The sequence below is a fragment of the Salinimicrobium sp. WS361 genome (assembly GCF_050750585.1).
GTDB lineage: Bacteria > Bacteroidota > Bacteroidia > Flavobacteriales > Flavobacteriaceae > Salinimicrobium.
The window spans coordinates 113,805-171,475 of the sequence record NZ_JBOJLM010000005.1 but is presented as its reverse complement, the minus strand read 5'-3'; the positions used below and the strand labels follow the sequence as shown (position 1 = coordinate 171,475).

Genomic DNA, 57,671 nt, shown 5'->3' with positions numbered 1-57,671 from the left:
GGCGCATGTTTTGCGACAAGGGTAGAAAATAAAGGAGAATCGGCCACTACCACCATGCCCCAGAAGAGCAGAAAAATAATAAAGAACGTTTCTGAAGTTTGCAGAAACATAAGGGGAGAAATGATACAACACGCAGCCGAAAGTAGTAAAGCACCTGCAGCACTTCTCTTAGTGCCCCAACTTTGAGAAAGGAGACCAATGACCGCACAGACAAGTCCGCCGGAACCAATGATGAAAAAAGAAAGTAATGGAACGTTGAAGTTGCTGTGAGGGTGCAGTACGCTGTATACTTTGAGTACCACAGGAACAAAGGCCCAGAAGGCGTATAATTCCCACATGTGTCCAAAATAGCCAAATGCCGCTGCCCTGAACTTCGGAATATTAAAAACCCTTAGCATGGCTGAAAAATCCTTTTGTAACATTGGTCTACGGTAAGGGCCATCCTGCACGAGCAGGAAAATAAGGCTCCCTCCCAAAAATGCCAGAAATGAAGTAGTAACGAGAACGCTTTTCCATGGTAAACCCTGCAGCCCCATTACTGCCATAAGTAAATGCGGGAGAGCTGTTCCAAGAACCAGGGCTCCCACCAGGAAACCGAGTGATTTACCAAGGCCTTCACGATAATAATCGGATGCGATCTTCATTCCCACAGGGTAAATTCCTGCGAGGGAAAATCCTGTAAGAAACCTAAGCATTAGCAAACTGCCGGAGCTGTTGCTTTCCACAAGTATCCCCAGGTTAAATAAGGCGCCAAAAATGGCAGAATAGAAGAACACTTTTGAAGGAGAAAACCTGTCTGCAATTCCCAGGAAGGCAAAAGCCAGGGTGCCGGTAATAAAACCGAATTGTACTGCCGATGTAAGATGCCCGAGTGCGGCAGGATCGAGATCAAAGGTCTGGATGAGATCGTTCATCACGCCATTGCCTGCAAACCACAGGGAGGTGCAGCAAAATTGTGCAAATACAATGACCGGTAAGGTTAGCCGCGATGAGCCCATTCAGGAATTATCTACAGCTAAGAAACGAAAACTCTCTTAGATTAAATGAGGGCTTCTTTGATCTTTTTAATCGGACTTTTTTTCTTCTCCCTGGTGTCAACGCCAAGAAATTCGTTTACCGGGCATACCCTGGTGATAGAACTTTCGGCAATCAAAGTTCCTGTGACTATGGCCGCAAGACCTGCAAGTTTTCCCTTGTTTCCGCCAAGTGCAAAAAAGCCTATTCCCATAAGGGCAGGGCCTGCAATACTTCTAATGAGCTGATCTTTTTTACCTACATTTTCTTTCATAATTCTTTTTTTCTGATTTTCTATTTAAGATAACGTAAACCTGCTACTTTTCCAAGTTTTGGAGCACCTAAGTTCAGGGGGAATTCCGATTTTTAAAGACTTCAGGGAAGTGTAATCTTCAAACTGAAATGAAAAACTTCAGTTGAAGCTGACTTTTTCCGAAGTAAAGTTTTTCAAAAATGACATTTCAGAAAGAAATTTTTGTGACCGGGTTTCTAAAGTTTTTGTTCGGGATATTTTGTTTTTTCCTCTAAGTCTTTATCGATAAAATTCACCAGGTTACCAGCCATACCTTCAAAAACAAAAAAGTGGAAGGGAAGCACGGTGTACCAATAGAGGCGACCTGCAAGGCCATTGGGACGGAATGTAGCAGTTTGTTGCAGAAAATGTTCCCCATTTCTTTCGGTGATCTTAAACTCCAGCCATGCTTCGCCGGGTAATTTCATTTCGGCATATAGCAACAAGCGGCGGTTCTTTTCATCGGCTGCAAGTACCCGCCAAAAATCTAAAGTGTCGCCGGTGTTGATATGGAATGGATGTGTGCGCCCGCGCCTAAGGCCCACGCCACCCACCATTTTATCCATAAAACCTCTTATTTTCCATAACCTGCTGCCGTAATACCAGCCGCGTTTTCCGCCAATCGCCCAGATATTTTTTAGAACTGTATCGGGATCACCTGTGATCTTCTTTTCCCGGTATTCTTTAAAGCAACCATCGGTAGGAACATTGATATGCTCCAGTAGCGAATTGTCTGAATAACTGGAGGCCAGCGAATCTTTCCAGCTGGAGATAACGCTGTTTTGCTCAATTTTTTGGAAAGCCAGCGCTACAGCCTCTTTATACGGAATGGATTTTATTCCCAGCATCTTTTCAAGATCATTGTCCCTGGCAATGACCTCAATTTTCATACTGTCCACCAGGTTTATGGCGAGTTTATAAGAAGTTGACGTAACAAAATACAGCCAGTAGGAGGAAAGGCGGGGAGTCATTACGGGAACTGTAATGATCTTGCGTTTAAAGCCTCTAACATCTGCAAACTGCAACATCATTTCTTTATAGGTCAGCACATCGGGCCCACCAATGTCGAAAGCTTTGTTGAAAGTGTCTTTCCGCAGAAGGACCCCTTCTAAATACTCCAGTACATTTCTTATAGCGATTGGCTGACTCTTTGTGGTGACCCACTTAGGAGTGATCATTACCGGCAGTTTTTCAACCAAATCACGCATGATCTCAAAGGAAGCACTACCCGAACCAACAATAATTCCGGCTTTAAGAGCCGTGAGTGGCACACTGCTTTTGCCAAGGATCTCTTCTACGTTTTGGCGGGAAGAAAGATGTTTGGAAAGTTCTTCTTCATTAGTGATCCCGGTGAGGTAGAGGATCTGTTTTACCGAAGTTGGCTCCACAAGCTTTAAAAAATTGTGGGCCGAAGCAGCTTCCATTTCTGCAAAATCTCCGGTACCTGCACTCATAGAGTGGATGAGGTAATAAGCAGCATCAATATCCTTTATGATTTCCGATGAAGGCAGCGGCTTCAAGAAATCTACTTCGAGCAGAGAAATCCTGTCGTGTGCATATATACCGTCGGTAGGAAACCTGTTCCTGTCCCTAACGCAACACACCACCTCGTGGCCGCGGGAAAGCAGTATAGGAAGGAGGCGCTTTCCAATATATCCTGTGGCGCCGGTAAGGAGGATTTTCATAGCTTCAGCTTAATTTTTACTGAAGATATGAAAAGATAAGCAAAAGCGCTTTTTAGATCTGTTTCAATTCTTTAGAAGACCTACATGCACCAGGAGAGAACAACCGGTGGGGTGCCAAAAATGGCATTTTTCTTCCCTGATTTTTTCAGATCTATTCTTCCTGATCTCTTTCGTCAAGAATCAGTAAGTCGGCCGATGCCCGGTTTAGTGCGATTGGGATATTGTTGATCACTGCAGTCCTTATGAGGGTCTGGATGTCATGTTCGTGACCGTGGGGAGTTTCGGCATCAATAAAAAAGATGATCATGTGCACTTCCCCCTGAAGTATCTTAGCTGCCAGGAGAATGTCGCCGCCGCTGGGGCCGTGGCCAAAACCCTTTACTTCAATGTCGAGCATTTCACTAAGTAGTTTTGAAGTGTTGGAAGTGCCTATGAGTTTGTATTTTAAGAGCGCTTCACGATGTACTTTGGCCCAGTTAAGCAGGTCTGTTTTGCGGCTGTTGTGGGCAATTAATGCAATGGTTTTCATGTTGTTGGTTTAGTTTTATCAATAAAAAATTCAAGGGTATAATGAGCATATTCCGGTTGGTTAATGCCTTCGGAATAAAATATATTTTCTGGCTGATTGTATTTCCGGGTATATGCAATGAATTCTGAAGGGAATTCGGTTGATGTTGCCATTTATAGTGCTTGATGTATGTAAAATTAAAGAATAAAGGTTAAGCAAAGATGAAGGACTGCTGAAAATATCGGGAAACTTAAAAATAGCTTCGGAATATTTTGACAGGAATTTAAGATTGTAATTAGTATTTTAGGGCCATGACTGAAATACTTGTACCTGAAACAAATACCCCAGGAATTCTTTTGGTTTATACAGCAATCTTCTTTTTTGCAATCCTCTTCAGGTATTTCGTGGCAGCAGGGATCTTTTACTACTATTATTACATCAAAAACTTTAAGAAATATGATGAAAGAAGGTTAAGTAAAAGGCTGGCTAATAAAAAGCAGCTAAAAAAGGAGATTGTTTGGAGTATAAAATCATCTGCGATTTTTGCCCTGGTGGGGGCGGCTACCTACTGGCTGTGGCTAAAGGGACATACCGCTGTTTACCTGGAACCGCATCTTTATGGCTACTGGTATTTGCCGGTGAGTCTTTTAGCCATTTTACTCATTCATGAGACCTATTACTACTGGGTGCACCGCTGGATGCATCATCCCAAAGTCTTTAGGATTGTGCATAAAGTTCACCACGATAGTCGTATTCCTACCCCCTGGACGGCTTTTTCCTTTCATCCGTGGGAGAGTTTGATCGAAGCACTTATCCTGCCATTGATCCTTATCTTTTTACCTGTGAATATCTATGTTTTGGGTTTTTACCTTTTGGTCATGACAGTGAGTAGCGTAGTGAATCATCTTGATATAGAGATCTATCCGCTGTGGTTCCAAAAAAGCCGTTTTGGGAAACTATTTATTGGTGCCACCCATCACCACCATCACCACACCGAATTTATGACCAATTACGGACTTTATTTCACGTTTTGGGATAAAGTAATGGCTACTGAGAGCCGTAAAATGAAATCCTGATTACTTCAGCCTCTTAAAAATCTTTTTTTCTGAAAAAAGGTTTTTTCGCAGGAGCTGTCGAAACTCTTTATCTGTTGGTGCAAGTAGATAGTATTCGAATTTACCATCTTCAGAAGTTATTTCTCTAACAGGTCTGGATTCTTGTACCTCCACTATGAGTTGCTCAGATTCTGAAGTTAAATTGGCGCAGTGGGTAACAATCTTATTTCTGGAAGCCTTAAAAGGAAAAACATTCCAGTTATCCTTATCATAAAGGTTTAAAATATAACTGCTATTCATTTTCTTTAGCACAGTTTGTGGCTTAGAAAGGTCTCCGTCAACACCTACTTCTGTACCTCCGGAATATCGAAAATAATTCTTTTCAATAAAAAGTGTGTCTTCATTATTTGAAACAAATATGCCATGCATTTTTGAAGGAAATTCTGAAATTGAAGGAGCAGTAGATGGTTGTGGACTTTCAAATTTTACGGCTGTACATGATGAAAGAAATAAAGCCATGATCGTAAAGAGGATCAGCTTTTTCATGGGGAGAGAATTTAGAAATATGAGGTATAAATTTACTGATTAAAAAAAAGGTGGGGTAGATATTAAGTACTTTTTTACTGTAAATTTTACATTTATATACCTGGCTACCTACATTCAAAACACTCTTGCAAGTTTGCAGGTAGTTCTAAATCTTCACTTCCCTTTAAGGGTGCTGAAAGAAATTCCTTTTTATTGATCTCCTCATGAAATTCTATGGCATATTCCTGCAGTTTGTCCCGGCGATGTTTCAGTTTTGAAGCTATTTCATTGCCATTGAGTTGCACCAGGCTTGGGGGCCAGGCTTCAAGCGCTTTATTGATTTCAGTGTCTGTTAAGTGTTGTTGCAGGTATTGCGCTTCCTCTATGAAAATCTGCCGGGGCACATCTTTCAGGAAGTAAACATCAAAAGGATAAACAAATCCAGGTATATGATCAATATCCTTCTCAAAAGGCCTTACCATGGGCTGTACCAAGTGATTGGTGAGGATGGTGGGAATAACACCATCAATTCTGAAAAAAGCATTATCTCTGTCTCCGGGCAACGGAATTGCCACTTTATTTTGCCCCTGTTGTTGTATAACCCAGCCCCACTGTTTTGTATGCCTGTCCCAATCGCCAATCAGGAGGTCGAAAAGCCGTGACCGCACCAGTTTTTGGCGGTCAATGTGCAGAGCCTCCTTCAGGTTAATCTTCATTTCCTGGAGTTCATCGGTCTCCACGATTTGGTCTACGTTACTGTAAGAGGTCCAATTAACTTTACCTTCGGTTTCATATTCGCGCAGGAACAGGCGATTTCCATATTTTTCGGAATATTTTCCCATCGCATCGTGCCGTGGCACGTAGACTATTTTGGGGTGGGTATGGAGAATGTCGGCAGCATCGGCAAGAGCGGCTGCAAGAACAGCTCCATAAGGATGTTGTGCAGAAATGCCGTCTACCACAATGTTTTCTAGGCCCAGGGTTTTTGCAACTTCTGGAATTAAAGGGGAAGGGTCTTTGTTGATACTGCGTAGACTATAAAGAGCGCCGTCTTCACCTACAATTTTAAGAGACTTTGTTTGATTACCGCCGCCTTCTTCCCGGATTGTAAAAGAATCAAGAAGAAAAATTTCGGCCTGTACCGGGGCCTCCCAGGCCTCGCGGTAGTTATCGCCTTGCATAAAACGCTTCAGGGCGTTGGCTTCGAAACGATTAGTCGCTATTACCGTCACCCTGTCTCCGTCCTGAAACCCGCCCGATGAAACTTCGGAAGACCGGACTTTCGAAATAAATAATTCGGAAGGACCTACTGAAATAGACCAGTAGGTAAGGCCAAGAAATACAAGGAGAAGGATTAGCAGTGCAAGTAAAAATTTTTTCATCTCAATTTTCTTCTGCGAAGAAAGTTTTATGCCACCTCAACTGGTGGTTAAGTTCATTATCAAAGATTAAAATTCCATGGCCGAAACTACCTCGAGTCTTACAGGCTGGTCTATTTTCTTTTCTATTTCCTTTTTAACTTCCTGTATACGTTGAGGGGCAATATTTTGCGGGCCTACCAGCCGCAGTGACACTACCATGGGCGTACCAAATCTTATGCGCACATCTCTCAAAACCACATTCTGAATTGTTGCGCCTTCAAGAGCACGGGTGATATTGGCCTCTTGCATAATCCTGTCAAAAGAAAGGGTGAGGGGCACAGCCACCAGAACCACGATGACGAGGGTATAAACGAGTCCCATTTTTGCCCTTTTAAAGGGGGCAAAGCCCAGAAATAGGAAAGTGAGGCCTCCAAACAATATAATGCCTGCAAGGTTTGTGGCATATAATAAAATTGCACCCGAAAATACTTCCCAATCCCACCAGCCAATACCAATCCCTGCTACCGCAAGTGGCGGAACTAACGCAACAGCAATGGCTACTCCTGCCAGGCTTTTTGCAATGCCTTCATTGGCGTGGGCATAAGCTGCCGCAATACCCGATGATACTGCAATCCCCATGTCAAGTAAAGTGGGGGAGAGCCTGGCTTCAATTTCGGGGGTGAGTACTTTAAGAGGGATCACAAGGCTTACTCCCGCAGCAAAAGCGAGCGAAACCAGCGTGCCGGCGGTAATGGTGACAAAACTTTCCTTTAACATAGGTATATCATAACGCACCATTCCCATAGAAAAGGAGACAATAGGCGAAATTACCGGTGCCAGTATCATGGCGCCAATAATTACCGGTGAGGAATTGCCAAAAAGCCCAAAAGTTGCAATAAGGGTAGATAAGATCATCATCACCATAAAAGAGGTGCTTATTGTCGAGTTGTTTCTAAGTACCTTAAACAGGTCCTGGAATTGCTCTGTACTGGCACGGGGCAGGATTGGCAGGCTCCTTTTAATGAGTTCCTTTCGGGTTTCCCCTGTTGGCAGTCCTTCAATTTTTATACTTTTTCTTCCGTTTTCCTTTTCGGTTTTATCACTGTAAACACTTTGCTGTTTAAGAATAAGCGTTTGTTTAAGAACTTCAATATTGAGTTCTTCAGCTTGTTTTTTCTCTCCATCAATGGTGTAATCAACGGGTTCTTTCCCGGCCACCTGCAGGTTTGAGGTTTTTATTTTTCCGATGAAAGAAGGGAGCTTGGTGAGCGTCTTTTTGCTAGGCACAAGGCTTCTAAGGAAGAACCACAACAATACCATAAGGTTTTGCGGTGCAAGTACGAAAGCCTGAAAAGCCCCGTCGTTTATAGAGCTTTCCTCCAGCAGGCGTTTTGAAATTAGAGAACTCGATGCATGTTCTACTACAATAATTCCTAAAGCAGAGGTGTGAATTACCTTTTCTCCGTCTGTACTTATTTGATAGGAATGGTGAGAAAGCGAGGAAGCTTTGCGAATATTCCGAATAATATTCACCACCTCCTGAAAAAAGTTCTTTTTGCCGTGCCTTTGGGAAAGTAAAAAGATGTCTCCAATATTTATGGAGCTAAAAACCGGTATATCGTTACAAAACAGAAGGTCAATATGATAAGGTTTATCGCACTCGGTAAATTGAGTGATCACGTCTTCAATATCTTCTGAAACTCCCAGCCCTTTTGAGGTGAATTTATTTTCGGGATGAGGTAAGATGGCAATGGGCCATTTGTTTTTTGCTGCCACGGGAATGATCTCTCTCAATGCAGAATCGGGCAAAAAGAGGAGAAGGCATGAATCTGCGTCAATATCAAATTCTTTGTCCAGCGGAAAAGACACCGGTTCATATTCAATGTTCTTTAAAACCGGGAGGATATTTTCCTCTACAGATTCTTTTTCCTGGGATTCGTGTAAGAGGTAGAGCATTAAATTTTTACTGCAAGATAAACTTTAATTTGCCTATTTCTGAAGAAGGAAATTATAAAAAACTCTTTATTTATAGGTGTAGCCTAAATTTTATTTGATCCTTGCAGATGCAGTTCTCACAAAAAAAATCATACTTTTGTTATGTTAACTTCAGTTATTATGAGCCAAAAAGTGTTGCTTGCTTCAAAAGAAATGAACATCATTTTACAACGTTTGGCCTGCCAGTTGATTGAAAATCACGATACCTTCAAAGATTCGGTGATCATTGGTATACAACCACGGGGTGCTTTTCTCGCAAACCGCATCTATAAGATCCTTAGGGAAGACTATGGTATTACCACGATTAAGATGGGGCAGCTGGATATCACTTTTTACCGGGATGATTTCAGAAGAAGCGATAAACCTCTTGAGGCCAATAAAACCCATATAGATTTTGTAGTAGAAGATAAGCGGGTGATCTTTGTGGATGACGTGCTTTATACCGGAAGGAGCATTAGGGCGGCACTTACCGCGGTGCAATCTTTTGGAAGGCCACGTGAAATTGAGCTTCTTACGCTCATAGACCGCAGGTTTAGCAGGCATTTGCCCATTCAGCCCGATTATAACGGGAGACAGGTAGATGCTATAAATGAGGAAAAAGTTAAAGTGAACTGGAAAGAGAATGAAGGGGAAGATGCCGTATACCTTATTAGTAAATTATAAACATGAGTGAACTAAGTGTTAAGCATTTACTGGGGATAAAATACCTGAATAAAGAAGATATTGACCTCATATTTGAAACCGCCGATCATTTCAAGGAGGTGATCAACAGGCCCATCAAGAAAGTACCTTCCCTTCGTGATATTACCATAGCCAATTTATTTTTTGAGAATAGTACCCGAACCCGGCTTTCTTTTGAGCTGGCCGAAAAAAGGCTGAGTGCCGATGTGGTAAATTTCTCGGCGGCCTCTTCTTCAGTAAAAAAAGGAGAAACCCTTATAGATACTGTGAATAATATCCTGTCTATGAAGGTAGACATGGTAGTGATGCGGCATCCCAATCCCGGGGCAGGAATTTTTCTGTCCAAACATGTTAATGCCAGTATTATCAATGCCGGGGATGGAGCACATGAACATCCTACCCAGGCTTTGCTGGACAGCTATTCCATTCGTGAAAGGCTTGGCGAAGTACAGGGTAAAAAAGTTGTGATAGTAGGTGATATTCTGCACAGCAGGGTAGCCTTATCAAATATTCTGGCGTTGAAATTACAGGGCGCCCAGGTAAAAGTTTGCGGCCCTTACACCTTACTTCCTAAATATATAAGTTCGTTAGGGGTAGAGGTGGAGCCAAACCTGCGCAAGGCTCTCGAATGGTGCGACGTTGCAAATATGCTGCGGGTACAAAATGAAAGAATGGATATAAGCTACTTCCCCAGTACCCGGGAATACGTGCAGTTGTTCGGATTAAATAAAGAACTCCTCGATTCCCTTGGTAAGAAGATCGTGATAATGCATCCCGGCCCAATCAACAGGGGAGTGGAGATAACCAGTGACGTGGCAGATTCCGATCAGGCTATTATCCTTGATCAGGTGCAAAATGGAGTGGCTATTAGAATGGCAGTGATCTATCTCCTTGCGTCAAAAATTAAATAGTTATGAAAGTAACAGAAAAGGAGAGTTACAAAATATTTGAAGACGAAAAAGATGATGTGACCCGGTTTGCCGCATTTTTGGAAAGTATTCATCCAAAATTTAAGGATGACAATGTGGTGATAGATATCTTAAAATATGGAGAGTTGCAGCTTGATGAACTCCTAAAGTTCCTGGAGCTTTCAAATAGACATAGAGAGGGAAACAGGTCTTTTGTTATCGCAAACGATACGATTAACATAGACCAGGTGCCCGAGGAACTGCTGGTAGTGCCCACCCTCACAGAAGCCGAAGATATTATACAAATGGAAGAGATTGAAAGAGACCTGGGATTCTAGGTCTTTTTAATTTTAAAGACCCCGAGACATGAAATTGACCGTGCTGGGCTGTTATGCGGCTACACCAAGAACTTTTACAAATCCTACCTCCCAGGTGCTGGAGATCAACAATGAAGTTTTTCTTATTGATTGCGGAGAAGGTACTCAGGTGGAATTGCGCCGGCACAAGATCAAGTTTGGAAAGATAAAACACGTTTTTATTTCCCATCTTCACGGCGATCATTTTTATGGTTTGATTGGTCTAATTTCAACTTTTATGTTGTTGAACAGGAAGACCGAACTCCATATCTACGGCCCCAAGGGCATAAAGGAGATCGTGCTGCTGCAACTTAAATATGCTAACTCCTGGACCGGCTATCCGCTTTATTTTCATGAATTATCTTCTACCGGGCCTCAGGTAATTCTCAATACCCGAAAGGTTACTGTAGAGACCATTCCTTTAAAGCACCGCATTTACGCTAATGGGTACCTCTTTCGGGAAAAGCCAAAACCCAGAAAGTTGTTGATAGAGGAAGTTGAAAAGTACAATATTGATGTAGCATACTATAAAGGGATCAAAAAAGGAAAAGATGCCGTTCTTGATGATGGCCGAATCATTCCTAATGTTGAGTTAACCGAAGATCCCGAACCTCCCGAAAGTTATGCCTTTTGCAGTGATACCTCCTATACTCCCTCGCTGGCTGAGCAATTAGAAAATGTTACGGTGCTATACCACGAATCTACTTTTCTAGAGGAGCACGCATATCTTGCTGCGCCCATAGGCCATTCTACTGCACGAGAAGCAGCTGCCATTGCCAGGGCGGCTAAGGTTTCTCACCTCGTGCTGGGTCATTATTCCACCCGTTACGAATCTATAGAGGCTTTTAAAAAGGAAGCTAATGAAATTTTTGACAGCGTGCATCTTGCCGATGATGGCAAGGTTCTTCGCTTTGAATAGCTGTACTTCATCGACCTAATATGTCTTTTATCTACAGAGTTTTAGCGCTATTTTTGTAGGGCTAAGGATATCATTGTGTTAAATTTACCTTAATTTGTGTAGTTCATCGATTAAATGGTTTGTTAATCGGAAATAATTCTTAAATTTCCTATCCCAAACCTACTGACTACCATTATGAAGAATTTAACCTACTTGACATGGTTAATGGCCATTTGTACGATTACTCTTACGTCTTGTTCTAAAGAAAGTGTAGAAGAAGTAGAATCGGCCAACCTCACCACCAAACTCGCTCCTGTTAAATATTCCTCAATTGAACTTGATGTACTCGAGCTGGTCAACGCCTACAGGGAACAAAACGGATTGAGTAGTTTATTGTATCTGGATGAAGGCTCTCTCGAGGCCGCCGGTCATAATAAACATATGATTGAAGACGATGAGGTATGTCATCATTTCTTCGGAAGCAGGTATCAGGCACTTGTGAAATCGGTTAATGCGAAGGCTGTGAGTGAGAATGTGGGGTTTGGATATCGAACTGCCGAAGCTGTGGTGAATGCGTGGATTAAAAGTGACGGGCATCGTGAAAATCTCGAAGGCGACCACACTCATTTTGGAATCTCAGTAAAGGAAGGAAAAGACGGTAAATTTTATTTTACCAATATATTTGTAAGAAAGTAATAGTTAGATTTCGTAGCATAAATAATTTACGGTTAGTAAGAGAGCCTGTCTTAAATAAATTTTAAGACAGGCTCTTTTCTTTTTTACAGGCCGTCCTTAAGAGGTATTATCACCTTATAGTGATCATTCAAAACTTCCTTTTTTACATCGCATACAAGCCATTTACTTCTTCTGAAGAGGGTAGCGTTCAACCTGGATTTCATGTAGGTTTAATACAAGAAAAGAGGCTGTCAAAAAGCCTCTTTTTGTTATCCTTTCGGTCCTTTTAACTTCTGATGTTGTTTAAAAGAATCTGAAAATTACTTTCAGAATAACATTTTAGGAGCTTATAAGACAGCCTCTTTAATGGTTGGTTAGTTTGTGGGCGATCTATTCCATTTTAACCACTTTAAAAATGGATCTTCTGTTCAATTGGTGTTGAATTTCATTACAACTATTACAGTCTATCTCTGGCTGCTCTTCTCCATAACCTTTGTAGGTCACAATTCTTTCGGGAGCAATACCATTTTCAACAAGATAATCATAAGTTGCCTGGGCCCTTCTTTCTGCAAGGCGGCGGTTATATTCAAGTGATCCTCTCCTGTCTGTGTGTGAGCCAATTTCGATGACCAGTTCGGGATATTCATTCTTCATCAGGTTTACCAGCTTGTCCAGCTCTGTGGCAGCATCTGGGCGAATATTGTGCTTGTCAAAATCAAAATAGATCTTATTGATTTCAGCTAAATATTCCACATCATTAATGGGGGACAGCTCGATATCATGAACAAGTTCGGTTTGGTCATCCATCTCAAAAGTGTTTACTATACCCAATTTTTGGTCGTATTTAATATGTTTCGCTTCGATAGGATATTTAACATCTCTGCGAATCTCCATTTCATAATACCCAACACTGTCAGTCTTTAAAAAAGCTATTTGTTGCTCGTTTTCATCCATTAAGCGTACGGTTGCATCGGCAATAGGTTTCCCGTTTATAGAGTCAGTCACGGTTCCTTTTAGCACTAAAGGTGCCAACATACTCAGCTGGTAAATATCATCACTTCCCTTTCCTCCGGGTCTGTTGGAAGCCACAAATCCTTCAGAAATATCTTCGGAAGAAATTGTAAAAGAAAAATCATCGAGATTGCTGTTGATGGGTTCACCCAGATTGAAGATGTTTTCCTGATTTTGAAGATCTACTACAAAAACGTCCAGAAGGCCATAGCCTTTATGTCCATCAGAAGAAAAGTAGAGTTTGCCATCTTCAGCAGCGAAAGGAAAAACCTCATTTCCGGGAGTATTTATTTGTTCTCCAAGATTTTCTGGGGTTCCAAAAATGCCATTTTTGACACTGACTTTATAAAGATCCGATCCTCCAAATCCTTCAGGAGCTTCCGAAGCAAAATAAAGGGTTTGTCCGTCTTTCGAAAGGGCTGGATGGCCCACCGAATAATTGTTGTTATTAAACGGAAGCTCTTCAATGTTCGTCCATTGCCCGTTTTCCAAAGAAGCTTTGTAGATCTTAAGGTGATTAACACCTTCACTGTCTTTTTTGCCGTTTTTATTGTTGATGTAATTATTGCGGGTAAAGTACATGGTCTTTCCATCTTTTGAGATCACCAGCGGACCTTCATGTCTTACACTGTTCACTTCTCCGGAAAGCGATTCTAAAATGCCATTTTTGGAAGGTACCGTATAAATATCAAGGAAAGGTTCGCCGTTCCAGTCATAGATCTTCGGATTTTTAGCACCTTTGGCCCTGGCCGAAGTGAAATAGATGGTTCCGTTGCCTTTGTAAGCACCAAAATCACTGAATTCCGAATTAAATTCGACATTATTAAGTCTGAAGGTTTCCAGTCCCGGGTAAATTGCAATTTTCTCCTCGTTAAGGAGGTCTTCTACCAAATTCTCATTTTTTCCCTCTTCAAGGTACTTTTTGAGCCACTGCCTTGATTCATCATAACGCCGAACGCCGCGTAAAGCCTGGGCATATTTGTAATAATATTCAGGAGATACGTCGGGTTGCTCAACGACTTTAGCGTAAAGTGGCGCTGCATTTTCCGGATCCCTCAACAAAAAGTAACTATCGGCCAGTTTCCTTTGGTTGTGTTCAACCTTATAGTCCTTTTCCAGCAGATCTTTGTAAACATCTATGGCTTTCGCATAAGCGAAACTTTCATATAATCTGTCTGCTTTTTTTTGCATGCCCGATTGAGCCGAAAGGCACAGGGACTGACAGATTAAAAGGAGGAGTAAACAGTAGTTTTTTTTCATCATCCTGGTAGTTTAATTAAAAGAACCTTGGGGATCTATATTTGGTGTTTTGTCTTCGGAATTCATATATCAACAAGATCTCATGGGTACCCGAAGTATAGGGCTGTAAGTCAGAAACAGAGTATTCATAGGCATATCCAACTCTAAAGGAAGGGAGGATTTGAAAATCAACAAATCCGCCTATGGCATCATCCAGCCGGTAATTTGCCCCCAGGTATACCTTCTCGTCATAAATGAATGTACTCGAAATATCTACAGAGAGCGGGGCGCCATTTGTCGCTTTCAGCAAAGTGCTGGGGCGAAGTTTCCAGGTATCGTTGAGATCAAACACATACCCACCGGTTAAATAATAATGCACCTGTTCAAGGGCTACATATTCGCTTTTTATGTTATTATCATTATTTAGCAGCTTTGGTGCAGAAAGCCCTACATACCAATCTTGAGAAGAGAGGAATAGCCCGGCTCCAAAATTGGGTGTCCACCTGTTAAATACATCATCATTAAAAAATGGATCATCTACATCTTCCAGTAAATCTTCATCTAGGTTGTAGTAGCTCATTCCGGCTTTGAGTCCGAAAGAAAGGGTGGTGAAAGCATTTACATTAATGGTATAGGAAAAATCTCCATACGCATAGGTGTAATTCTCATAACCGGCTTTATCGTTGATCACTGAAACCCCCAATCCAATTTGTTCGTTGCGAAGAGGGGAGTGGATAGATAACGTCTGCGTTTGCGGTGCCCCTGCAAGTCCTGACCACTGACTCCTGTGAAGCCCAACTACTGAGAGAGCATCTCGATTTCCAGCATAAGCAGGATTTATCGAGATGGTGTTGTACATGTACTGCGTGAACTGTGGCAGCTGCTGCGCATTGGTACATACACCAATAAGTAGAAGAATTATGACGGGGTAGATTTTTTTCATGTTCATCGATTATTTGGTTCCTAAGTAGATGTATCCCTGTATTGGTTCAAGTCCACTTTGTTTTATCTCAACAATGTAATAGTAAGTACCTGCAGGTAATTGATCTCCGGCTATAGAGTTGCTTGAACTTCCATCCCAGCCATCAGTATAATTGTTTGATTTATACACTTCATTCCCCCAGCGGTTAAAGATCTGTACAGAATAAATGAAGCCACAGTCAATACCTTTACCTACTTCAAATTTGTCATTAACGTTATCTCCGTTTGGAGTAACAGCTTTAGAGATACTATTTCGCACATCTTCTATTTCGCAAGGCAGTACAATACAATCGTCGTTAATGTTCACCTGTACAGTTGTAGTTGCAGTACATCCACCTTCGTTGATCACATAATCAAAGCTGTATAATCCCACCTGAAGTAGACCCGGATCTATGGTTCCGTTTTGTAGTGCACCTGTTTGATTGCTGTCTACCCAGGTTCCGTTCTCGTTGTATTCTCCTATTAAAAGGTCAGAGAGTTCAAAAATCACATCTTCAGTACAAAGATCTGCAGTGGTAGTTTCGATCTCAGTTACAGTATTAACATTGATCGTTTGTGTAAACACCGCCTCATTTCCGGCACAGTCAGATGCGAACCAGGTTCTGGTGATTACAGAGCTTCCGTTCTCTCCGTCGGTTGTAATCTCATCAAACTCTACAGTAACTTCAGGAGAACAATTGTCGGTAAAAGTCAGTTCTGGTGTTGCGGGGATTTCTTCACAGCTAATGTTGATCACTTCCTGAAGTTCGCTCGCCAATGTTGGTGCCGAATTATCTTCTACGGAAACAATTTGCGTATGAGAAATAGCATTTCCGTTATTATCAGTCGCAGTCCAGGTTCTGGTCAAAATATATTCTGAAGCACAATCTGAAGCGATCATTTCTTCGGAAAATTTCACGTTCACCCCACAGGCATCAGTCGCAGTTAAAGTAGCTGCTGCCGGAACATTGCTGCACTCAACTGTTACATCTGAAGGTAAAGCTGAAGCCCATACCGGCGCCTCATTGTCAGTTACAGTCACATCAAAGCTACAGGTTGCAGTGTTTCCTGAAGCATCCTCGACCTGGAAAGTCACAGTGGTAGTTCCCACTGGGAAAACTTCTCCTGACACCGGACCTGCAATCTGGGTCACAGTCACCTCACCTGAATTATCAAGACCTTCCGGAGTTAAGAACTCTACAACAGCACCGCAGATGCCTGCATCAACATTTACATTGATAGGAGCAGGACACTCAAGGGTCGGATCTTCGTCATCGGTAATAGTTACAGTAAAGCTACAGGTAGCAGTATTTCCTGCACCGTCAGTCACAACAAAAGTGTTTGTTGTAGTTCCCAATGGGAATTCAGATCCTGAGGCTAATCCGGCAGTTTGTTCCACAGTGTAAGAACAATTATCCGAAGCTACCGGTGCGTCGTAAGTTACTACAGCAGTCGTTCCACCAGAAACTACGGTGTCAAAAATGTCATTTGTACAGGAGATTTCTGGAGCGATATTATCAACTACAGTCACAGTGAAAGTAGTAGTCACTTCATTTCCTGAAGCGTCAGTTGCTGTATAAGTCACAGTAGTTTTACCAAGTGGGAAAGTTTCTCCTGAAGCTAAACCTTCAGTTAGAGTAACTTCAACTCCTTCGCAATTATCAGTGGCAGTTGGTATTTCATATTCGACTGTTGCTGTACAAGAATCTAAATCAATATTCTGAGTGATATTAGCCACTGAAGTAATTTCAGGAGCTTCATTGTCAGTTACAGTTACGTCAAAGCTACAAGTTGCAGTGTTTCCTGAGGCGTCTTCGATCTGGAAGGTTACAGTTGTAGTTCCCACAGGGAAAGTTTCTCCTGAAACCGGACCAGCGATTTGAGTCACGGTAACGTCACCTGAATTGTCAAGACCTTCCGGAGTTGTAAATTCAACCACAGCGCCACAAATACCGGCATCAACATTTACGTTGATCGGCTCAGGACACTCAAGCGTCGGATCCTCATCATCGGTAATAGTTACAGTAAAGCTACAGGTAGCAATATTTCCAGCACCGTCAGTCACAACAAAAGTGTTTGTTGTAGTTCCAAGAGGGAACTCACTTCCTGAAGCTAAACCTGCTGTTTGTTCAACCGTGAAAGAACAGTTATCAGAAGCTACCGGTGCGTCGTAAGTAACTACAGCAGTGGTTCCATTCTCGCCTACGGTGTCAAAAATGTCACTTGTACAGGAGATTTCAGGAGCGATGTTGTCGATTACAGTTACAGTGAAAGTAGTAGTGACAGTATTTTCTGAAGCGTCAGTTGCAGTGTAAGTAACGGTAGTTTCACCTAATGGGAACTCAGACCCTGAGGCTAATCCTTCAGTTAGTTCCACAGTTACCCCTTCACAGTTATCGATGGCAGTCGGTAGATTGTATTCAACTGTAGCAGAACAGGAATCTACATCTACATTTTGGATGATATTGGCCACTGAAGTAATTTCAGGAGCTTCGTTATCTTTTACAGTCACATCAAAGCTACAAGTTGCTTTGTTTCCTGAAGCGTCTTCCACCTGGAAAGTCACAGTGGTAGTTCCCACAGGGAAAACAGAACCAGACACCGGACCAGCAATTTGAGTCACAGTAACGTCACCTGAATTATCAAGACCTTCCGGAGTTGAGAATTCCACCACGGCGCCACAGATACCTGCATCAACATTTACATTGATAGGAGCAGGGCATTCAAGTGTTGGATCTTCATCATCGGTAATAGTTACAGTAAAGCTACAGGTAGCGGTGTTTCCTGCACCATCGGTCACTACAAAAGTGTTGGTGGTCGTTCCAAGCGGGAATTCAGAACCAGAAGCTAATCCGGCTGTTTGTTCAACCGTGAACTCACAGTTATCTGAAGCTACCGGTGCGTCGTAAGTAACTACAGCAGTAGTTCCGTTTTCTCCTACGGTGTCAGAAATGTCATTTGTACAGGAGATTTCTGGAGCGATATTGTCCACCACAGTCACAGTGAAAGTAGTAGATATCGTGTTTCCAGAGGTATCAGTTGCAGTGTAAGTCACCTCAGTAAATCCCAGTGGGAATTCAGATCCTGAAGCTAAACCTTCAGTTAAAATAACTTCAACTCCTTCGCAATTATCAGTGGCAGTTGGTAGATTATATTCAACAGTAGCTGAACAGGAATCTACATCTACATTTTGGATGATGTTGGCCACTGAAGTAATTTCAGGAGCTTCATTATCAGTTACAGTTACATCAAAGCTACAAGTTGCTTTATTTCCTGAAGCGTCTTCCACCTGGAAAGTCACCGTTGTAGTTCCCACAGGGAAAGTTTCTCCTGAAACCGGACCCGCAATCTGAGTTACAGTCACGTCACCTGAATTATCAAGACCTTCGGGAGTTGTAAATTCAACCACGGCGCCACAGATACCTGCATCAACATTTACATTGATCGGCTCAGGACACTCAAGCGTTGGATCTTCATCATCAGTAATGGTCACTGTAAAGCTACAGGTAGCAGTATTTCCTGCACCGTCAGTTACTACAAAAGTGTTTGTTGTAGTTCCCAATGGGAATTCAGATCCTGAAGCCAATCCTGCAGTTTGTTCCACAGTGTAAGAACAATTATCAGAAGCGCCAGGCGCATCGTAAGTCACAACGGCAGTTGTTCCATTCTCGCCTACGGTGTCAAAAATGTCATTTGTACAGAAGATTTCAGGAGTGATGTTGTCCACTACAGTTACAGTGAAAGTAGTAGTGACAGTATTTTCTGAAGCGTCAGTTGCAGTGTAAGTTACTGTGGTAACTCCAAGAGGGAAAGATTCTCCAGAAGCTAAACCTTCAGTTAAAGTAACTTCAACACCTTCACAATTATCAGTTGCAGTCGGTAGATTGTATTCAACCGTAGCTGAACAGGAATCTACATCTACATTTTGGGTGATATTGGCCACTGAAGTAATTTCAGGAGCTTCGTTATCTTTTACAGTCACATCAAAACTACAGGTTGCAGTGTTTCCTGAAGCATCTTCCACCTGGAAAGTCACAGTAGTAGTTCCTACAGGGAAAACAGAACCAGACACCGGACCAGCAATTTGAGTTACAGTCACGTCACCAGAGTTGTCAAAACCTTCCGGAGTTGTAAATTCTACAACAGCGCCACAGATTCCTGCATCAACATTTACATTGATAGGAGCAGGACACTCAAGTGTTGGATCTTCATCATCAGTAATAGTTACAGTGAAGCTACAGCTAGCAGTATTTCCTGCACCGTCAGTCACAACAAAAGTGTTTGTTGTAGTTCCAAGAGGGAACTCACTTCCTGAAGCCAATCCTGCAGTTTGTTCCACAGTGTAAGAGCAATTATCAGAAGCCACCGGTGCGTCGTAAGTAATAACAGCAGTTGTTGAGCCAGAAGCTACAGTGTCAAAAATGTCATTTACACAAACAATTTCCGGAGTGATGTTGTCAACCACAGTCACAGTGAAAGTAGTGGTGACAGTATTTTCTGAAGCGTCAGTTGCAGTGTAAGTTACTGTGGTAATTCCAAGTGGGAAAGTTTCTCCTGAAGCTAAACCTTCAGTTAAAGTAACAGTAACGCCTTCACAGTTATCAGTTGCAGTTGGTAGTTCGTATTCAACAGTAGCAGAACAGGATTCTACATCTACATTCTGAGTGATATTAGCCACTGAAGTAATTTCAGGAGCTTCGTTATCCTTTACAGTTACATCAAAGCTGCAGGTTGCAGTGTTTCCTGAAGCGTCTTCCACCTGGAAAGTCACAGTTGTAGTTCCCACAGGGAAAACTTCTCCTGAAGCCGGACCAGCAATACGGGTCACAGTCACGTCACCTGAATTGTCAAAACCTTCCGGAGTTGAGAATTCTACCACAGCGCCGCAGATTCCGGCATCAACGTTTACATTGATCGGCTCAGGACACTCAAGAGTCGGATTTTCATTATCGGTAATAGTTACAGTGAAGCTACAGGTAGCGGTGTTTCCTGCACCATCGGTCACTACAAAAGTATTGGTAGTAGTTCCAAGAGGGAACTCACTTCCTGAAGCCAATCCTGCAGTTTGTTCCACAGTGTAAGAACAGTTATCAGAAGCGTCAGGAGCATCGTAAGTAACAATTGCAGTTGTTGAGCCAGAAATTACAGTCTCAGAAATGTCATTTGTACAGGAGATTTCTGGAGCGATATTGTCAACTACAGTCACAGTGAAAGTAGTAGTCACTTGGTTTCCAGAAGCATCAGTTGCAGTGTAAGTCACGGTAGTTTCACCTAGCGGGAATTCAGAACCTGAAGCTAAACCTTCAGTTAAAGTAACTTCAACACCTTCGCAATTATCAGTTGCAGTTGGCAGTTCGTATTCAACAGTAGCAGAACATGAATCCACATCTACATTCTGAGTGATGTTGGCCACTGAAGTAATTTCAGGAGCTTCATTATCAGTTACAGTTACTTCAAAGCTGCAGGTAGCAGTGTTTCCGGAAGCATCCTCTACCTGGAAAGTCACAGTTGTAGTTCCCACAGGGAAAGTTTCTCCTGAAACCGGACCAGCAATCTGGGTCACAGTCACGTCACCAGAGTTGTCAAGACCTTCGGGAGTTAAAAATTCTACCACAGCGCCACAAATACCGGCATCAACATTTACGTTGATCGGCTCAGGACACTCAAGAGTTGGATTTTCATCATCGGTAATAGTTACAGTGAAGCTACAGGTAGCAGTATTTCCAGCACCGTCAGTCACAACAAAAGTGTTTGTTGTAGTTCCAAGTGGGAATTCCGATCCTGAAGCCAATCCGGCAGTTTGTTCAATAGTAAACTCACAGTTATCAGAAGCTACAGGGGCATCGTAAGTTACCACGGCAGTAGTTCCGTTTTCTCCAACGGTCTCAGAAATGTCATTTGTACAGGAGATTTCTGGAACGATATTATCAACTACGGTCACGGTGAAAGTAGTAGTGACAGTATTTTCTGAAGCATCAGTTGCGGTGTAAGTCACCGTAGTTTCTCCAAGCGGAAATTCACTTCCTGAAGCTAAACCTTCAGTTAAAGTAACAGTTACACCCTCACAATTATCAGCTGCAGTCGGTAGTTCGTATTCCACAGTTGCAGAGCATGAATCCACATCTACATTCTGACTTATGTTTGCAACTGAAGTAATTTCAGGAGCTTCGTTGTCTTTTACAGTTACATCAAAGCTGCAAGTTGCAGTGTTTCCTGAAGCGTCTTCCATCTGGAAGGTTACAGTCGTAGTTCCCACAGGGAAAACAGAACCAGAAACCGGACCAGCAATTTGAGTAACAGTCACAGCTCCTGAGTTATCAAGACCTTCCGGAGTTGAGAATTCTACCACAGCGCCGCAAACTCCTGCATCAACATTTACATTGATAGGAGCAGGACACTCAAGCGTCGGATCTTCATCATCGGTGATCACCACATCAAAGCTACATGTAGCAGTGTTTCCTGCACCGTCGGTCACAACAAAAGTGTTGGTAGTGGTTCCAAGCGGGAACGCACTTCCTGAAGCTAAACCTGCTGTTTGTTCAACAGTGTAAGAGCAATTATCAGAAGCCACAGGAGCGTCGTAAGTCACAACGGCAGTTGTTGAGCCTGAAGCTACAGTGTCAAAAATGTCATTTACACAGGTGATTTCAGGAGCAATGTTGTCAACCACAGTTACAGTAAAAGTGGTGGTAACAGTATTTCCTGAAGCGTCGGTCGCAGTGTAAGTCACGGTAGTTTCTCCAAGTGGGAATTCACTTCCTGAAGCTAAACCTTCAGTTAAAGTAACTTCCACACCTTCGCAGTTATCAGAGGCAGTCGGTAGTTCATATTCCACAGTTGCAGAACATGAGTCAACATCGACATTTTGATTAATGTTTGCCACTGAAGTAATTTCAGGAGCTTCATTATCAGTTACAGTTACATCAAAACTACAGGTTGCAGTGTTTCCTGAAGCATCTTCCACACGGAAAGTTACAGTAGTAGTTCCCACAGGGAAAGTTTCTCCTGATGCCGGACCAGCAATTTGAGTCACAGTCACGTCACCTGAATTATCAAAACCTTCCGGAGTTGAAAATTCCACCACAGCGCCACAGATCCCGGCATCAACATTTACATTGATAGGAGCAGGACACTCAAGGGTCGGATTTTCGTCATCGGTAATAGTTACAGTAAAGCTACAGGTAGCAGTATTTCCTGCACCGTCAGTCACAACAAAAGTGTTTGTTGTAGTTCCAAGTGGGAATTCCGATCCTGAAGCCAATCCGGCAGTTTGTTCAACAGTAAACTCACAGTTATCAGAAGCTACAGGCGCATCATAACTCACAACAGCAGTCGTTCCGTTTTCACCTACGGTCTCAGAAATGTCATTTGTACAGGAGATTTCGGGAGCGATGTTGTCGGTTACAGTTACAGTGAAAGTAGTAGTGACAGTATTTTCTGAAGCGTCGGTCGCAGTGTAAGTCACGGTAGTTTCTCCAAGCGGGAATTCACTTCCTGAAGCTAAACCTTCAGTTAAAGTTACAGTTACTATGTCACAATTATCAGCTGCAGTCGGTAGTTCGTATTCCACAGTAGCAGAACAGGAATCCACATCTACATTCTGAGTAATGTTGGCCACTGAAGTAATTTCAGGAGCTTCGTTATCTTTTACAGTCACATCAAAGCTACAAGTTGCTTTGTTTCCTGAAGCATCTTCCACCTGGAAAGTCACAGTTGTAGTTCCCACAGGGAAAGTTTCTCCTGACGCCGGACCTGCAATCTGGGTCACAGTCACCTCACCTGAGTAGTCAAAACCTTCCGGAGTTAAAAATTCTACCACAGCGCCACAGATACCGGCATCAACATTTACGTTGATCGGCTCAGGACACTCAAGTGTTGGATCTTCATCATCGGTAATAGTTACAGTGAAGCTACAGGTAGCGGTGTTTCCTGCACCGTCGGTCACAACAAATGTATTTGTTGTTGTTCCAAGTGGGAACTCAGAACCTGAAGCCAATCCTGCAGTTTGTTCAACAGTAAACTCACAGTTATCAGAAGCTACCGGTGCGTCGTAAGTAACTACAGCAGTAGTTCCGTTTTCACCTACAGGCTCAGAAATGTCATTTACACAAACTATTTCGGGAGCGATATTGTCGACCACAGTTACAGTGAAAGTGGTAGTTACTTTATTTCCTGAAGCATCGGTTGCGGTATAAGTCACAGTGGTTTCGCCAAGTGGGAAAGTTTCTCCTGAAGCTAAACCTTCAGTTAAAGTAACAGTAACACCTTCACAGTTATCAGTTGCAGTCGGTAGATTGTATTCAACAGCAGCTGAACAGGAATCTACATCTACATTCTGAGTGATGTTGGCCACTGAAGTAATTTCAGGAGCTTCATTATCAGTTACTGTTACGTCAAAGCTGCAGGTAGCAGTGTTTCCGGAAGCATCCTCTACCTGGAAAGTCACAGTGGTAGTTCCGACAGGGAAAGTTTCTCCTGAAATCGGACCAGCGATTTGGGTAACAGTCACAGCTCCTGAGTTATCAAGACCTTCCGGAGTTGAAAATTCCACCACAGCGCCACAGATCCCGGCATCAACATTTACATTGATAGGAGCAGGGCACTCAAGGGTTGGATCTTCATCATCAGTAATAGTTACAGTGAAGCTACAGCTAGCAGTATTTCCGGCAGCATCAGTCACAACAAAAGTGTTTGTTGTAATTCCCAGTGGGAATTCAGAACCAGAAGCTAATCCGGCTGTTTGTTCCACCGTGAAAGAGCAATTATCTGAAGCTACCGGTGCGTCGTAAGTAACTACAGCAGTTGTTCCATTCTCGCCTACGGTGTCAAAAATGTCATTTGTACAGGAGATTTCTGGAGCGATATTATCAACTACAGTCACAGTGAAAGTAGTAGTCACTTCATTTCCTGAAGCGTCAGTTGCTGTATAAGTCACAGTAGTTTTACCAAGTGGGAAAGTTTCTCCTGAAGCTAAACCTTCAGTTAGAGTAACTTCAACTCCTTCGCAATTATCAGTGGCAGTTGGTATTTCATATTCGACTGTTGCTGTACAAGAATCTAAATCAATATTCTGAGTGATATTAGCCACTGAAGTAATTTCAGGAGCTTCATTGTCAGTTACAGTTACGTCAAAGCTACAAGTTGCAGTGTTTCCTGAGGCGTCTTCGACCTGGAAGGTTACAGTTGTAGTTCCCACAGGGAAAGTTTCTCCTGATACCGGACCTGCAATCTGGGTCACAGTTACGTCACCAGAATTATCAAAACCTTCCGGAGTGGTGAATTCTACCACGGCGCCACAGATTCCTGCATCAACATTTACGTTAATTGGAGCAGGGCACTCAAGGCTTGGATCTTCATCATCAGTAATAGTTACAGTAAAACTACAGGTAGCAGTATTTCCTGCTGCGTCGGTCACAACAAAAGTATTTGTTGTTGTTCCCAGTGGAAACTCAGAACCTGAAGCTAAACCTGCAGTTTGTTCCACAGTGTAAGAACAGTTATCAGAAGCCACAGGTGCGTCGTAAGTTACAACAGCAGTTGTTGAGCCTGAAGCTGCAGTGTCAAAAATGTCATTTACACAGGTGATTTCCGGAGCGATAGTGTCTTCAATAATCACTTTTTGAATTGCAGTGGTTTTGTTTCCACTTTTATCTGTGAAGGTCCAGGTTATGCTATGTGTTCCCTGTTCAGTGTAAGAAACAGGATCTGTTGTGGTTGCAGTAAGGTCCCCGTCGCAATTATCGGTAGTCACGGGAGCTTCAACATCGGCAGCACATTGTGCAGTCACGTCCTGTAGGCTTATGGCTTCAGGCGCAGTAGTGTCTTCGACCTTAATGACCTGTTGTACTTCAACGCTTCCGCATTCAGAAGTTATTCTGAAGGTCCTTGTAATAACAGTGGGTAAAGTACTTTCCAGATTGTCAAAATATTCAACTTTTTGGATATCTTTTTCCGAAGTAATTGTACCGCCAAGGCTTTCAAAAACATTTTGCGTTATTGCAGTCAGCTGAGTGGAATATCCGGGAATTGTGGAGCTTTCAAATTCAGTTCCGCAGCCTTCAATCTCTATATTGGAGGGTGGAGTTGCTTCAGGTTTACCGGTAACACTTACAGAAATTGTGGTTTTGTTAGGGCTTATACAGCTTAAAGATTCCCCTTCGGCTACGTAATAGGTAAATTCTCCTGCTTCTAAAGTAGATGGAGTGATAGAGCTTTGAGGCTCACCATCTTCCGAAGTATAATAGAAGAGCAAATAATTAGATTTACTTGGCGTGGCAGTGAGCGCAACCGCTTCTTCGTTAATACAATAGGAGATATCTTCGGCTGCAGGGATTGAAGTTATTTCGTCAATGGTAATACTGAAGGGAATGTAACAGGAATTTGAGCCTTTTAAAATGGCGTAATATTCTGTAGTTCCAGCAGTAGCAGGGAAATTTCCTGTAATTTGAGTAGAGCCTGAAGTTACAGGATAGCTATCGTAAAACCTGCTGCCCTGAGGGAAATACGACTGAATATCACTCACCGAAAATCCGCTTTGGGTATCGCAGGTTGAGAAACTCAGCTCGTCGGGGGTCGCCTGACAGTTATTCTGAATGAAATTTGATGCATCAATGTCGATAAGCAACGGACTGGTAATGGGTTGCATTTCACAGGTGCCGTTGTTCTGGTACCCCTGAATTAGGCCTTTATCTGTGAAGGTGGCACCCGTAATTGCACCTTTTCCACTTAAAGTGCCTGTAAAAGGAATCTGGAATTGATGCCCGCAGCTGGAGTTTTTCAGAATGGCACAATCTTCAGTAACCTTAAAATTGAGGTTTAGGTTCCCCAGGATGTTACTCCTGTCGGCTGGAAGTTGAAGCGTACCAATACTCCATATTATAGAACCATTTGCCCCAAGTGACGGGTCATAGGTTACATTGTTGGGAGACGGAACCTGCCCGTTAAAATGGGTTTCGTTGCCCACATATTCCAGGTTGAAAGGTACCGGAATGATGATTTTCGCATTTTCAATTTCTTCGGAACCCTTGTTGTAAAGGTCTATATTATAAGTAATTTCTTCACCAGGTACTGCAGTTGTTTGGCCAATAGAGGTAACAGCTTCAAAATCGGGCGTGTAAGCGTCTACAGACATCGCCATGTTAAGAATGATGTAAGTGTCTTGTGTAGAACCATAACGGAAAGTAGTCGAAGTCTGGTTGTTTCCAATCACCTGGTTGTTCTGGTTGTCGATATTAAACATGCTGATGTCAACACCGGTATTGTTCAGGCGGTTTGGATTTCTGGCACCGCTGGTTTGTATAGAAGAATTAAAGAAGTTATCGGTAGAGTTCAAACTGTGACTTAGCGACTGCCATGAATTTCCATTTCGCTTTTTTATGCTGAAGTAATCCCCGCTAATTCCTCTATCGCCTTCACCGGCCATCATCCCAAGCTTCATGTTAATATCCCCGGCCTGGGCAGTATTAAAGCCTGATACAGGAATTTCATACTGGCGGGTCGCATTACCCTGCACATAAGCATACCCATTAAAAACAGTAACGTCCCGCAAGTTCATTTGCTGGTTCTCATAGATCACGATCATTCCCCAACCGCCGTAATAGCCGGTAGAACCACCGTTACCTTCAGAAACAGCCATATCGGCCACCCAGTATTCACCGGTACCTCCTGCTTTAACAATGTCGGTTACTTCGGCATAAGCGGCATACATATTATTGTCTCCCGGAACATTATAGGTAATAGCCTGTATATCCTGATAAGAAGAGCCAGGCCCCCTGAATTTTACTTTGCTTTTTTTGTAGTTTGGTACATTATCACTGGTTCTTCCGGTCCAGTACAGCCCTGCAAAAAGTACGTTTGAGCATTCGGGACTGGCGCCATTTTCGTTAGAAAATGTAAGAGTGGCACTAGATGAATTGGAAGTATTTCCAACCTCATCTGTATCTACTTCCACCATGTAGTTGTTACTATTCATCCTCTCATTAGAGTAATCCCACAACGTCATGTTGGTATTACCTATCATGGTAAAATCCCCCTTGATATTGTAGATCTTCCTGTTTGGAGAGTCTTGAGAAGTCCTTTGGGTAAAAGGCTGTCTTACCTGGGCACCCAATTGTAGCACGGAACCAAGAAAAACAAGGAACAGGACAAAAAGGTTACCTGGGATAATGGGGGAAAATAGCTTTGTGTAGTTTTTTTTCATAGTACCAAATTTTGGTGACAGCTTCTTATTCGGGAGTTGAGATAACATATAGGATCTTTACATTCCCCACATTTGAGAACATGTTGCTAATCCTTGTTGCACTACATTCAAAAGTGCACTCAATAAAAATGTATTCGAGATTTGTGAAACTCTGAAGTGTACTTAGATCAAATGAAGCATTGAGATCTGCTTCGTTTTCTACTTTAAGTTTTAGGAGTTTTACATTATTAAATCCGGGATTGGCAGTAGATAGGTTTTGAAAGTTGCCCGGGCTTAATTCTGCTTTTACAGGAGCTTCTTCTCCAAGAATCTTATATCCCGAACTTCCAATAAAAATAGTGGGGTTAAGATCATAGACTAATGCAGAGATCTCTTCTACCTCACTTTTATTCATTTCACTGGAATAAGTAGCCGGTGAATCTTTAAGACTACCAAAATCTACAACAGTATAATTTTGACTGAAAGCGTTTATAGATACTGAAAGACAGATTAAGGTTAATCCAAAAATTTTAATGAAAGTCATATTCTTGATCATAGTATGAATGTTATTGTTGAACAGAAAAAAGGAAGCCATAGGTTGAGAGGAAGGAGCAGAAAATCTCCTGAAGGCGATAGCCGATAGTTGTAGGTTTTTTGAGGTTATATTATAAGTTTTGAAATAGATTTGGGGGGGAGAAATCTTATTTCTGAAGGTAAATGTATTTTCTAATTTCTGTTAAAAAAAGAAAATTCAAATCTTTTAGATGTAGTGTGGGGTTTTACGGACAAACAGCACAATAACAGTAAATTATAAGAGGCTCTAAAGGCGGGCAGTGATTAATTTAAGACTGCGTTATCTTCAATATAAATGTGAAATAAGTAAGAAAAATAATATTAAAAACTTCTTATTTTTTAGGTGTCCACCCCGTGAAATTAAAGGGGTGAAGGAAAATTGTAGTCAGATTTTAGAGCCAAATAATTCTTACAGGATTTGCCATTTTTGACCCTGCGGTTTAGCGTTGTGAAACCTATATTTTGTAAATTGGCAATATGAAAAATAAGCTTCACGAATACCGTAAACTCTATCAGAAACATGAGTTGCTGGAAGAGGAAATCCCTAAAGATCCCTTTGAATTATTTCATGTGTGGATTAGGGAAACCGAAACAAACAAAGAAGTTGAAGAAGTCAATACAATGAACCTCTCTACCGTTGGATTGGATGGTTTTCCCATGTCACGCGTAGTGCTTCTTAAGGAATATGATGACGAAGGATTTGTGTTCTATACCAACTATGAATCTGAAAAAGGTAGGTCTATAGCGAAAAATCCCCGGGTTTGTCTTTCTTTCTTCTGGCCAAAATCTGAACGGCAGGTGATGATAAAAGGAATAGCTGAAAGAACTTCTGAAGAAGAATCTACCACCTACTTCCATTCGAGGCCACGTGGCAGCCAACTGGGAGCCTGGGCTTCGCAGCAAAGCTCTGTAATTCCTTCCCGCGAATACCTTCAGAAAAAACTGGAGCTTCTTGAAGAGGAGTTTGATGGAAAAGATATTCCAAAACCTGTATATTGGGGAGGTTATAAAGTCATACCTTCGGAATTCGAATTTTGGCAGGGTAGGCCAAATCGCCTGCATGACCGTATCTATTACAGTAAGGAGGGAGAGGCATGGAAAATGGATAGATTAGCACCATAATTATGAAAAAACTGATTCTTGTTAGACATGGTAAATCCTCATGGGAAGAAGATTTGCCCGATGCTGAACGCACTTTAAAAAAGCGGGCCTTTAAAGATGCCGGGCTGGTTTTAAATGCCTTTTCAGGTTTTCGGGAAAAACCATTGAAGATATGGAGCAGTTATGCAACGCGTGCGCTAGATACCGCCAGGATCTTTCAGAAAAGACTGGAGGTTGAAGACAAAGTTTTTACAATTAAGAAGGAGCTTTATACTTTTGACTCCAATACACTTCTAAACATTATTACTGCATGTGATGATGATGTGGATTCTCTTATGGTATTTGGTCATAACCCAGCGATCACAGGGGTTACAAATCAATTAGGAGATCAGTATTTCTCTAATATTCCCACTACAGGCTTGTGTGTGATAGCGTTTGAAGCTGAAAAATGGCAGGAGATAAAAGATGGGCAAACTCTTTTATACCTTTTCCCAAAGAATTTAAGATAAATGGAAGAAAATCAGTACATCAACAGGGAGTTGAGTTGGTTGCAGTTTAATGCAAGAGTGTTGCAGGAAGCTGCAGACAAAACAGTGCCATTGATTGAGAGGCTGAGATTTCTTGGAATCTTTTCAAACAACCTCGATGAGTTCTTCAAGGTACGGTATGCTACTATTAAACGGATTGATCTCGCCGGAAAAGGCGGAAAGAATGTTCTGGGAGGAATAAAAGCCAACCAGCTTCTTGAAGAGATCACCGAAATTGTAATTGAGCAGCAAAGCCAGAGTTTAAAGATCCTGGATGCCATTCAGAATAAACTGAAAGATCACAACATCTTTATTATAAACGAGAAGCAGGTTGCAAAATCTCAACAGGCTTTTCTTAAAAATTTCTTCCTTCAAAAAGTGAGCCCTGCACTGGTAACCATCATCCTTAATGATCTTGATGAGTTACCACGCTTAAAGGATAGCGCGGCATACCTCGCCGTAAAGATGACCATGAAAGATCCCGTCCCAAAAAGGGCAAATTCGGGCGTGCTTCCAAATCAGGCGAAAGAGAAGAAATATGTACTTATCGAAATTCCCCGGAGTATTGAACGTTTTGTTGTGCTCCCAAAAGATGGAGACCGGCAGTATATTATTCTGCTAGACGATCTTATCCGCTACCATCTGCATTCCATTTTCAACATTTTCGAATACGAGAGTGTCACTGCTCATATGATCAAAATTACACGCGATGCAGAACTTGATATTGACAGTGACCTTAGCAAATCTTTTATTGAAAAAATTTCGGCAAGTGTAAAAGATCGCATTGAAGGGGAGCCGGTGAGATTTGTGTACGACATGAATATTGATCAGGACACCCTTCAGTATCTCATGAGTAAGATGGGCATTGATGCGACCGACAGTATTATACCCGGCGGCCGGTATCACAACAGGCGTGATTACATGAATTTTCCCAGCCTGGGAGGAGAAGAGCTGCAGTACAAATCTTATGAACCCCTTCCAATTCCGGGTTTGATCTTACAGGGTAGCTTGTTTAAAGAGATCGCAAAAAAGGATTTCTTGTTGCACACTCCTTACCAGTCTTTTTCTTATACCGTAAAATTCCTGCGGGAAGCAGCACTCGATCCGGCAGTAAAATCGATCAAGATCACCATTTATCGCCTGGCTAAGATCTCTCACATAGCAAGTTCATTGGTAAATGCAGTTAAAAACGGAAAGAAAGTAACTGTACAAATCGAACTTAGAGCGAGATTTGATGAAGTGGCCAACATTAAATATGCAGAGCAACTACAGCAGGAAGGTATCAACCTCATTTTTGGGGTTAAAGGTCTTAAAGTGCATTCTAAAGGCTGTGTAATTGAGAGACTGGAAAATGAGAAAATGATGCGCTACGGCTTTATAAGCACCGGAAACCTGAATGAATCTACTGCGCGGGTATATTCCGATCTCACCCTTTTTACAAGTAATCAAAGTATACTCAAAGAAGTCAATAAGGTTTTTGACTTCTTTGAGGTAAATTATAAAGTAAGCCGGTACAAACATTTACTGGTTTCCCCACATTATACCCGCAGTGGCCTGGTTAAGTTGATTCAGACAGAAATTGACAACGCCAAAGAAGGAAAGTCATCGGGTATCAGGTTGAAGTTAAATAGCTTATCTGATTATTCTCTAATTGATAAGTTGTATGAAGCCAGCAGGGCAGGAGTGAAAATGAAACTCATTGTGCGCGGTATTTGTTGTCTCGTACCCGGAGTGGAAGGTATGAGTGAGAATATTAAGGTGATAAGCGTCGTAGATAAATACCTGGAGCACCCAAGGATCTATATTTTTGAAAACGCCGGAAATCCCAAAGTGTATATATCATCGGCAGACTGGATGACGCGGAATATGGATTACCGTGTAGAAATAAGCTGCCCTATTTATGATAAGACTATTCAAAAAGAGTTAATAGAAACTTTTGAAATTTGCTGGAGCGATAATGTAAAGGCCAGGGTGATTTCTATTAAGCAGGATAATGCTTACCGGCGCAATAACAAGCCGGCCCTAAGGTCGCAATTTGCATTATATGATTATTATTTAAAAAAACTGGAAACCGAAAAAGAGAAAGTTTGATCAACCAAAGAAAGTTTGCAGCCATAGATATTGGATCTAACGCAGTGAGATTGTTAATAATGACAATCACCGAGCAGGAGCACAGAGAACCCATCTTCAAGAAAACCTCCCTTGTGCGGGTGCCAATAAGGCTGGGAGCTGATGTGTTTCTTACCAAAAATATTTCCGAAGAGAATATCAAACGTATGGTTGATACCATGCAGGCTTTCAAATTGTTAATGCAGTCGCATAAGATAGAGAAGTTCAAGGCCTGTGCCACCTCGGCCATGCGGGAATCTGAAAATGGGGAGGAAGTGGCGCAGCTTATTTTGGAAAAAACAGGAGTAGAGATCAATATTATAGATGGTAGCGATGAAGCTGCGATCATTGCCGCGACCGATCTTCATGCGCTCATCCAGACAGACAAGACCTATCTTTATGTAGATGTAGGGGGTGGGAGTACCGAGTTTACGCTTTATTCAAAAGGAAAGACCGTTGCTTCCCGTTCATTCAAACTGGGAACAGTAAGATTACTTGAAAACATGGTTTCGCAGGAAGTATGGGATGAGGTAGAAGAGTGGATCAAGAAGATTACCCGTAACTACACGAAAATCGATCTTATAGGCTCAGGTGGAAACATCAACAATATCTTTAAAAGCAGTGGTAAAGCCAATGGGAAACCTCTTAGTTTCCTATATCTGAGCTCTTATTACCAACTTTTGCAATCTTTTACCTACGAAGAACGTATCACCGAGCTTAACCTGAATCAGGATAGGGCAGATGTGATAGTGCCAGCTGCAAAAATATATCTCTCGGCTATGAAATGGACGAGAGCCAGGCGAATCTATGTACCTAAAATAGGACTTTCAGATGGGATTATTAAATCTCTGTACCAGGAGGCACTGGAAGAGGCTAGCCGTGCATAGTTTCCTTTTTGCCAAGCTCTTTCATGATTTCGGCCTCAAATTCAAGTAGATTTTGCCATTTTTGGTCCACCTCTTTGCGGTCACCGTATTGCCGGGCAAAATTGAGAAACATCGTGTAATGATTGGCTTCACTCACCATTAAGCTGCGGTAGAATTCTGCCAGTTTCCTATCCTCAAGATTTTCTGAAAGTAACCGAAAGCGTTCACAACTGCGCGCTTCAATTAATGCTGCGTAAAGTAGACGGTGCGTAAGGTTTGTAAGTCGGCTTCCGCCCTTTGGGAAGAAGGTCAGCAGTTTTAACACGTATTCATCCTTTCTGTCCCTGCCAAGGGTTAGCCCTCGCTCCAAAATACGATCGTGAACCATTTTAAAATGCCCCATTTCCTCTCTCGCTAAAGCAGTCATAGCCGTGACAAGCTCTGAATATTCCGGGTGGGTAACAATAAGTGAGATGGCCGTAGAGGCAGCTTTTTGTTCACAGTAAGCATGATCTGTAAGGATCTCCTCAATATTCTTTTCAACGATATTGACCCATCGCGGGTCTGTGGGTAATTTTAGACCTAACATTATATATCTAAATCAAATGTGGAACGTAACTTTTCGATAAGCGGGTTTTTCTCCCTTAGTTTCTCGAATTTTTCAATGGGTGTAAATGCAAATTTCTTTTCAGCTTTTTCATTTACCGTGACCTTCAGTTGTATGTGTGTATTTTGAAGTTTTTCCTTGAGAAAACCCATCAAATGATACTGCACTTTCTCCAGCTCCAGCTTCATGGTTTCGTTGGGAAGTTCAACACAAATATTTTTCCCCATAAGGGCAGGAGTGTCAGTATGCATGATCGAAGCCAGGATCTTTTCTCCTTTATCGTTCTGCTCTTCGCTAAATTGCTGCCAGGCTGCCTGCATTTGTTCTTCTGTAAATTTGCCATTTTTGACAACTTCCTCTTCAGCTTTAATCTCCCGCTTTTGAGCTTCCAGTTCTTTTTTCTTCTGAATACTCTTCAAAGAAAGTCCCGATACCTTTTTGGGAGCAGGTTGTTCAGCTATAGCTGTTTTCTCTTCGGAATCTTTTACGGATGTTTTTGCGGAAGGAACACCGGCAGCAGCAGGGTCTAAAATAGCATTTTCATCTGAAATTTTTTCTCCGGCTGAAGTTTCCGGGGTTGAAGTTACAGCTGTTTCAACTGAAGTTTTTTCTTCGGCTGAAGTTTCTGGTGTAGCTGGCTCTTCTTTCTTAAGTTCAGGAGTTATGGGAGCACAATCGGCAGCGGACCCTGCCGGTGCCGGTTTTGGTAGCTGGGCTTCAGTGGGTGCGGCCGAATCTCCTTTAGCGTATTCGTTGTTGACAACTACTTCTTTCTCTTTGGAAGAAAGCTTAAGTGCCGGAGCGGGAATGGGAGCTCCGGTAAAATGGTTTGGCGGAATTATGTAGCTGCTATCCTTTTTTTTTTCGTCGCTAAAAGTGACTGAGGCTAGTTGCATGAGACAAAGTTCCACCAAAAGCCGTTGATTTCGGCTGCTCTTGTACTGTAGATCACACTGGTTGGCCAGCTCTATACCCTTCAGAAGAAAAGAGGAAGAAGCTTCCTGAGATTGCCTGTAGTACAAAGCTTTGGTATTGTCTCCCACTTCAAGAAGGTTGATGGTCTTGGGATCTTTACATACCAGTAGATCTCTAAAATGTGATGCAAGCCCCGCAATGAAATGATGCCCGTCAAAGCCGTGGCTCAAGATTTCATTGAATAATAAAAGTAGCTGCGGAATGTCATTTTTTAGAATTAGATCTGTAGCAGAAATGTAGGTGTCGTAATCGAGTACATTCAGGTTTTCGGTAACTGCCTGCCTGGTGAGGTTTTTACCACTAAAGCTCACTACCCTGTCGTAAATAGAAAGCGCATCTCTCATGGCGCCATCAGCTTTTTGGGCAATGATGTGCAGTGCATCGTCTTCGGCTTCTACGCCTTCCTGTTCTGCAATGTAGCTCAGGTATTGTTTGGCATCTTTTACCGTTATCCTTTTAAAATCGAATATTTGACAACGGGAAAGAATAGTAGGGATGATCTTATGCTTTTCGGTAGTTGCCAAAATAAAAATGGCGTGCCTTGGCGGCTCTTCAAGCGTTTTGAGGAAAGCGTTGAAAGCGGCCTGAGACAGCATGTGCACCTCATCTATGATATAGACTTTGTACTTGCCAACCTGGGGCGGAATTCGCACCTGGTCAATTAAATTCCGGATATCGTCTACCGAGTTGTTTGAAGCGGCATCGAGTTCAAAGATATTGAAAGCAAAATCTTCATTGGGATCCTGATTTCCATCCTGGTTGATCTTTTTGGCAAGAATACGGGCGCAGGTAGTTTTCCCAACCCCACGCGGACCTGTAAAAAGAAGTGCCTGTGCCAGGTGATTATGTTCAATGGCGTTGAGTAGCGTGTTGGTAATAGCCTGCTGGCCCACAACATCTTTAAAAGTTTGAGGACGGTATTTTCTGGCCGAGACTACAAAGTGTTCCATTGAAATGTTTTAGATGCACAAATATAAAAATACAAAACCGAAGCCGGGAATTATCACCGGGTTTTTATCCACAATTACCTGTTTACTTGCTTAAGCGTACACGTGTATTTCATACCTCTCAAAAATGACATTATAAGTGTATATTTGCAGCAAGCAGACCGCCTTATCGCTGCCCCGGCACCAATACTATTGGGATGGGGTGGAGGAAAGTCCGGACACCACAGGGCAGCATTGTGGGTAACGCCCATCACCTTCTTTGTAAGGGAGGACCAGTGCAACAGAAAGGATGTACAGATAATGCTGTAGTGAAATCAGGTAAACTCTATGCGGTGCAATGCCATGTATACCGGCTGTTAAGAATTGCCCGTTCGTTGCCGGAGGGTAGGCAGCTAAAGGCTTTTGGTAACAAAAGCTTCAGATAAATGATAAGGGCTTCATCCCGATAGATATCGGAGTTGGAGTACAGAATCCGGCTTATAGGTCTGCTTTTTTATTCTTCTCTGCAATAAGGTTATTTACCCACTTTAAAGCAGATTCGAGATCGCGAAAAATTTCATAAGGGATCTTGGAAAATTGTTTTTCAAAGGTGGCAGATTTAAAAGCTGATTCCTTTTTGCAAATTATCCCAACTCCTGCAAGATTCTTCTCTTTGTGCAGATTGAGGTTAACTGTGGGATTAACATTGTAGTCATTAATCCGGTTGGCAAGATAAACATAGTATTTTCCGTTGTAGAAACTTGAACAAGCTTCAACAAGATCGGTCATTTTCTTTCCTTCCAAAACCTGTCCTTCCCTGGGTTGGGAAAAAACGTAGTTTGGATAGAATTCGAGAACGGTGAATTCCAACTCAACTATTTTAAGAGGTAAACACATCTTCTAAGTTAAGAAAAAAAACTAAAAACTGAATTACCGTATTTTCTTACATTTTGAAAATGTTCTATATGGGAAAGATCTATTCTTTTACTATGCTCAATGATGAGGGAGCCGCCTTCTTCCAGAAGCCCTCTTGAAAATGTTGTTTCTACAATTTGTTGAAGAACGTCAGCCTCAAAATCGTAAGGCGGATCGGCAAAAATGATGTTAGCAGTTTCGGTGGTAGCTTTAAGAAATTTGAAGACATCACTTTTTACAGTTCTAACAGGTAAATCGAGCTCTTCAGATTTTTTGTTGATGAACTTTACACATTCAAAGTGAGCATCAACTGCAATGATCTCTACTGCGCCGCGGGAGCCAAACTCGTAAGTAATGTTTCCGGTACCACTAAAAAGATCTATCACTTTTAAAGCCGAAAAATGGTACTGATTGTTCAGGATATTGAAAAGCGCTTCCTTGGCAAAATCTGTAGTAGGTCTTACCGGAAGTTTTTTTGGAGCGATGATCTTTTTCCCTTTATGTATTCCTGAAACTATTCTCATTCGAGTGCTTTAAAAAGAGTGTAATGCATATAACCTTTTGGAGGTTCTTCTTTGCCATTAAAAATGTAACCAAAAGAACTTTGAAGGAACTTAATTTCCTTCACATAAGTGTATGCAATTTCGTAATAATCTGATTTCTCCCTTATCCTTCCTAAGAGGATCAATTCAAAACTGGAAGGATCAAGATCAAGCTGTTCTGCGCAAAAGAGCAAATAATAAATAAAATCTTCGCGGCTGTTGCAGTTAAAGCTGTTTGCCAATATTAATTTTCCCTGTTGGTACACAAGCAGGTCATAACCTCCGGGAAAACAGTTGAGGTAAACCCTTGTGCCTTCTTTTTGGAAGCGGTTTTGAATTTGAAATTCTTCTGCCAGCACACTTACGCTGTGGCGGTATTCAAATTCCCCATACCTGTCAAAAAAGAAGTTATTGATATTGGTGTAAGGAATATATACGTTCACAATTTCTGCGGAAACAATATCGTCCTTTGCTACATAATCGGTCTCCAGGATCTTGGTGTTGTACTTGAGATATTCCGAAGCATTTTCCTCTTCAAAGAATTCGATAGGTACAAGGCTGTACAATTCATTCGAAAAAAGCACAATAACCTCAGGGTTTCCACTACTCAAAAAAGGCTCCTGCTCGTACTGTTTTTCTATTTGCTGCAGCACCTGTGCCGGATTGAGTTTTCGGGAAAAGAGGATGTCCCTGAAAAAAACAATCCTTTTTTCATCTTTAGACAGGGCACAAAAAGAAAGTCCATTCAGGCTAACCTGAATGGACAACTTTATATTTTCGTAGTTTATTTGCCTACTCTGCGTCACCATATTTTAAAGGCCAGTTACCGCTGGTTTTTACTTCTTCCATAGAACCAACGCTAATGGCAGGGCCGTTTACGTTGTCTACAGATACAACCTGCTGCTCCTGGTTTACAAGATCTTTGTCTTGATCGTGAAGTATCACTTTCTTAGAAACTTTTGCTTCAAAAACAGGGATTTGAGTACCACTCTTATCAAGAGTACCTGCATCAAGTTCAAACCTGGCATCTACTCCTTTAATAGGAACGTTCATCATTGTCTTGTAACGATCAGATCCTTTGAAAAGAGAGTCTTTTACAGATTTGTATCCAAGAGTGTCAACTACTACAATTTCAACTCTTCGGTCAACCCCGTATGTCTTTCTGTATTCTTCATCCATTACGGTGGTATCCCTTCTTTGTGTAAGGGTAAATTGTGCGGTATCAATAAACCGAACTAAATTTTCCCAATTGCCTTCAAATTCTCCCGTCACCGTACGGTGTGCGAGTTCGGCATCTCTAATATCTTTAAGCTTTTCTATTACTTTGGCATATCTTGCCTCCTTAACTTTATTAAATTGTATAGGCTCGTAAACAGAATTAAAAACCAGGTATCCCAGGAAGATGATCACAATCCAAAGAACTAACTGAATGACAAGTTTCATGCGGGTGCAGTTTAAGATTTATTTTAGTATCCACGCAAATCTACAATTTTTTTTTATTCACAAAAGATTCTTCAGAAAAAAACCTTGTTATCTTTGGGCTTCGACGGAAAATGATCATGGAAAAACTAAACGCTGCCACATTCTATAAACTCTTATTAAAAGATCTCAAATTTGAAGCTAAAGTAAAACAGGATATTGCGCTGCAGCAGCTGGCGACTTTTGTAATGGAAGGCAGTAAAGAATCTTTATTTCTTCTTAAAGGTTTTGCCGGTACAGGGAAGACTACAATTATAAGTTCTTTAGTAAAAAACCTGTGGCAGGTCAAAAAAAGTGGCATCCTGCTGGCGCCAACAGGCCGGGCGGCGAAAGTAATTGCCAACTATTCGGGCCGTGAGGCTTTTACCATTCACAAGAAGATCTATTTTCCGAAGAAAAAATCGGGTGCCGGGGTAAGTTTCGTGCTGCAGCCCAACAAGCACCGCAACAGCATCTTTATTGTCGATGAAGCTTCAATGATCCCCGATGTCAATAACGACGCCCAGATGTTTGAAAATGGGTCTTTGTTAGACGACCTGCTTCAGTATGTCTACTCGGGCCACAACTGCAAATTGATCTTTATAGGAGATACTGCCCAGTTACCACCGGTAAAGCTTGAAGTGAGCCCCGCACTTGAGGAGCAAAAACTTCAGAATACATACTTAAAAGAAGTAACGCATATAGAACTTGATGAGGTGGTTAGGCAAAGTGAAGAAAGCGATATTCTGCACAATGCAACCTTGATCCGGGAGGCCTTAAGAGAAGAGTTCTATGAAAGCTTCAGGTTTGAATTGAGCAATAAAAAAGATGTGGTGAGGCTTATAGACGGGTATGAGATCATGGAAGCCATTGAAGATTCTTACCGCAACCTGGGGCACGAGGACACCACAATTATAGTGCGATCTAACAAGCGTGCAAACCTCTACAACCAGCAAATAAGAAACCGTATTTTGTTTCAGGAAGAAGAGATCTCTTCGGGAGATTATTTGATGGTGGTCAAGAATAACTATTTTTGGGTGAAGCCCAGTAGCGAAGCCGGTTTTATTGCCAATGGTGATATTATTAAGGTGCTGGAAATCTTTGCGATAAAAGAATTGTATGGCTTCAGGTTTGCCGAGATCAAGGCGCAAATGGTAGATTACCCCAACATGCAGCCCATTGAAACGGTAGTGCTGCTGGATACCCTTGAAAGTAACCACCCATCGCTGACTTATGAAGAGTCAAACCAACTCTACCAGGAGGTGATGAAAGATTATGAAGAAGAACGTACCAAGTACAAGAAGTTTTTAAAAGTGAAGAACAACAAGTACTTCAACGCCCTGCAAATTAAATTTTCTTATGCCATGACCTGTCATAAATCACAGGGTGGGCAATGGAACACCGTTTTTGTGGAGCAGCCCTATCTTCCCAACGGGGTAGATAAAGATTACCTGCGGTGGTTGTATACTGCGGTTACCCGGGCACAGGAGAAGGTCTATCTCATAGGATTTAAAGATGATTTTTTTGCCGCGGCTAATTAAAGTTTTAACCAGAATTTCTTCGGAAGTATAACAGAAAATACAAAATTATGTCTACGCAACAACCTCTTCGTATTATTGCCATGATCCCGGCGCGGTATGCCGCTACACGTTTTCCGGGGAAACTGATGCAGGATCTGCACGGGAAAACTGTCATTTTACGAACTTATGAAGCGGCCATGAAAACCGGCCTTTTTGAGGAGGTATATGTGGTGACCGATAGTGACGTGATCTTTGATGAAATAAGCTCCAACGGCGGAAATGCCATAATGAGCAAAAAAGAACACGAATGTGGCAGTGATCGTATTGCTGAAGCCGTAGAAGATATGCCGGTAGATGTGGTGGTGAACGTACAGGGAGATGAACCCATGATAGACACCGAAAGCCTTAGGCTGTTGCTCGATGTTTTCCGCGGAAAAGATGCCGACCTCATAGATCTGGCTTCTCTAAAAGCTCCTCTGGCCGACAAAAAAGACATTTTAAACCCCAATAATGTCAAGGTAATTACCAATAAGAACGATTTTGCGCTTTATTTTTCCCGTTCTCCCATTCCTTATCCGCGTGATGAGAATACCGGCGTTACCTGGTACAAACACATAGGGATCTATGCCTTTAGGAAACAGGCTTTGATGGATTTTTACCGCCTGCCAATGCTGAAGCTGGAAGCTACCGAGAAAATTGAGTGCATCAGGTACCTCGAGTACGGCAAGAACATAAAAATGGTAGAAACTGAAGTGAAAGGTGTAGGCATAGATACTCCCGAAGATCTTGAAGAAGCGAGAAAGATCCTCTCCAAAAAAAATGAGCACTAAAAATGCCATTTTTGACACCTTATGTCACAAAAAATATTTGAGTAGTTCATTCAGGAAATTCTATATATTTGGATAAACTCACCTTAAATATTTATGAAAAAAATCACTCTTTTTCTTTTTGTAGGGCTCATCAGCAGCTTTGCTATCGCCCAAATTCAGGTGCCGCAGCCCAGTCCTTCTGCTAAGATTGAGCAAGAGGTTGGCCTTACCAATGTAACAGTTGAATATTCCCGCCCGGGAATGCGCGGCAGGACCATCTTTGGTGATCTTGTGCCTTATGGCGAGAAATGGCGCACAGGTGCCAATAACAACACTACAATTTCATTTGATACCAATGTGGTGATTGACGGGAAAGAACTCAAAGCAGGAACTTATGCCATTTATTCCATTCCGAAGGAAAACGAATGGGAAGTGCTCTTTTACGAAGACAGTAACAATTGGGGTTTGCCGCAAGACTGGCAGGACAGTAAAGTTGCTCTGCGGGCCACCGCTCCTGTCCAGGAAATGCCAATGACCATGCAAACGTTCACTATTCTTATTGATGAGCTTCAAAATGACTCTGCCGTACTGAACTTTATCTGGGAAAATACTATTGCTACCCTGCCTTTTGAGGTGCCTACTGATGAGCGTGCCATGGCAAGTATTGAGCGGGTAATGAACGGCCCTTCTGCAGGAGATTACTTTGCAGCAGCCACCTATTTTCACGATGAAAAGAAAGACCTTAATAAGGCTTACGAATGGATCAAAAAAGCGGTAGAAATTGGTGGTGAAGATGCCTATTGGGTAGTGAGAAGAAAAGCCTTAATTGAAGCCGATCTAGGTAAAAAGAAAGAGGCTATTGCAACTGCTAAAAAATCTTTGGCCGCTGCCGAAAAAGCAGGGAATAAAGATTATGTAAAGCTCAACCAGGACTCTCTTAAAGAGTGGGGAGCAATGTAAAATAACTCTTTTGATCTTTTAAAGAGGCTGTGAAGAAGCAAAAAAATGCCATAAGACCCTGAGTGAATCAGGTGGCAAAAATGCCTTTTTACAGCCTCTTTTTTTAGTATTCCAGCCTAATCTTTTTCCTGATATCATCGAGCATTGAAATGAGTTCCCGGCTTTTGTCAAAGCTCATCACATCGCTTTCCGTTTTGCCTTGTCTCAGCATTTCCTGCACATGCCGTGCTTCGTATTCATATCCAAATGAAGCAACATCAAAGGTCTTTGATTCTGTTCCTTCAGCCGTTGTGATCACAACTGTTGAGGGATTATGCCACTTTGATTCGATCTTTATCGTAGCTTTCTCAAGCTCAAAATAAGCAGTTGTTGGCGTATCTTTAGTGACATTGCTGTGAAGTTCAGCTTTGGCCCCGTTGGGATAGGAGAAAACCACGTCGCAGACTTCATCCACTTCTGTTTTGCTCATTTGGGCAGTAGCTTCCACTTTTTCGGGCAAACCAAGGGTGTGCAGGGCAAGAAAAACAGGGTAGATCCCAATATCGAGTAAGCTGCCCCCGCCAAGACTCTTCCGGAAAAGCCTGCTGTTCTCATCAAAAGGAAAATAAAACCCGAAGTCGGCACTAAGATATTTCACCTTGCCGTACTTCCCCGAATCCAGGATCTCGCAAAGATATTTTATGTGAGGTAGAAACGGCGTCCACATGGCTTCCATTAAAAACACATTGTTTTCTTTGGCGGCCGCGATCATTTCCTCCACCTGTTGCCGGTTTATGGCAAAAGGTTTCTCGCATAGAACAGCCTTTTTGTGTTGCAGGCAAAGCAGTGTTTGTTCGTGGTGAAAAACGTGGGGAGTGGCCACATAAACCACGTCAATTTCCTCATCTCGCAACATTTCTTCGTAAGAGCCGTAAGCTTTTGTAGCGTCGTTCTCTTTGGCAAATTCTTCTGCCCGTTGCAGGTCCCGGCTCGCTACCGCATAGAGATTTGCATCTTCAACTTCCCTGAGGCTGGTAGTGAATTTTTTAGCTATTTTTCCGGGCCCAATAATACCCCAGTTTATTTTTTGTGTCATGAGTCAGTTAGTTTTTTTGGCATTTTTGGAAGGAAAACCTGCAGGATCACAGCCAAATAAATTACGAGAAAACATCCCGCCAGGTTGAGCCATAAATAAGGCATGACCTCCAGAAAATAAAGCCTGATAATGATTACCTGCGTGATTAAAGCAGCAATAAAAACTGCTGTTCCTTTTACATACTTTATAAAGAATGCCAGTAGGAAAATCCCGAGTACATTTCCGTAGAAGATAGATCCAATGATGTTTACCAGCTGAATAAGATTATCAAAAAGATCGGCGACACTGGCAACAGATATGGCAATAAGACCCCAGCAAAGTGTGAAAAATTTTGACATACGTACGTAATGTCGCTGGGTCTTTTCTCCCACATTTCGTTTGTAAAGGTCGATCATGGTGGTAGAGGCCAGGGCATTTAATTCGGAAGCTGTAGAAGACATTGCTGCGGAAAGGATCACCGCCAGCAGCAGGCCAATCAAACCGCGCGGCAGGTTGTTCAGGATAAAGTGGATGAAAACGTAATCTTTGTCGTTGGTTTCAATTAAAGGATCGGCTTCTTCAATAAGTTGTGTAGCTTCCTGCCGCACCTGCAATTCGGCAGCATTCAGTTGTACCAGGTCATTTTTAAAGCTTTCCCTGTCTCCTTCTGAAAATTTTCCGGCATTGGCATAATTCAAAGATTTCTGTTGTTTTTGATCCTGAATTTTTTTCAGTTCCTCCTGAAGGTTATTGTATTCCGAAGACAATTCCGAAGTACTCACCGCATTTGTAGCCGCCGGATTAAAGTTTAACGGTGAATAATTGAACTGATAAAAAACAAAAACCATAACTCCAACCAGCAAAATAAAGAACTGCATGGGGACTTTTAACAGGCCGTTGAAGATGAGACCCAACTGACTCTGCCGTACAGATTTTCCTGAAAGATAGCGCTGCACCTGACTTTGATCTGTTCCAAAATAGGAGAGGGCAAGAAAAGTCCCGCCTATGATGCCGCTCCAAAAGGTGTACCTGTTGTCAAAATCGAATGAAAAATCTATTACGTCAAGTTTTCCGCTGGCACCGGCAATTTCAAGGGCTTCGGTGAAACTAATTTCTTCCGGTAGGTATTGAATTATCAGGATCAAAGCTGCGACCATTCCGAAGAATATCACTGCCATTTGCTGTTTCTGGGTAACATTTACAGCTTTTGTTCCGCCCGAAACCGTATAAATAGTAACGAGTACCCCAATGATGATATTGAGGGTTGTGAGGTTCCAGCCCAGCACCGCCGAAAGAATGATTGCGGGGGCAAAAATAGTGATTCCGGCAGCCAGCCCTCGTTGGATAAGGAAGAGCAAAGCCGTGAGGGTACGGGTCTTGCGGTCAAACCTGGATTCCAAATATTCATAGGCGGTATAAACTTCGAGCCGGTAATAAATAGGAATGAAGACCATACAAATGATGATCATGGCAATGGGAAGCCCAAAATAGAACTGCACAAAGCCCATCCCGTCGTGAAAAGCCTGTCCGGGTGTGGAGAGAAAAGTGATTGCACTGGCCTGGGTAGCCATGACCGACAGTCCCACCGTCCACCACCTGGCTTCGTTGCCTCCCCGAATATAATCCTGGACATCTTTACTGCCGCGGGTTTTATAAACTCCATAGATCACGATGAACGCAAGAGTACCGGCTAAAATGATCCAGTCTATAGTTTGCATATCAGGTGAAGATTGTCATTAAAATGTAAAACAGGAGAATATAGGCGGCATTGGCGAGGAGCACAAGGCTGTATGCTTTTTTCCACTTGTATTTTTGGGGAGCTTCCATTACTTCTGATTGTCTTGTTGTAAACCGGAAACCGATGGTTCATTTTGTGGAAGAGAGAGCATATTAGCGAAAAGCCGGAATGCCCCCGGGACCCCTGCCGGGAATTCCCTGAAAAAGCTAAGGCCGGTATAGATAAAATTGCCCTTCCCATAAGGTGCTACCAAAAGACTGCCTTTGGTGGGCGCTTCATCTTTGTCATTCATCGCGAGAACCGGAGTGAATTCTTTGCCCCATTTGTCGGGAAAATAGAGTCCGCGTTCCTGTACCCAGCCCTCAAAATCTTTGGAAGTTATCTTATTTGGGAAATTGAGAACAGGATGGTTGGGTGCCAAAAATGTCACTTCTGCCGCTTCATTTGTAACCCTGTCGCGGGAAAGTTCGAGTTCGTAAGGCGCAAGTGTTTCAGTGACGAGTCCGCGGCTCGTGTTGTACTGCAGGATGAGATTGCCGCCCTGCCTCACGTACTCAAAAAGCGCCGGTTGCCTATAACGCAATTCATCAATAGTATTGTAGGCGCGAATCCCAACTACTACAGCATCAAATTTTGGGAGGTTATTTCCTGAAATATCTTCAGGATCAAGGAGTTGAACTTTGTAACCCATTTGTTCCAGCGCCTGGGGTACCACGTCTCCCGCCCCTTGAATATAGCCTACCAGATTTCCCCTTTTTTGGATATCCAGTTTTACCAGGCTTGTTTTATTCGGAAGCATTAACGTTTGTAGCGGAATATGCGGATAATCAAGCTGAACTACAGATTTGGAATAAGTCTTCCCGTTTACCACAACTACTGGTTTGAAAACGACTTTATCCTGAACTGCGGGTGGTTGTACTTCAAAGCTGAAGGTTATTTCTTCCCCTTTTTGCAGGGTGTCAAAAATGTGATTTTCGGGAGAGATTTTCCAGCCGGGCATTTCCCCCGGACTCAGTTTTCCTGAAATACCATTCGTCATGGCCTTTACTGTAACCGGAATGCGGCCCGGGGCGCCATTGGCAAATACTAGCACATCTATACCTGCTGTGACAGACACTGCCGGCACTACTTCAAAAGGCCTGTATGATTCGCCAGTTACAGGATCATTGAATTTATAGGTGATGTTCCTTTCAAACGGAATTTCGGCCTGGCCAACTTTTATGATAAACTCGACTTTGAGCTCCCGTGGCGTTTCAGGCAGCCCTATAAGTTCATTTTTGGCGACCTTATACATTCCAGGGCTTCCTTCTTCATCCAGCCAGTAAGGGCTGGTGAAGTTGATATTTTCAGGAATAACAAAATCAATCTCCTGAACCGAAGCGCGATTATTGGCAAGGGAAAGATTGACGGGAATAGTTTTTTCTTCAGGAAGTACTTTGACAGAAAGCAGTTCGGCGGGGATCTCACTTCGGTTTATGGCTTCCAGTTCAAGTTGTACCTGCTCGCCCGGTGTAGCCAGGGGTGAACCTGCCACAGCTTCCAGGTACAGGCCCATTGAAGCTGTGATAATATCTTTTATTTGTCTGGATTTAATTTCTTTCCAGTGCCGGTCTTCCAGGTTTTGAATAAGCTGATAAGCCCGTGCCAGCTGTGGTACACTTGCTGCAGGATTTTGGAAATTAAAATTCTTTTGCACTCTGCTAAGTATATCGCCAATTTCTTTACCGCCTTTTATCCGGCTCCAGGTGGTATTGATCTCGTGAAAAATATCTGGATTATTCTCCGGATGTTTGCCCTTAAGAAGTTCAATATATTCTGAAGCAGTGCCGCGGGTACCGGTGCTGCCAAATCCCTGAGACTGGTGCTGGCTACGGCTTAAGGAAGCAATCTCGGTGTTGGAGAGACCTCTTAGCGGGAAATACACTCCGGTGTCAAAACTGATAAAGCGGGATTTATCTGCCGCATCAAATGCTTCCTGCGATTCGTAGAACCATGGAGAGGTGTTAAAAAAGAGTTTTTTTGGCTGCCATGTTCCCAGCTCATCTGCCAGTTGAGGGTAAGCGGAAGGTTTTCCTGCAAGATCAAAGGCGCGGCTGCTTAAAATTGCGGAAGAGGTGTGATGGCCATGGGTTTCACCTGCCGAATTTGCATCAAAACGGTTGATGATCACATCGGGTTTAAAGGATCTTATGGTACGAACAACATCTTTAAGGACTTCTTCCTCATTCCAGATATTCAGGGTTTCTTCAGGGGTTTTGCTGTACCCAAAATCATTCGCCCGGCTGAAGAATTGCTCTCCGCCATCTACTTTTCGTGCTGCGAGCAACTCCTGGGTGCGAATTACGCCCAGAAGTTCCCTTAATTGCGGACCGATAAGGTTTTGGCCGCCATCACCACGGGTAAGGGAGAGATAAGCGGTACGGGCATTGAGTTCGTTGCTAAAGTAGGAGATAAGGCGGGTATTCTCATCATCGGGGTGGGCTGCAACATACAACACCGATCCCAGGAAGTTGAGCTTTTCAATTTCAGAATAAATTTCTGAGGAATTTAATTTTTCAGGTTGCTGGGCCTGAGCAAGCACACTAATGAAAAGAAAAACAAGGCAAAAAAGCTTCCGCATAGGATATTCTTTTTGATAAGCCTTCAAATATAACAAGATTCCTAACTAAACCATGTTAGAGAGCATCTTTCCCTTCATCGGCATGGTATTCTTTTTCAATTAATGAAACGGCTTTTTGCAGGATGAGGTTATTGGGATAAGTGATCAATTCTCCATCTAATGTACGCAAATGAAGATGAAAAGCCTTGATGTCTTCAATTACGGCTTCTACCGGCATGTCTTTATCGTGAATCTTAATGCGGCTTCCAATTTTGTACGGGAAGGAAAAAAAGAGGATAATCCCGGCAGTGATATTGCTTAAAATTGACCAGATCGCAAACATGGCAACCCCAATTATGGCAAACAGGGAAGAAAAAATGAGCGCAATCTCCTGCGCATTATAACCCCAGGTGAGAGAGAGCAGAAAAATGGCAATAATAGTTACAAGTATGTTAATATACTTGAACATTAGCCTGGTACGGGTAATGTGAATTTCACTGCGGTGCCCCACGCGGTGGGCGGCTTTTTTCATGATAAACTGCAGGATCCAGAGCGCCAAAAGAATGGCTGCAGTGGTAATTATCTGATTTTTGTTTAGAAAGAAAACATCTAACATTCCTGAAAATGAATTTTTGTAAAGATACCTTTTAGGATTAGGAAACCTGGAGTGTGGCTAAAAATTATTCGGTCATTTCAAGCAGGGTGCGGTAGACCAAATGAGTTGGGAGCCCCACTACATTAAAGTAACTCCCTTCAATATGCTCAACCCCAATAAGCCCAATCCATTCCTGAATTCCGTAGGCTCCGGCTTTGTCAAAGGGCCTGAATTTTTCAATGTAATATTTAATTTCATCATCAGCGAGCTCACTAAATGTAACTCTGGTGATTGCATGTACAGTATGCATTTTTTCAGGAGTTTTAAAGCATACCGAAGTAATCACCTCGTGGGTTTTCCCGCCCAGAGCTTTGATCATCTCCAACGCCTGCGCCGGGTCAGCGGGCTTTTCAAGGGCCTTACCTTCATGCCATACTATGGTGTCGCTGGTGATAAGAATGTCGTTGGTATTCAATTCGCTTTCAAAGGCTGCAGCTTTAAGTTCAGCTAGAAAATTGGTGATCTCTGCATCCTTTAATTCTGAAGGATACTCTTCTTTTACCGGCTTCAGCCTTATCTCAAAATCAAGGTCAAGTTCCCTGAAGAACTGTTGTCTACGGGGAGATGCCGAAGCTAAAATAATATGGTGATCTTTTAATTTTTCCTGTAACATAATTATATCAAAACATATTTATAAAAGCCGATAGAGAAGATCCCTGCAGCCAAAACTATTTTTAGAACCAGGCTAAGGTGATGAAATTCCTTTTTGTTCCCTGCACCCACAATTTTTACCATAAAGTAGAGTAGGGGTGCAACAACAGCGATCAATACATAGAGAATCGCGGCCCGGCTTTCATAAAGGTACGTATATAAATAATAAAGTATACCAGTGAGGGGAAGCAGGGCAATGGCGAAGATGATGAAGTTAGTCCTGCTTCTGCCCAGCAGCACCGGCAGGGTTTTGTAACCCGCATTATAATCGCCTGTAATATCTTCCTGATCTTTTACAATTTCCCGAAGAAAATTTACCAGAAAAGCAAAGATTGCGTAATCAACAAGAATTGAAAACATCACTTTTTGAGTGGTGAGATTTTCAGAAGTAATAGCAGGAACAAGATCAAAAATCCCGACCATAACAATGATCATGGCAACCATTACACTTACTACCAGGTTGCCAACAAGTACAGTACCTTTGATTTGGGTAGCATAAAAATAAAGAAAGGCCGAAGGAATGATAAAAAGTGCCACAAAAGAAGGTTTGCCTACCAGGTTGCTCAGGTAAAATCCTATTCCCACTCCAAGAATGTTTAAGGCAATAAACCAGTTCCACGCAACTTTTTCAGAAATTTTGATGCCAATAAGCATTTTTTGAGGCTTATTCACCTTATCGGTGGCTGTGTCGTGAAGATCGTTGATGATATTACCGGCGGCAGCAAGGCATATCATTGAAAACACGAGCAGACTGAAGCTAAAATTACTTAAGGTGGTGTCTATTCCAAAGGGTTCGAATAGAAAATACTTCACCAGTACCTGCGTAATGATGATCATCAAAAGATTGAAAGGCCTCACAAGCTTCAGAAATGGCAAAATTTGCATGGTTTTAAGCGGAAACAAATTTAAGCCCGATGATAGAGGCAATAAGGGTGAAAAGGAAGAACAGCCGCCAAAAATGCACAGGTTCTTTGAATACAAAGATTCCAATTAAGACGGTGCCAAACGCACCTATTCCTGTCCACACTGCATAGGCAGTCCCTATGGGCAGGGTTTGGGTGGCTTTGTAAAGCAGAGACATACTTATTGTAAGGCATAGAAAAAAGCCTGCCATCCACCAGAAGGCGGTGCTGCCTGTAGCTTCCCTGGCTTTACCAAGACAGGTTGCAAAGCCTACTTCAAACAATCCGGCGATAACGAGGAGCAACCAATTCATTGGTGATCATTCCATTTTCCCTGCACTTTTAAGACCTGCTCAATAACGTCTCGCACGCAGCCTTTTCCGCCTTTCTTGTGAGAGATATAGCGCGAGGCTTCCTTGATCTCGGGCGCGGCATCTTGCGGGCAGCAAGGCAAGCCAACTTTTTGCATGGCATATAGATCGGGGAGATCGTCACCCATATAAAGCACTTCCCCAGGTTTGATGTCGTAGATATCAAAGAATTCTTCCATTTGCTCCACCTTATCTGGGCATCCCAGGTAGATGTCGGTAATTCCAAGGCCTTTGAGTCGGGAGCGGACACCCTCATTGTTGCCGCCAGAGATAATGCAGATCGTATAGTCTTTTTCACGCGCATACTTCATCGCATACCCGTCTTTAATGTTCATGGTGCGAAGTAGTTCACCGCTTGTGCTTATTTGTATAGACCCATCTGTAAGGACCCCGTCTACATCAAAAATAAAGGTAGTGATCTGGGCAAGGAATTCTTTATAGCTTTTTTCCATGGAAGGTTTGAATTGCTGAAGTTAATAGTTCGTATATCTTTTTGTTTTCGCCCGATTCCAATAGGTCCAGATGGGCTTTTATAGTCGATTGATCATTCCTGATGGCAGGGCCGGTTTGCACCCCGGCAGGAGAAGCATGTTGCACTTTCCCGGCTGTTTCAGCAATGAGAGGTTTTAAAATGTCGAACGGAATATCGTTCTGTTCACAAATTTGTTCGCCCACTGCATAGAGATGGTTGACAAAGTTGCAGACAAACACTGCCGAAAGATGTAGCTTTTTTCTTTGTTCCGAAGAGATCTCGTAGCAATTCCCTGAAACTTTTGTTGCAAGTGTTTTCAGGATTTCCAGGTCCTGGGCAGTATTAGCTTCAAGGCAAAAAGGAATTTCGGAATAGTTGACATCATTGTCTTTAGAGAAAGTCTGGAGCGGATAAAACACGCCTCTACGGGAGCAGGCTCTAAGGGCGTCAAGGGCTACCGAACCCGAAGTATGGGCTACAAGCGCATTCAGGTCCTTCAGTTTTTCTGAAATTTCAGGAATCACGTCATCCTTCAGGGCCATTAGATATATATCGGCCGGTGCCAGCTCAGAAATTTCGGTAGTTACATCACATTTACTTCGGAAGAAATCCAAAGTTTTTTCAGAATGATTATAGACCTGTTTTATACAAGTTCCTTCCGAAGCAGAAAAAGCTTTGAAAAGGTGTGTGGCAACATTGCCCGATCCTAAAAGTACAATCTCAATCATACGGCTAAAATACAAATTTCTTTTACTCCCGGGGCTGCTCCTGCAGCCGCATAAATATGGAATTTAAGCAACTTTTAATCCCTATAAATTGCTTACTTTTGCGGCATTTATTAAAGCAAGCCCTCGATGCAGAAAAAAATAGCTTCCATCATCTTCTCCACCCGCCTTATGGCTTTCCTTTTTATCGTATTTGCCGTAGCGCTGGGAATGGGAACCTTTATTGAAAACTGGTACAGTACCGAAACCGCTAAAGTCTGGATCTATAATGCCCTGTGGTTTGAAGTGATCATGGCGTTGTTCGTGGTCAATTTTACAGGAAATATTTTCAGGTACCGGCTTCACAAAAAAGAAAAATGGTCATCTCTACTGCTTCACCTTTCCTTTATCTTTATTCTGGTAGGCGCTTTTGTGACCCGGTATATAAGTTATGAAGGCATGATGCCGATTAGAGAAGGTGCGACCGAAAATACTTTCCTCTCAGAAAAGACATTTTTGACCACCTTTATTGATGGCGAAATAGATGGAGAACCACGCCGAAGAGTAGTGGAAAATGAGGTGCTTTTGGCTCCCGGAGCTTCAAATGAATTCACTTTTAATACAGATTATAACGGGCAGCCGGTAAAACTGGAGATCATAGATTACATTCATGGTGCCGAAGAAGGCCTGGTTGAAGATCCTGAAGGAGAAAACTATCTCAAGATCGTAGAAGCAGGTGGTGGCGACAGGCATGACCACTACATCAAGGAAGGGGAGGTGAGCAGTATTCACAACGTGCTGTTCGCCTTGAATAAACCTACAGATGGTGCCATTAATATCACTGTTGAAAATGGGGAATACAGTATTTCTTCTCCTTTTGAAGGTACTTATATGCGAATGGCCGATCAAATGCAGGGGCAGGTAGAAGCCGATTCTGTTCAAACCTTGCTATTGCGTTCTCTCTACAATATGGCGGGTATGCAATTTGTTTTGCCCGATCCGGTGGTACGTGGAAAATACGATGTGATCCCTACCGAAGAAAAGACTGAAGGCCAGCAGGATGCTGCTGTAGTAAGAGTGAGCACTGCAGGCGAATCACAAACTGTAAAACTTCTGGGCGGGAAAGGTATGGTTACCGATCCTATAAAGCTCAATCTTGGCGGCCTCGAATTTTACGTGAGGTACGGCTCTAAAGAATATGAGTTGCCATTCTCTATTAAACTCAACGATTTTATTGCTGAAAGATATCCCGGTACAGAGAAAAGCTACTCCTCTTTTAAAAGTAAGGTGACGGTTATTGATGAGGAGACAACTTTTGATTACGAGATTTTTATGAACCACGTGCTCGATTATGAAGGTTATAGATTCTTCCAGGCCTCTTTTGACCCCGATGAAAAAGGAACGGTACTCTCTGTAAACCACGATTTTTGGGGCACCTGGATTACCTATATCGGGTATACGCTATTATATATTGGGTTAATGTGGGTCCTGTTCGCAAAAGGATCCCGTTTTGGGGAACTTAAGCAAATGCTGGAAAAAGTGAAGAAGAAAAAAGCCAGTATTACCGGAATTTTACTGGTGCTGTTCTCTACAACAGCAGGTTTTGCGCAGGAAGAAGCACATGCGCATGAAAATCCGCTCACAATTCCCAAAGCAAGGATAGACTCGATCATTAAAGCCAATGTGGTTTCTGAAGAGCATGCAGCAGAGTTCGGCCGACTTGTAGTACAGGATGCCGGCGGAAGGATGAAGCCTGTAAACACGTATTCTTCGGAATTACTTAGAAAATTAAGTAAAAGTGATGATTATGAAGGATTAACAGCGGACCAGGTGATGATCTCCCTTACCGAAAATCCAACCATGTGGTACAATGTGCCCGTAATAAACGTTAAAAAGGAAAATGACAGCATCAGGTATATCGTAGGTGTGCCCGAAGACCAGAAATTCATCGCGCTAACCAGCTTTTTTGACAGGGAAGGGAACTACAAACTCTCTCCTTACCTGGAGCGTGCCTACATGGCAGCAGTGCCCGATAAATTTGAAACCGACTTTATTGAAACTGACAGGAGGGTAAACTTGCTCTACAATGCACTGCAGGGAGAAATTCTAAGGATTTTCCCAATCCCGGGGCATGAAAACGACAAATGGGTATCGTTCCCTGAAGCTGCCGAAGCAGGATTTAAAGGAATGGATTCGGTTTACACAAGGCAAATCCTTCCAATGTACTTCAGCGCATTACAAACAGCGAAAAAGACCGGCGATTATTCACAAGCCAACGAATTGCTGAACAGTATCAAAGGTTTTCAGAAAAAGTTTGGAGGAGAAGTAATGCCTTCCGAAGAAAAGCTGGAAACAGAAATTTTGTACAATAAGTACGATATTTTCAGGAATCTCTTTGCCATGTACATGATTGCCGGGGTGCTTATGTTGATCTTCGTAATCTTCCAAATTTTTAGAGATAGCAAAGTCATGCGTACTTTGATCACGGTGAGTAAAGTGGTGATCATCATTTTCTTTATCCTTCACACTGCGGGGCTTATTGCACGCTGGTACATCTCGGGCCATGCTCCCTGGAGTGATGCATACGAGTCGATGATCTATGTGGGTTGGGCTACGATGCTCTTTGGGCTTCTCTTTGGAAGAAAAAGTGATCTAACCATAGCATCTACTGCGTTTGTGACCTCTATGATCTTAATGGTTGCACACTGGAACTGGATGGATCCCTCTATTGCCAACCTGCAGCCGGTACTCGATTCATACTGGTTGATGATACATGTTTCGGTAATTGTGGGTAGTTATGGACCCTTTACCCTGGGAATGATCCTGGGGGCGGTAGCTTTGATCCTCATGATCTTTACGACAAAGAATAATAAAAAGAAGATGGACCTTACCATCAAAGAAATAACGATCATTACCGAAATGGCGCTTACCATTGGTTTGGTGATGTTGACCATTGGGAACTTCCTTGGAGGGCAGTGGGCTAATGAGAGCTGGGGACGTTACTGGGGCTGGGATCCAAAAGAGACCTGGGCACTGGTGAGTATCATGGTCTATGCTTTTGTGATTCACATGCGCCTGGTGCCGGGAATGAGAAGCCGCTGGTTATTCAACTTTATGGCAGTTGTATCTTTTGCCAGTATTATGATGACCTACTTTGGGGTGAACTTCTACCTTTCAGGGCTGCATTCTTATGCCAGTGGAGATAAGGTAATTACTCCAACTTTTGTTTACTATTCTGTAGTAGTTGTAGCCATTTTAGGAGCAGTTTCTTACTGGAGGTTTACCAAGTATTATAAAAAAGGAAACCGAAGCAGGTTGACTGCAGATTATATTAAGAAGAAGAAAAAATAGTGATCGGTATTCAGTGATCAGTGATCAGAAAATTTAAAAGAAAAAATCCTGCTGTACAGCAGGATTTTTTCTTTTAAACCTTAAACCTTAAACCTTAAACCTTAAACCTTAAACCTTAAACCTTAAACCTTAAACCTTAAACCTTAAACCTTAAACCTTAAACCTTAAACCTTAAACCTTAAACCTTAAACCTTAAACCTTACTCAAACTTTCCCTGTTGATAATCTGTATATGCCTGGTCAATTTCTTCGAGCGTGTTCATCACGAAAGGACCCTGGGCTACTACAGGTTCGTTAAAAGGTTCGGCGTGACCAAATAAGACAGTGCTTTCTGCCAAAGCTTCTATGCGCAGGTTTTCATCATCATTATTGAATTCTACGAGATGAAGGGACTGGATGATCTCACCATTGATCTTTATTTCGCCTTTTATGACATAACATAGAATGTTGTGGCTTAGAGGAACCTTTGTAGTGAAAACTCCTTCGGTCTCAAAGAAAAGGGTGCTAAGGTGTATCTCCGTGGGCGTCTCAAAAGGACCCTGAGTTTCATTAAGTTTTCCTGAGACTACCTGAGCTTTAACTTTTCCATCTTCAGAAAAAGTCAGCGGAATTTGCTCTTTTTGAAGCCCCTTGTATGTCGGTGTTGTCATTTTTAACCTCGCCGGTAAATTCACCCATAGCTGCAGGATCTCTAATGGCCCACCTTCCTTTTTAAATTTTTCTGAAGAAACTTCGGCGTGAATAAGGCCTTTTCCGGCGGTCATCCACTGTACGCCGCCACTCTCAATAACACTGTTATTGCCGCCAGAATCTTTATGGGCAATGTCGCCATCAAGAATAAAAGTTACTGTTTCCATTCCCCTGTGCGGGTGCGGCCCAAAAGGCAGGCCATTGTTGCCCGGGGAATACCGTTGTGGCCCGTGGTGATTGAGGAAAAGAAAAGGATCAATCATCCGCAGTGACCTCGTGGGCATGGGGGAATAGGTGATGAGATCGGCAATTGGCCGGTACTCAGCTTTATATGTTCTTTTGATGGTTCTCATGTACAATTACCAATTAACAATGATCAATAAACAATAGTCAATATTCAATTTCAAATGTATTACTCTTTATTTCTCACATAGATGAGTTTATATTTTCCGCGACCCTGATTTTCCCTTGATTCAATTTCAAATTTATCTATAGAGTTTATCATTGGGGTTAACTTTTGAAAACCGTAGTTACGGGAGTCAAAGTTAGGTTGCTTCTTTTGCAGGAGGCTACCCACATCTCCCAGGAAAGCCCAGCCATCGTCATCGGCAACATCAGAGATCGTGGAGGCGATTAATTTGATGACTTTATTGGTGATCTTATCATAATCACTCTTTTTGGTCTCTTTTTCCTTGCTGGATTCCTTCGTCTGGTTCTTCAGGATTTCGATATAAATAAACCTGTCGCAGGCAACTATAAAAGGATCGGGGGTCTTTTTTTCTCCAATCCCAATCACGTTCATTCCGGCTTCTCTAAGGCGGGTTGCGAGTCGGGTGAAATCACTGTCACTGGAAACCAGGCAAAACCCGTCAACTTTTTCCGAATACAGGATATCCATGGCATCAATGATCATGGCAGAATCGGTCGCATTTTTTCCCTGTGTGTATCCGTATTGTTGTATGGGCGTCACGGCATTCTCAAGCAGTACATTTTTCCATTTTGCGAGGTGGGGTTTGGTCCAGTCACCGTAGATCCTTTTTATTGTGGGGTTGCCGTATTTGGCGATCTCTTCCATCATTTCCTTGACATAAGCCGAAGGTATATTGTCGCCGTCTATTAATACCGCTAATCTTGTATCCATTAAATTTAAATTTCCTGATTATCCCATAAAGATAGGGAATTGACATCTACCCGTGGGAGGAGCGCAGGGGATTAAGTTTTTTTTAGGAATGCATACCGACAACCGGAAGAAAATACCTGCCAAAAATGGCATTTTTAAGCATGCTCCGGGTTGTGAGGTTCTATGTGAATAAGAATGTCGGCTAATTCGGGTTTTTCCTGTATGAGCCTGTCCTTTAAATTATGGGCTATTTCGTGGCCTTCGTTGACAGAAAGTTCGCCGTTTACAATAACATGCAGGTCTACATGGTAGGTCATGCCGGTTTTACGAATAAAGCATTTTTCGGTATTAAGTACCCCTTTTTCTTTCATGGAGATCTCCCGAATTTCTTCTACCAAATCATCATAAAGATGCTCATCCATAATTTCACCAAGAGCAGGTCTTAGAATGAGATAGGCATTGTAAAGAATAAAACCCGAGGCAAAAAGTGCCGCCCAGTCATCGGCTGTTTCGTATCCTTTTCCCATAAAAAGGGCAATAGAAATACCAATAAAGGCCATGAGAGAAGTAATGGCATCGCTGCGATGGTGCCAGGCATCGGCTTTGAGAGAGCTGCTGTTGGTCTCTTCTCCTTTTTTATTGATAAACCTGTAAAAGATCTCTTTTGTGAGAATGATTGCCATGAGCACAATGAGCGTATAGGGCTTGGGGATTTTATGCGGAGTCTGGATATTCTCAATACTTTCCATAACAATTATTGTCGCCGAAACCACCAGGAAACCTACCACAGCAAAGGTGATAAGCGGTTCCACACGGCCATGCCCGTATGGGTGGTTATCATCGGCGGGCCGGGCTGAATATTTTAATCCAAAGAGCACCAGAAGGCTTGAAAATACGTCGGTGGTAGATTCTATGGCATCGGCAATTAGGGCGTAAGAATTCCCAAAAACACCTGTAACGCCCTTTATTACGGCAAGTGCGGCATTGCCGGCAATGCTGTAGTAAGAGGCTTTTATGGCCTGCCGGTGAGCATCAGTCTTCATAGATTTTTGAAACTAAAGAGGCTTCCTTAAAAGCTGTATTTCTGTCTCCTGAACTTTTTGAGGATCTTGTTACTTCTGAAAATCAGCTTGGTAAGATCCTGAAAAAGTAGCTCCAGAATGACATTTTTGACAACTTTTAAGACAGCCTCGTTTCTGTCTTCCTGAAATATTCAGGAGTTATATAAATTTAAAGCATCCTGAAATCAATTCAGAATGATATTTGTTAACTGCGGGAGTACCTTATTTAAGCCTCCTCTTCAGTGGTTTCTTCCATAGTGTGGTACACGTGCTGTACATCATCATCTTCTTCCAGTTTTTCAAGAAGCTTTTCTACATCGGCGGCTTCTTCAGGAGATAATTGTTTTGTTACCTGCGGAATATATTCAAATCCGGAGGAGATGATCTCGATGTCCCTGCCTTCCAGTTCCTTCTGAAGGGCTCCAAACGCCTCAAAAGGTGCATAAATGATGATTCCGTCTTCATCTTCAAAAACTTCTTCGGCACCAAAATCTATTAGTTCCAGTTCCAGTTCTTCAGCATCCAGGTTATCTTTGGCGATGCGGAAGTTACAGGTGTGGTCAAACATAAATTCTACCGACCCTGAAGTTCCCAGGTTGCCGTCGCATTTGTTGAAATACGAACGCACGTTGGCAACTGTACGGTTATTATTGTCTGTAGCAGTTTCTACCAGCACTGCAATACCGTGTGGTGCATAACCTTCAAAAAGTACGATCTTATAGTCGCCCTGGCTTTTATCTGAAGCTCTTTTTATAGCCCGCTCAATATTGTCTTTGGGCATATTGACACTCTTGGCATTCTGGATCACAGCCCGTAACCTCGAATTAGTGTCGGGATCTGGACCGCCTTCCTTAACAGCCATTACTATGTCTTTCCCGATGCGGGTGAAAGCCTTGGCCATAGCAGACCATCGCTTCATTTTACGCGCTTTACGGAATTCAAATGCTCTTCCCATTTTAATCTATTAATTGAGGGGTAAAAATAGGAAAAAACATCAAGCTCCTAAAAAAGATTATTCTCCTGCGTCTACAATATCTTCTATGCTTCGGGCGAGTTTAAAATCTTTGTGGGTAAC

Annotated in this window: 45 protein-coding genes and 1 other RNA gene (2 of these 46 cut by a window edge); 15 read left to right on the top strand and 31 right to left on the bottom strand. The window is 42.5% G+C overall.

The window, feature by feature from the left end; all coding sequences use genetic code 11:
• From ACQ93I_RS06805 to ACQ93I_RS06785, 5 genes are all read right to left on the bottom strand, one after another.
• A protein-coding gene (locus ACQ93I_RS06805) for an MFS transporter (RefSeq protein WP_431697803.1) crosses the window boundary here: on the bottom strand, positions 1-998 show its 5' portion. 211 nt of this gene lie to the left of the window's left edge; only the first 998 of its 1,209 coding nucleotides appear in the window; the start codon lies at positions 996-998; its stop codon lies beyond the left edge, outside the window.
• Between the two features lie 41 nt (positions 999-1,039).
• Positions 1,040-1,288: a YgaP family membrane protein gene (locus ACQ93I_RS06800; RefSeq protein ID WP_431697802.1), complete on the bottom strand. Its 249-nt coding sequence runs from the start codon at positions 1,286-1,288 to the stop codon at positions 1,040-1,042.
• A gap of 215 nt (positions 1,289-1,503) precedes the next feature.
• Positions 1,504-2,991: an SDR family oxidoreductase gene (locus ACQ93I_RS06795; RefSeq protein ID WP_431697801.1), complete on the bottom strand. Its 1,488-nt coding sequence runs from the start codon at positions 2,989-2,991 to the stop codon at positions 1,504-1,506.
• A gap of 151 nt (positions 2,992-3,142) precedes the next feature.
• Positions 3,143-3,520, bottom strand: coding sequence for a methylglyoxal synthase (locus tag ACQ93I_RS06790; RefSeq protein WP_266070625.1), 378 nt, complete (start codon positions 3,518-3,520; stop codon positions 3,143-3,145).
• On the bottom strand, positions 3,517-3,672 hold the full coding sequence (locus ACQ93I_RS06785; protein ID WP_431697800.1) for a hypothetical protein: 156 nt from the start codon (positions 3,670-3,672) through the stop codon (positions 3,517-3,519). Before ACQ93I_RS06785 ends, ACQ93I_RS06790 begins: the two co-directional genes overlap by 4 nt.
• Positions 3,673-3,810: 138 nt before the next feature.
• On the opposite strand from ACQ93I_RS06785, the gene ACQ93I_RS06780 reads away from it, so the two are divergent.
• The gene (locus ACQ93I_RS06780; RefSeq protein ID WP_431697798.1) at positions 3,811-4,575 is read left to right on the top strand and encodes a sterol desaturase family protein; all 765 of its coding nucleotides are present in this window, start codon (positions 3,811-3,813) and stop codon (positions 4,573-4,575) included.
• Here ACQ93I_RS06780 and ACQ93I_RS06775 read toward each other — a convergent pair whose 3' ends face one another.
• From ACQ93I_RS06775 to ACQ93I_RS06765, 3 genes are all read right to left on the bottom strand, one after another.
• The gene (locus ACQ93I_RS06775; RefSeq protein ID WP_431697797.1) at positions 4,576-5,100 is read right to left on the bottom strand and encodes a hypothetical protein; all 525 of its coding nucleotides are present in this window, start codon (positions 5,098-5,100) and stop codon (positions 4,576-4,578) included.
• 104 nt (positions 5,101-5,204) lie between these two features.
• A complete protein-coding gene (locus ACQ93I_RS06770; RefSeq protein ID WP_431697796.1) occupies positions 5,205-6,461 on the bottom strand; it encodes a hypothetical protein in 1,257 nt (418 codons plus the stop codon).
• Between the two features lie 66 nt (positions 6,462-6,527).
• The gene (locus ACQ93I_RS06765; protein ID WP_431697795.1) at positions 6,528-8,396 is read right to left on the bottom strand and encodes a DUF389 domain-containing protein; all 1,869 of its coding nucleotides are present in this window, start codon (positions 8,394-8,396) and stop codon (positions 6,528-6,530) included.
• A gap of 159 nt (positions 8,397-8,555) precedes the next feature.
• On the opposite strand from ACQ93I_RS06765, the gene pyrR reads away from it, so the two are divergent.
• From pyrR to ACQ93I_RS06740, 5 genes are all read left to right on the top strand, one after another.
• A complete protein-coding gene (pyrR, locus tag ACQ93I_RS06760) occupies positions 8,556-9,098 on the top strand; it encodes a bifunctional pyr operon transcriptional regulator/uracil phosphoribosyltransferase PyrR (RefSeq protein WP_266070632.1) in 543 nt (180 codons plus the stop codon).
• 2 nt (positions 9,099-9,100) lie between these two features.
• On the top strand, positions 9,101-10,027 hold the full coding sequence (locus ACQ93I_RS06755; protein WP_431697794.1) for an aspartate carbamoyltransferase catalytic subunit: 927 nt from the start codon (positions 9,101-9,103) through the stop codon (positions 10,025-10,027).
• Between the two features lie 2 nt (positions 10,028-10,029).
• Positions 10,030-10,362, top strand: coding sequence for a ribonuclease Z (locus tag ACQ93I_RS06750; RefSeq protein ID WP_431697793.1), 333 nt, complete (start codon positions 10,030-10,032; stop codon positions 10,360-10,362).
• Positions 10,363-10,390: 28 nt separating this feature from the next.
• On the top strand, positions 10,391-11,299 hold the full coding sequence (locus ACQ93I_RS06745) for a ribonuclease Z (RefSeq protein ID WP_431697792.1): 909 nt from the start codon (positions 10,391-10,393) through the stop codon (positions 11,297-11,299).
• Positions 11,300-11,473: 174 nt separating this feature from the next.
• Positions 11,474-11,974: a CAP domain-containing protein gene (locus tag ACQ93I_RS06740; RefSeq protein ID WP_431697791.1), complete on the top strand. Its 501-nt coding sequence runs from the start codon at positions 11,474-11,476 to the stop codon at positions 11,972-11,974.
• Positions 11,975-12,343: 369 nt separating this feature from the next.
• Here the strand turns inward: ACQ93I_RS06740 and ACQ93I_RS06735 are convergent, their stop codons facing one another.
• From ACQ93I_RS06735 to ACQ93I_RS06720, 4 genes are all read right to left on the bottom strand, one after another.
• Positions 12,344-14,155, bottom strand: a complete 1,812-nt coding sequence (locus ACQ93I_RS06735) for an OmpA family protein (RefSeq protein WP_431697790.1) — start codon at positions 14,153-14,155, stop codon at positions 12,344-12,346.
• A gap of 85 nt (positions 14,156-14,240) precedes the next feature.
• On the bottom strand, positions 14,241-15,146 hold the full coding sequence (locus tag ACQ93I_RS06730) for a PorP/SprF family type IX secretion system membrane protein (RefSeq protein WP_431697789.1): 906 nt from the start codon (positions 15,144-15,146) through the stop codon (positions 14,241-14,243).
• A gap of 9 nt (positions 15,147-15,155) precedes the next feature.
• Positions 15,156-27,362 (bottom strand): HYR domain-containing protein, encoded by a 12,207-nt coding sequence (locus tag ACQ93I_RS06725; protein ID WP_431697788.1) that lies wholly within the window; start codon positions 27,360-27,362, stop codon positions 15,156-15,158.
• Positions 27,363-27,387: 25 nt separating this feature from the next.
• Positions 27,388-27,897, bottom strand: a complete 510-nt coding sequence (locus tag ACQ93I_RS06720) for a hypothetical protein (protein ID WP_431697786.1) — start codon at positions 27,895-27,897, stop codon at positions 27,388-27,390.
• Between the two features lie 494 nt (positions 27,898-28,391).
• On the opposite strand from ACQ93I_RS06720, the gene pdxH reads away from it, so the two are divergent.
• The 4 genes from pdxH to ACQ93I_RS06700 are packed head-to-tail and all read left to right on the top strand — an operon-like array spanning position 28,392 to position 32,538.
• Positions 28,392-29,036 (top strand): pyridoxamine 5'-phosphate oxidase, encoded by a 645-nt coding sequence (pdxH, locus tag ACQ93I_RS06715; RefSeq protein ID WP_431697784.1) that lies wholly within the window; start codon positions 28,392-28,394, stop codon positions 29,034-29,036.
• Between the two features lie 2 nt (positions 29,037-29,038).
• Positions 29,039-29,524 (top strand): SixA phosphatase family protein, encoded by a 486-nt coding sequence (locus ACQ93I_RS06710; protein WP_431697783.1) that lies wholly within the window; start codon positions 29,039-29,041, stop codon positions 29,522-29,524.
• Positions 29,525-31,633 carry a polyphosphate kinase 1 gene (ppk1, locus tag ACQ93I_RS06705; protein WP_431697782.1) on the top strand — a complete coding sequence of 703 codons (2,109 nt, stop codon included), beginning with the start codon at positions 29,525-29,527 and terminating at the stop codon, positions 31,631-31,633.
• A complete protein-coding gene (locus ACQ93I_RS06700) occupies positions 31,630-32,538 on the top strand; it encodes a Ppx/GppA phosphatase family protein (RefSeq protein WP_431697781.1) in 909 nt (302 codons plus the stop codon). Before ppk1 ends, ACQ93I_RS06700 begins: the two co-directional genes overlap by 4 nt.
• Here ACQ93I_RS06700 and ACQ93I_RS06695 read toward each other — a convergent pair.
• Complete coding sequence (locus ACQ93I_RS06695) at positions 32,525-33,106, bottom strand: tRNA-(ms[2]io[6]A)-hydroxylase (protein ID WP_431697780.1); 582 nt, start codon at positions 33,104-33,106, stop codon at positions 32,525-32,527. The genes ACQ93I_RS06700 and ACQ93I_RS06695 overlap by 14 nt on opposite strands.
• Positions 33,106-35,049, bottom strand: coding sequence for a DNA polymerase III subunit gamma/tau (locus ACQ93I_RS06690; RefSeq protein ID WP_431697778.1), 1,944 nt, complete (start codon positions 35,047-35,049; stop codon positions 33,106-33,108). Before ACQ93I_RS06690 ends, ACQ93I_RS06695 begins: the two co-directional genes overlap by 1 nt.
• A gap of 150 nt (positions 35,050-35,199) precedes the next feature.
• Between ACQ93I_RS06690 and rnpB the strand changes: the two genes are divergently transcribed.
• Positions 35,200-35,542: RNase P RNA component class A (rnpB, locus tag ACQ93I_RS06685), an RNA gene on the top strand.
• A 388-nt stretch (positions 35,543-35,930) separates the two neighbouring features.
• On the opposite strand, the gene ACQ93I_RS06680 is transcribed toward rnpB, so the two are convergent.
• The 3 genes from ACQ93I_RS06680 to ACQ93I_RS06670 are packed head-to-tail and all read right to left on the bottom strand — an operon-like array spanning position 35,931 to position 37,925.
• Positions 35,931-36,464, bottom strand: coding sequence for an RsmD family RNA methyltransferase (locus tag ACQ93I_RS06680; protein WP_431697777.1), 534 nt, complete (start codon positions 36,462-36,464; stop codon positions 35,931-35,933).
• On the bottom strand, positions 36,461-37,291 hold the full coding sequence (locus ACQ93I_RS06675) for a DUF3822 family protein (RefSeq protein WP_431697776.1): 831 nt from the start codon (positions 37,289-37,291) through the stop codon (positions 36,461-36,463). Before ACQ93I_RS06675 ends, ACQ93I_RS06680 begins: the two co-directional genes overlap by 4 nt.
• Entirely contained in the window at positions 37,275-37,925 is a 651-nt protein-coding gene (locus ACQ93I_RS06670) for a hypothetical protein (RefSeq protein WP_431697775.1), read from the bottom strand. Before ACQ93I_RS06670 ends, ACQ93I_RS06675 begins: the two co-directional genes overlap by 17 nt.
• 116 nt (positions 37,926-38,041) lie before the next feature.
• On the opposite strand from ACQ93I_RS06670, the gene ACQ93I_RS06665 reads away from it, so the two are divergent.
• The 3 genes from ACQ93I_RS06665 (at position 38,042) to ACQ93I_RS06655 (ending at position 41,229) form a co-directional block, all read left to right on the top strand.
• Entirely contained in the window at positions 38,042-39,481 is a 1,440-nt protein-coding gene (locus ACQ93I_RS06665; protein ID WP_431697774.1) for an ATP-dependent DNA helicase, read from the top strand.
• 47 nt (positions 39,482-39,528) lie between these two features.
• Positions 39,529-40,290: a 3-deoxy-manno-octulosonate cytidylyltransferase gene (gene kdsB, locus ACQ93I_RS06660; protein ID WP_266070654.1), complete on the top strand. Its 762-nt coding sequence runs from the start codon at positions 39,529-39,531 to the stop codon at positions 40,288-40,290.
• Positions 40,291-40,383: 93 nt separating this feature from the next.
• Positions 40,384-41,229, top strand: coding sequence for a DUF2911 domain-containing protein (locus ACQ93I_RS06655; RefSeq protein ID WP_431697773.1), 846 nt, complete (start codon positions 40,384-40,386; stop codon positions 41,227-41,229).
• 103 nt (positions 41,230-41,332) lie between these two features.
• Here ACQ93I_RS06655 and ACQ93I_RS06650 read toward each other — a convergent pair whose 3' ends face one another.
• The 9 genes from ACQ93I_RS06650 to ACQ93I_RS06610 all read right to left on the bottom strand — a co-directional run bounded on the left by ACQ93I_RS06650 (position 41,333) and on the right by ACQ93I_RS06610 (position 50,399).
• Positions 41,333-42,304: a Gfo/Idh/MocA family protein gene (locus ACQ93I_RS06650; protein ID WP_431697772.1), complete on the bottom strand. Its 972-nt coding sequence runs from the start codon at positions 42,302-42,304 to the stop codon at positions 41,333-41,335.
• The gene (locus tag ACQ93I_RS06645) at positions 42,301-44,001 is read right to left on the bottom strand and encodes a sodium:solute symporter (protein WP_431697771.1); all 1,701 of its coding nucleotides are present in this window, start codon (positions 43,999-44,001) and stop codon (positions 42,301-42,303) included. The genes ACQ93I_RS06650 and ACQ93I_RS06645 overlap by 4 nt, the downstream gene beginning before the upstream one ends.
• Before the next feature lie 108 nt (positions 44,002-44,109).
• Complete coding sequence (locus tag ACQ93I_RS06640; protein ID WP_431697770.1) at positions 44,110-46,641, bottom strand: PIG-L family deacetylase; 2,532 nt, start codon at positions 46,639-46,641, stop codon at positions 44,110-44,112.
• 55 nt (positions 46,642-46,696) lie between these two features.
• A complete protein-coding gene (locus ACQ93I_RS06635; RefSeq protein ID WP_266070659.1) occupies positions 46,697-47,236 on the bottom strand; it encodes a mechanosensitive ion channel domain-containing protein in 540 nt (179 codons plus the stop codon).
• A gap of 64 nt (positions 47,237-47,300) precedes the next feature.
• Positions 47,301-47,888, bottom strand: a complete 588-nt coding sequence (locus ACQ93I_RS06630) for a Maf-like protein (RefSeq protein WP_431697769.1) — start codon at positions 47,886-47,888, stop codon at positions 47,301-47,303.
• A 2-nt stretch (positions 47,889-47,890) separates the two neighbouring features.
• On the bottom strand, positions 47,891-48,811 hold the full coding sequence (locus tag ACQ93I_RS06625; RefSeq protein WP_431697768.1) for a geranylgeranylglycerol-phosphate geranylgeranyltransferase: 921 nt from the start codon (positions 48,809-48,811) through the stop codon (positions 47,891-47,893).
• Positions 48,812-48,815: 4 nt separating this feature from the next.
• On the bottom strand, positions 48,816-49,142 hold the full coding sequence (locus ACQ93I_RS06620) for a DMT family transporter (protein WP_266070662.1): 327 nt from the start codon (positions 49,140-49,142) through the stop codon (positions 48,816-48,818).
• Positions 49,139-49,651: a KdsC family phosphatase gene (locus ACQ93I_RS06615; RefSeq protein ID WP_431697767.1), complete on the bottom strand. Its 513-nt coding sequence runs from the start codon at positions 49,649-49,651 to the stop codon at positions 49,139-49,141. Before ACQ93I_RS06615 ends, ACQ93I_RS06620 begins: the two co-directional genes overlap by 4 nt.
• Positions 49,635-50,399 carry a Rossmann-like and DUF2520 domain-containing protein gene (locus ACQ93I_RS06610; protein WP_431697766.1) on the bottom strand — a complete coding sequence of 255 codons (765 nt, stop codon included), beginning with the start codon at positions 50,397-50,399 and terminating at the stop codon, positions 49,635-49,637. The genes ACQ93I_RS06615 and ACQ93I_RS06610 overlap by 17 nt, the downstream gene beginning before the upstream one ends.
• Before the next feature lie 126 nt (positions 50,400-50,525).
• On the opposite strand from ACQ93I_RS06610, the gene ccsA reads away from it, so the two are divergent.
• On the top strand, positions 50,526-53,726 hold the full coding sequence (ccsA, locus tag ACQ93I_RS06605) for a cytochrome c biogenesis protein CcsA (protein ID WP_431697765.1): 3,201 nt from the start codon (positions 50,526-50,528) through the stop codon (positions 53,724-53,726).
• Positions 53,727-53,925: 199 nt separating this feature from the next.
• Here ccsA and ACQ93I_RS06600 read toward each other — a convergent pair whose 3' ends face one another.
• The 5 genes from ACQ93I_RS06600 to ACQ93I_RS06580 form a co-directional block, all read right to left on the bottom strand.
• Positions 53,926-54,768 carry a pirin family protein gene (locus ACQ93I_RS06600; protein ID WP_431697764.1) on the bottom strand — a complete coding sequence of 281 codons (843 nt, stop codon included), beginning with the start codon at positions 54,766-54,768 and terminating at the stop codon, positions 53,926-53,928.
• Positions 54,769-54,827: 59 nt separating this feature from the next.
• A complete protein-coding gene (locus ACQ93I_RS06595; protein WP_266071214.1) occupies positions 54,828-55,556 on the bottom strand; it encodes an NYN domain-containing protein in 729 nt (242 codons plus the stop codon).
• Positions 55,557-55,690: 134 nt separating this feature from the next.
• Positions 55,691-56,578 carry a cation diffusion facilitator family transporter gene (locus tag ACQ93I_RS06590; protein WP_431697763.1) on the bottom strand — a complete coding sequence of 296 codons (888 nt, stop codon included), beginning with the start codon at positions 56,576-56,578 and terminating at the stop codon, positions 55,691-55,693.
• A gap of 244 nt (positions 56,579-56,822) precedes the next feature.
• Positions 56,823-57,551, bottom strand: a complete 729-nt coding sequence (locus tag ACQ93I_RS06585; protein WP_431697762.1) for a YebC/PmpR family DNA-binding transcriptional regulator — start codon at positions 57,549-57,551, stop codon at positions 56,823-56,825.
• Positions 57,552-57,608: 57 nt separating this feature from the next.
• Positions 57,609-57,671: the final stretch of a 4a-hydroxytetrahydrobiopterin dehydratase gene (locus tag ACQ93I_RS06580; RefSeq protein WP_431697761.1), read on the bottom strand. Its footprint extends 228 nt past the window's final position; 63 of the gene's 291 nt are visible here — the last part of the coding sequence; the start codon falls outside the window, past its right edge; the stop codon is at positions 57,609-57,611.

Excerpts from the sequence above, each read along its gene's own strand:
- pyrR (WP_266070632.1), top strand. The coding sequence starts at position 8,556 with ATGAGCCAAAAAGTGTTGCTTGCTTCAAAAGAAATGAACATCATTTTA.
- ACQ93I_RS06680 (WP_431697777.1), bottom strand. The coding sequence starts at position 36,464 with ATGAGAATAGTTTCAGGAATACATAAAGGGAAAAAGATCATCGCTCCA.
- ACQ93I_RS06710 (WP_431697783.1), top strand. The coding sequence starts at position 29,039 with ATGAAAAAACTGATTCTTGTTAGACATGGTAAATCCTCATGGGAAGAA.
- ACQ93I_RS06755 (WP_431697794.1), top strand. The coding sequence starts at position 9,101 with ATGAGTGAACTAAGTGTTAAGCATTTACTGGGGATAAAATACCTGAAT.
- ACQ93I_RS06675 (WP_431697776.1), bottom strand. The coding sequence starts at position 37,291 with ATGGTGACGCAGAGTAGGCAAATAAACTACGAAAATATAAAGTTGTCC.
- ACQ93I_RS06735 (WP_431697790.1), bottom strand. The coding sequence starts at position 14,155 with ATGCAAAAAAAAGCAGACAGATTATATGAAAGTTTCGCTTATGCGAAA.
- ACQ93I_RS06615 (WP_431697767.1), bottom strand. The coding sequence starts at position 49,651 with ATGGAAAAAAGCTATAAAGAATTCCTTGCCCAGATCACTACCTTTATT.
- ACQ93I_RS06790 (WP_266070625.1), bottom strand. The coding sequence starts at position 3,520 with ATGAAAACCATTGCATTAATTGCCCACAACAGCCGCAAAACAGACCTG.
- ACQ93I_RS06795 (WP_431697801.1), bottom strand. The coding sequence starts at position 2,991 with ATGAAAATCCTCCTTACCGGCGCCACAGGATATATTGGAAAGCGCCTC.
- ACQ93I_RS06640 (WP_431697770.1), bottom strand. The coding sequence starts at position 46,641 with ATGCGGAAGCTTTTTTGCCTTGTTTTTCTTTTCATTAGTGTGCTTGCT.
- ACQ93I_RS06745 (WP_431697792.1), top strand. The coding sequence starts at position 10,391 with ATGAAATTGACCGTGCTGGGCTGTTATGCGGCTACACCAAGAACTTTT.
- ACQ93I_RS06595 (WP_266071214.1), bottom strand. The coding sequence starts at position 55,556 with ATGGATACAAGATTAGCGGTATTAATAGACGGCGACAATATACCTTCG.
- ACQ93I_RS06590 (WP_431697763.1), bottom strand. The coding sequence starts at position 56,578 with ATGAAGACTGATGCTCACCGGCAGGCCATAAAAGCCTCTTACTACAGC.
- ppk1 (WP_431697782.1), top strand. The coding sequence starts at position 29,525 with ATGGAAGAAAATCAGTACATCAACAGGGAGTTGAGTTGGTTGCAGTTT.
- ACQ93I_RS06780 (WP_431697798.1), top strand. The coding sequence starts at position 3,811 with ATGACTGAAATACTTGTACCTGAAACAAATACCCCAGGAATTCTTTTG.
- ACQ93I_RS06630 (WP_431697769.1), bottom strand. The coding sequence starts at position 47,888 with ATGTTACAGGAAAAATTAAAAGATCACCATATTATTTTAGCTTCGGCA.
- ACQ93I_RS06670 (WP_431697775.1), bottom strand. The coding sequence starts at position 37,925 with ATGAAACTTGTCATTCAGTTAGTTCTTTGGATTGTGATCATCTTCCTG.
- ACQ93I_RS06645 (WP_431697771.1), bottom strand. The coding sequence starts at position 44,001 with ATGCAAACTATAGACTGGATCATTTTAGCCGGTACTCTTGCGTTCATC.
- ACQ93I_RS06775 (WP_431697797.1), bottom strand. The coding sequence starts at position 5,100 with ATGAAAAAGCTGATCCTCTTTACGATCATGGCTTTATTTCTTTCATCA.
- ACQ93I_RS06585 (WP_431697762.1), bottom strand. The coding sequence starts at position 57,551 with ATGGGAAGAGCATTTGAATTCCGTAAAGCGCGTAAAATGAAGCGATGG.
- ACQ93I_RS06725 (WP_431697788.1), bottom strand. The coding sequence starts at position 27,362 with ATGAAAAAAAACTACACAAAGCTATTTTCCCCCATTATCCCAGGTAAC.
- ACQ93I_RS06765 (WP_431697795.1), bottom strand. The coding sequence starts at position 8,396 with ATGCTCTACCTCTTACACGAATCCCAGGAAAAAGAATCTGTAGAGGAA.
- ACQ93I_RS06650 (WP_431697772.1), bottom strand. The coding sequence starts at position 42,304 with ATGACACAAAAAATAAACTGGGGTATTATTGGGCCCGGAAAAATAGCT.
- ACQ93I_RS06720 (WP_431697786.1), bottom strand. The coding sequence starts at position 27,897 with ATGATCAAGAATATGACTTTCATTAAAATTTTTGGATTAACCTTAATC.
- ACQ93I_RS06695 (WP_431697780.1), bottom strand. The coding sequence starts at position 33,106 with ATGTTAGGTCTAAAATTACCCACAGACCCGCGATGGGTCAATATCGTT.
- ACQ93I_RS06770 (WP_431697796.1), bottom strand. The coding sequence starts at position 6,461 with ATGAAAAAATTTTTACTTGCACTGCTAATCCTTCTCCTTGTATTTCTT.
- ACQ93I_RS06740 (WP_431697791.1), top strand. The coding sequence starts at position 11,474 with ATGAAGAATTTAACCTACTTGACATGGTTAATGGCCATTTGTACGATT.
- ACQ93I_RS06750 (WP_431697793.1), top strand. The coding sequence starts at position 10,030 with ATGAAAGTAACAGAAAAGGAGAGTTACAAAATATTTGAAGACGAAAAA.
- ACQ93I_RS06665 (WP_431697774.1), top strand. The coding sequence starts at position 38,042 with ATGGAAAAACTAAACGCTGCCACATTCTATAAACTCTTATTAAAAGAT.
- ACQ93I_RS06800 (WP_431697802.1), bottom strand. The coding sequence starts at position 1,288 with ATGAAAGAAAATGTAGGTAAAAAAGATCAGCTCATTAGAAGTATTGCA.
- ACQ93I_RS06655 (WP_431697773.1), top strand. The coding sequence starts at position 40,384 with ATGAAAAAAATCACTCTTTTTCTTTTTGTAGGGCTCATCAGCAGCTTT.
- ACQ93I_RS06635 (WP_266070659.1), bottom strand. The coding sequence starts at position 47,236 with ATGTTAGATGTTTTCTTTCTAAACAAAAATCAGATAATTACCACTGCA.
- ACQ93I_RS06625 (WP_431697768.1), bottom strand. The coding sequence starts at position 48,811 with ATGCAAATTTTGCCATTTCTGAAGCTTGTGAGGCCTTTCAATCTTTTG.
- ACQ93I_RS06785 (WP_431697800.1), bottom strand. The coding sequence starts at position 3,672 with ATGGCAACATCAACCGAATTCCCTTCAGAATTCATTGCATATACCCGG.
- ccsA (WP_431697765.1), top strand. The coding sequence starts at position 50,526 with ATGCAGAAAAAAATAGCTTCCATCATCTTCTCCACCCGCCTTATGGCT.
- kdsB (WP_266070654.1), top strand. The coding sequence starts at position 39,529 with ATGTCTACGCAACAACCTCTTCGTATTATTGCCATGATCCCGGCGCGG.
- pdxH (WP_431697784.1), top strand. The coding sequence starts at position 28,392 with ATGAAAAATAAGCTTCACGAATACCGTAAACTCTATCAGAAACATGAG.
- ACQ93I_RS06690 (WP_431697778.1), bottom strand. The coding sequence starts at position 35,049 with ATGGAACACTTTGTAGTCTCGGCCAGAAAATACCGTCCTCAAACTTTT.
- ACQ93I_RS06730 (WP_431697789.1), bottom strand. The coding sequence starts at position 15,146 with ATGAAAAAAATCTACCCCGTCATAATTCTTCTACTTATTGGTGTATGT.
- ACQ93I_RS06610 (WP_431697766.1), bottom strand. The coding sequence starts at position 50,399 with ATGATTGAGATTGTACTTTTAGGATCGGGCAATGTTGCCACACACCTT.
- ACQ93I_RS06620 (WP_266070662.1), bottom strand. The coding sequence starts at position 49,142 with ATGAATTGGTTGCTCCTCGTTATCGCCGGATTGTTTGAAGTAGGCTTT.
- ACQ93I_RS06600 (WP_431697764.1), bottom strand. The coding sequence starts at position 54,768 with ATGAGAACCATCAAAAGAACATATAAAGCTGAGTACCGGCCAATTGCC.